This is a genomic window from Sphingomonas azotifigens NBRC 15497, assembly GCF_002091475.1.
Taxonomy (GTDB): Bacteria; Pseudomonadota; Alphaproteobacteria; order Sphingomonadales; family Sphingomonadaceae; genus Sphingomonas; species Sphingomonas azotifigens.
On the sequence record NZ_BCTR01000007.1, the window covers coordinates 111,243 to 168,913 of the forward strand.

The 57,671-nt window shown below is 66.5% G+C and carries 44 protein-coding genes (1 of these 44 only partly in view); 16 read left to right on the forward strand and 28 right to left on the reverse strand.

Going from position 1 to position 57,671, the window contains the following annotated elements; genetic code table 11:
- Positions 1-46 precede the first annotated feature (46 nt).
- Together rpoC and rpoB are read right to left on the reverse strand one after the other, a co-directional pair.
- Complete coding sequence (gene rpoC / locus SAZ01S_RS03950; RefSeq protein WP_084580270.1) at positions 47-4,330, reverse strand: DNA-directed RNA polymerase subunit beta'; 4,284 nt, start codon at positions 4,328-4,330, stop codon at positions 47-49.
- A gap of 130 nt (positions 4,331-4,460) precedes the next feature.
- Positions 4,461-8,606 (reverse strand): DNA-directed RNA polymerase subunit beta, encoded by a 4,146-nt coding sequence (rpoB, locus tag SAZ01S_RS03955; RefSeq protein ID WP_084580272.1) that lies wholly within the window; start codon positions 8,604-8,606, stop codon positions 4,461-4,463.
- A gap of 371 nt (positions 8,607-8,977) precedes the next feature.
- Between rpoB and SAZ01S_RS03960 the strand changes: the two genes are divergently transcribed.
- From SAZ01S_RS03960 to SAZ01S_RS03980, 5 genes are all read left to right on the forward strand, one after another.
- Entirely contained in the window at positions 8,978-10,078 is a 1,101-nt protein-coding gene (locus SAZ01S_RS03960; RefSeq protein WP_084580274.1) for an acyltransferase family protein, read from the forward strand.
- A gap of 146 nt (positions 10,079-10,224) precedes the next feature.
- Entirely contained in the window at positions 10,225-12,522 is a 2,298-nt protein-coding gene (locus SAZ01S_RS03965; RefSeq protein ID WP_084580276.1) for a TonB-dependent receptor, read from the forward strand.
- A gap of 160 nt (positions 12,523-12,682) precedes the next feature.
- Positions 12,683-14,596: a CocE/NonD family hydrolase gene (locus SAZ01S_RS03970; protein ID WP_084580278.1), complete on the forward strand. Its 1,914-nt coding sequence runs from the start codon at positions 12,683-12,685 to the stop codon at positions 14,594-14,596.
- Between the two features lie 204 nt (positions 14,597-14,800).
- Positions 14,801-15,361: a hypothetical protein gene (locus SAZ01S_RS03975; protein ID WP_084580280.1), complete on the forward strand. Its 561-nt coding sequence runs from the start codon at positions 14,801-14,803 to the stop codon at positions 15,359-15,361.
- A 121-nt stretch (positions 15,362-15,482) separates the two neighbouring features.
- Positions 15,483-16,004 carry a hypothetical protein gene (locus SAZ01S_RS03980; protein WP_084580282.1) on the forward strand — a complete coding sequence of 174 codons (522 nt, stop codon included), beginning with the start codon at positions 15,483-15,485 and terminating at the stop codon, positions 16,002-16,004.
- Positions 16,005-16,244: 240 nt separating this feature from the next.
- Here SAZ01S_RS03980 and rplL read toward each other — a convergent pair whose 3' ends face one another.
- From rplL to SAZ01S_RS04025, 10 genes are all read right to left on the reverse strand, one after another.
- The gene (rplL, locus tag SAZ01S_RS03985; protein WP_084580284.1) at positions 16,245-16,622 is read right to left on the reverse strand and encodes a 50S ribosomal protein L7/L12; all 378 of its coding nucleotides are present in this window, start codon (positions 16,620-16,622) and stop codon (positions 16,245-16,247) included.
- Positions 16,623-16,682: 60 nt separating this feature from the next.
- Positions 16,683-17,198 carry a 50S ribosomal protein L10 gene (rplJ, locus tag SAZ01S_RS03990; protein ID WP_084580404.1) on the reverse strand — a complete coding sequence of 172 codons (516 nt, stop codon included), beginning with the start codon at positions 17,196-17,198 and terminating at the stop codon, positions 16,683-16,685.
- Between the two features lie 371 nt (positions 17,199-17,569).
- A complete protein-coding gene (locus SAZ01S_RS03995) occupies positions 17,570-18,133 on the reverse strand; it encodes a winged helix DNA-binding protein (protein ID WP_245824587.1) in 564 nt (187 codons plus the stop codon).
- A 305-nt stretch (positions 18,134-18,438) separates the two neighbouring features.
- The gene (locus SAZ01S_RS04000; protein ID WP_084580288.1) at positions 18,439-18,765 is read right to left on the reverse strand and encodes a hypothetical protein; all 327 of its coding nucleotides are present in this window, start codon (positions 18,763-18,765) and stop codon (positions 18,439-18,441) included.
- A 63-nt stretch (positions 18,766-18,828) separates the two neighbouring features.
- The gene (locus SAZ01S_RS04005) at positions 18,829-19,374 is read right to left on the reverse strand and encodes a helix-turn-helix domain-containing protein (RefSeq protein ID WP_084580290.1); all 546 of its coding nucleotides are present in this window, start codon (positions 19,372-19,374) and stop codon (positions 18,829-18,831) included.
- Positions 19,375-19,818: 444 nt separating this feature from the next.
- Positions 19,819-22,455, reverse strand: coding sequence for a TonB-dependent receptor (locus SAZ01S_RS04010; protein WP_084580292.1), 2,637 nt, complete (start codon positions 22,453-22,455; stop codon positions 19,819-19,821).
- Positions 22,456-22,658: 203 nt separating this feature from the next.
- Positions 22,659-22,823: a hypothetical protein gene (locus SAZ01S_RS23935; protein ID WP_167693061.1), complete on the reverse strand. Its 165-nt coding sequence runs from the start codon at positions 22,821-22,823 to the stop codon at positions 22,659-22,661.
- Positions 22,824-22,973: 150 nt separating this feature from the next.
- Positions 22,974-23,666, reverse strand: a complete 693-nt coding sequence (rplA, locus tag SAZ01S_RS04015) for a 50S ribosomal protein L1 (protein WP_084580294.1) — start codon at positions 23,664-23,666, stop codon at positions 22,974-22,976.
- Between the two features lie 4 nt (positions 23,667-23,670).
- Complete coding sequence (gene rplK, locus SAZ01S_RS04020; RefSeq protein WP_010545000.1) at positions 23,671-24,102, reverse strand: 50S ribosomal protein L11; 432 nt, start codon at positions 24,100-24,102, stop codon at positions 23,671-23,673.
- Positions 24,103-24,410: 308 nt separating this feature from the next.
- Positions 24,411-25,484, reverse strand: a complete 1,074-nt coding sequence (locus tag SAZ01S_RS04025) for an AI-2E family transporter (protein WP_167693062.1) — start codon at positions 25,482-25,484, stop codon at positions 24,411-24,413.
- Between the two features lie 155 nt (positions 25,485-25,639).
- Between SAZ01S_RS04025 and SAZ01S_RS04030 the strand changes: the two genes are divergently transcribed.
- The 4 genes from SAZ01S_RS04030 to SAZ01S_RS04045 all read left to right on the forward strand — a co-directional run bounded on the left by SAZ01S_RS04030 (position 25,640) and on the right by SAZ01S_RS04045 (position 28,586).
- Positions 25,640-26,641 (forward strand): class I SAM-dependent methyltransferase, encoded by a 1,002-nt coding sequence (locus tag SAZ01S_RS04030; RefSeq protein WP_245824589.1) that lies wholly within the window; start codon positions 25,640-25,642, stop codon positions 26,639-26,641.
- Positions 26,642-26,842: 201 nt separating this feature from the next.
- Entirely contained in the window at positions 26,843-27,154 is a 312-nt protein-coding gene (locus SAZ01S_RS04035) for a hypothetical protein (protein WP_245824590.1), read from the forward strand.
- Positions 27,155-27,181: 27 nt separating this feature from the next.
- Positions 27,182-27,790: a general stress protein gene (locus SAZ01S_RS04040; RefSeq protein WP_084580301.1), complete on the forward strand. Its 609-nt coding sequence runs from the start codon at positions 27,182-27,184 to the stop codon at positions 27,788-27,790.
- A 100-nt stretch (positions 27,791-27,890) separates the two neighbouring features.
- The gene (locus SAZ01S_RS04045) at positions 27,891-28,586 is read left to right on the forward strand and encodes a GNAT family N-acetyltransferase (RefSeq protein ID WP_084580303.1); all 696 of its coding nucleotides are present in this window, start codon (positions 27,891-27,893) and stop codon (positions 28,584-28,586) included.
- Positions 28,587-28,606: 20 nt separating this feature from the next.
- Here the strand turns inward: SAZ01S_RS04045 and SAZ01S_RS04050 are convergent, their stop codons facing one another.
- The 6 genes from SAZ01S_RS04050 to SAZ01S_RS04075 form a co-directional block, all read right to left on the reverse strand.
- Entirely contained in the window at positions 28,607-29,023 is a 417-nt protein-coding gene (locus SAZ01S_RS04050) for a hypothetical protein (protein WP_139809924.1), read from the reverse strand.
- A gap of 114 nt (positions 29,024-29,137) precedes the next feature.
- Positions 29,138-29,764, reverse strand: a complete 627-nt coding sequence (locus tag SAZ01S_RS04055) for a hypothetical protein (RefSeq protein WP_084580307.1) — start codon at positions 29,762-29,764, stop codon at positions 29,138-29,140.
- Positions 29,761-30,063, reverse strand: coding sequence for a PadR family transcriptional regulator (locus SAZ01S_RS04060; protein WP_167693063.1), 303 nt, complete (start codon positions 30,061-30,063; stop codon positions 29,761-29,763). Before SAZ01S_RS04060 ends, SAZ01S_RS04055 begins: the two co-directional genes overlap by 4 nt.
- 122 nt (positions 30,064-30,185) lie before the next feature.
- A complete protein-coding gene (gene nusG, locus SAZ01S_RS04065) occupies positions 30,186-30,725 on the reverse strand; it encodes a transcription termination/antitermination protein NusG (protein ID WP_010542827.1) in 540 nt (179 codons plus the stop codon).
- A 16-nt stretch (positions 30,726-30,741) separates the two neighbouring features.
- Positions 30,742-30,939: a preprotein translocase subunit SecE gene (gene secE / locus SAZ01S_RS04070; RefSeq protein WP_084580309.1), complete on the reverse strand. Its 198-nt coding sequence runs from the start codon at positions 30,937-30,939 to the stop codon at positions 30,742-30,744.
- A 348-nt stretch (positions 30,940-31,287) separates the two neighbouring features.
- Positions 31,288-31,917, reverse strand: a complete 630-nt coding sequence (locus SAZ01S_RS04075; protein WP_084580311.1) for a DedA family protein — start codon at positions 31,915-31,917, stop codon at positions 31,288-31,290.
- Positions 31,918-32,052: 135 nt separating this feature from the next.
- Here SAZ01S_RS04075 and SAZ01S_RS04080 point away from each other — a divergent pair, with 135 nt between their 5' ends.
- Positions 32,053-33,984: a glycoside hydrolase family 127 protein gene (locus SAZ01S_RS04080; protein WP_084580313.1), complete on the forward strand. Its 1,932-nt coding sequence runs from the start codon at positions 32,053-32,055 to the stop codon at positions 33,982-33,984.
- Between the two features lie 197 nt (positions 33,985-34,181).
- Here SAZ01S_RS04080 and SAZ01S_RS04085 read toward each other — a convergent pair whose 3' ends face one another.
- From SAZ01S_RS04085 to SAZ01S_RS04095, 3 genes are all read right to left on the reverse strand, one after another.
- The gene (locus SAZ01S_RS04085; RefSeq protein ID WP_084580315.1) at positions 34,182-35,540 is read right to left on the reverse strand and encodes an HlyD family type I secretion periplasmic adaptor subunit; all 1,359 of its coding nucleotides are present in this window, start codon (positions 35,538-35,540) and stop codon (positions 34,182-34,184) included.
- The gene (locus tag SAZ01S_RS04090) at positions 35,537-37,291 is read right to left on the reverse strand and encodes a type I secretion system permease/ATPase (RefSeq protein ID WP_084580317.1); all 1,755 of its coding nucleotides are present in this window, start codon (positions 37,289-37,291) and stop codon (positions 35,537-35,539) included. The genes SAZ01S_RS04085 and SAZ01S_RS04090 overlap by 4 nt, the downstream gene beginning before the upstream one ends.
- 62 nt (positions 37,292-37,353) lie before the next feature.
- Positions 37,354-40,122 (reverse strand): DUF8508 domain-containing protein, encoded by a 2,769-nt coding sequence (locus SAZ01S_RS04095; RefSeq protein WP_084580319.1) that lies wholly within the window; start codon positions 40,120-40,122, stop codon positions 37,354-37,356.
- Between the two features lie 347 nt (positions 40,123-40,469).
- Here SAZ01S_RS04095 and SAZ01S_RS04100 point away from each other — a divergent pair, with 347 nt between their 5' ends.
- Complete coding sequence (locus tag SAZ01S_RS04100; protein ID WP_084580321.1) at positions 40,470-41,135, forward strand: PEPxxWA-CTERM sorting domain-containing protein; 666 nt, start codon at positions 40,470-40,472, stop codon at positions 41,133-41,135.
- A gap of 267 nt (positions 41,136-41,402) precedes the next feature.
- Here SAZ01S_RS04100 and cyoD read toward each other — a convergent pair whose 3' ends face one another.
- The 4 genes from cyoD to SAZ01S_RS04120 form a co-directional block, all read right to left on the reverse strand.
- Positions 41,403-41,789, reverse strand: coding sequence for a cytochrome o ubiquinol oxidase subunit IV (cyoD, locus tag SAZ01S_RS04105; RefSeq protein ID WP_084580323.1), 387 nt, complete (start codon positions 41,787-41,789; stop codon positions 41,403-41,405).
- The gene (cyoB, locus tag SAZ01S_RS04110; RefSeq protein WP_084580325.1) at positions 41,786-44,458 is read right to left on the reverse strand and encodes a cytochrome o ubiquinol oxidase subunit I; all 2,673 of its coding nucleotides are present in this window, start codon (positions 44,456-44,458) and stop codon (positions 41,786-41,788) included. Before cyoB ends, cyoD begins: the two co-directional genes overlap by 4 nt.
- Before the next feature lie 3 nt (positions 44,459-44,461).
- The gene (gene cyoA / locus SAZ01S_RS04115; RefSeq protein ID WP_245824591.1) at positions 44,462-45,379 is read right to left on the reverse strand and encodes a ubiquinol oxidase subunit II; all 918 of its coding nucleotides are present in this window, start codon (positions 45,377-45,379) and stop codon (positions 44,462-44,464) included.
- Between the two features lie 210 nt (positions 45,380-45,589).
- A complete protein-coding gene (locus SAZ01S_RS04120; protein ID WP_084580409.1) occupies positions 45,590-46,174 on the reverse strand; it encodes a helix-turn-helix domain-containing protein in 585 nt (194 codons plus the stop codon).
- A gap of 368 nt (positions 46,175-46,542) precedes the next feature.
- Here SAZ01S_RS04120 and SAZ01S_RS04125 point away from each other — a divergent pair, with 368 nt between their 5' ends.
- The 5 genes from SAZ01S_RS04125 (at position 46,543) to SAZ01S_RS04145 (ending at position 54,468) form a co-directional block, all read left to right on the forward strand.
- Entirely contained in the window at positions 46,543-49,248 is a 2,706-nt protein-coding gene (locus SAZ01S_RS04125) for a TonB-dependent receptor (protein ID WP_084580327.1), read from the forward strand.
- A gap of 69 nt (positions 49,249-49,317) precedes the next feature.
- Complete coding sequence (locus SAZ01S_RS04130; protein WP_084580329.1) at positions 49,318-50,244, forward strand: LysR family transcriptional regulator; 927 nt, start codon at positions 49,318-49,320, stop codon at positions 50,242-50,244.
- A 39-nt stretch (positions 50,245-50,283) separates the two neighbouring features.
- Entirely contained in the window at positions 50,284-50,859 is a 576-nt protein-coding gene (locus tag SAZ01S_RS04135) for an HD domain-containing protein (protein WP_084580331.1), read from the forward strand.
- 145 nt (positions 50,860-51,004) lie between these two features.
- Complete coding sequence (locus SAZ01S_RS04140; RefSeq protein ID WP_084580411.1) at positions 51,005-52,315, forward strand: DUF5690 family protein; 1,311 nt, start codon at positions 51,005-51,007, stop codon at positions 52,313-52,315.
- 11 nt (positions 52,316-52,326) lie between these two features.
- Entirely contained in the window at positions 52,327-54,468 is a 2,142-nt protein-coding gene (locus SAZ01S_RS04145) for a phosphocholine-specific phospholipase C (RefSeq protein ID WP_084580333.1), read from the forward strand.
- 21 nt (positions 54,469-54,489) lie between these two features.
- Here the strand turns inward: SAZ01S_RS04145 and SAZ01S_RS04150 are convergent, their stop codons facing one another.
- From SAZ01S_RS04150 to SAZ01S_RS04160, 3 genes are all read right to left on the reverse strand, one after another.
- A complete protein-coding gene (locus tag SAZ01S_RS04150; protein WP_084580336.1) occupies positions 54,490-55,581 on the reverse strand; it encodes an Acg family FMN-binding oxidoreductase in 1,092 nt (363 codons plus the stop codon).
- 208 nt (positions 55,582-55,789) lie between these two features.
- Positions 55,790-56,338 (reverse strand): FxDxF family PEP-CTERM protein, encoded by a 549-nt coding sequence (locus tag SAZ01S_RS04155; protein WP_084580338.1) that lies wholly within the window; start codon positions 56,336-56,338, stop codon positions 55,790-55,792.
- 121 nt (positions 56,339-56,459) lie between these two features.
- Positions 56,460-57,671 carry the 3' portion of a putative bifunctional diguanylate cyclase/phosphodiesterase gene (locus SAZ01S_RS04160; RefSeq protein WP_084580340.1) on the reverse strand. 1,155 nt of this gene lie beyond the right edge of the window, so only the last 1,212 of its 2,367 coding nucleotides appear in the window; its start codon lies beyond the right edge, outside the window — the gene reads right to left on this strand; it ends in the stop codon at positions 56,460-56,462.

Consider the following 57,671-nt stretch of genomic DNA (forward strand, 5'->3'; position numbering starts at 1 on the left):
TTTCTTATCACGCTCGGTCAGGCTGGGAGCCCCCGAACGGGGCGGATCACTCCGCCTCGTTCAGATACTCGCCGGCATCCGCATCGGTGCCGTGGCCCGAGGGCGCCACCTGCGCCAGGGGATCGTCCCCGGTGCCGGCCGCATCGCGTGCGCTGCGGGCCAGTTCGGCCGCATGCTCTTCCGCCGCGCTCGCCGGCGCGATGAGCGAGGCTTCCTGCATCTTGCGCTGGGCGACGCGCAGCGCCGCATCGCGCGAGGTGGCGGCGACGCGCAGGCGACCCATGCCCGCACCGGTACCGGCGGGGATCAGGCGGCCGACGATCACATTCTCCTTCAGGCCGAGCAGCGTGTCCTTCTTGCCCTGCACCGCGGCTTCGGTGAGCACGCGGGTGGTCTCCTGGAACGACGCGGCCGAGATGAAGCTGCGGGTCTGCAGCGACGCCTTGGTGATGCCGAGCAGGATCGGCTTGCCGAACGCGGGCTGCTGGCCCGGCTGGAGCTTCTCGTTATGCTCGTCCATCTCGTCGCGATCGACCTGTTCGCCCGCCAGCAGCGTGGTGTCGCCGCCGTCGGTGATCTCGACCTTCTGCAGCATCTGGCGAACGATCACCTCAATGTGCTTGTCGTTGATCTTCACGCCCTGCAGTCGATAGACTTCCTGGATTTCGCTGACGAGGTATTCGGCCAGCGGCTCGATGCCGAGCACTTCCAGGATGTCGTGCGGATCCGGCGAACCGCCGATCAGGTTGTCGCCACGCTTGACGTAGTCGCCTTCCTGAACGTCGATCACCTTCGACTTCGGGACCAGATACTCCACGACCTCGCCGCCGTCCTCCGGCTGGATGCCGATCTTGCGCTTGGCCTTGTAGTCCTTGCCGAACACCACGCGGCCCGAGACCTTCGCGATGATGGCATTTTCCTTGGGCTTGCGCGCTTCGAACAGCTCGGCGACGCGCGGCAGACCGCCGGTGATGTCGCGGGTCTTGGCGGACTCGCGGGCCACACGGGCAAGCACGTCACCGCCCTGCACCGTGGCACCATCCTCGACCGAGATCACCGCGCCCGGCGCCAGCATGTAGCGGGCGGCTTCGGCGGCATTCTCGCCGGTGAGGGTCATGCGAGGACGCAGGTCCTCCTTCTTGCCCGCACCGCGATATTCGGTGACGACGCGCTGGGCGATGCCCGTCGCTTCGTCGACCTGCTCGGTCATGGTCTTGCCTTCGATGATGTCCTGATACTTCACGACACCACCGGTTTCGGTGATCACCGGCATGGTGAACGGATCCCACTCGGCCATGCGATCGCCGGCGCTGACCAGATGGCCATCGTCGAACATCACATAGGCGCCGTACGGGATCTTGTGCACGGCCAGCTCGCGGCCATCCATGTCCATGATCGCGATTTCGCCCGAGCGGCTGAGCACCACGCGACGGCCGCGCTGATCCTCGATCAGGCGCAGGTCGCGGAACTCGGCCTTGCCGTCCACCGGGGCTTCGAGGTTCGACTGCTCGTTGAGCTGCGCCGCACCGCCGATGTGGAAGGTACGCATCGTCAGCTGCGTGCCCGGCTCACCGATCGACTGCGCCGCGATGACGCCCACCGCTTCGCCGATGTTCACCGGGGTACCGCGGGCGAGGTCACGCCCGTAGCACTTGGCGCACACGCCGAGCTTGGCTTCGCAGACCAGCGGCGAACGGATCTTCACCGCAGGCGTGCTGAGCGCCTCGATCTGCGCGATCATCGGCTCGTCGAGCAGGGTGCCGATCGGGATCACGACCTGGTTGGTCTTCGGATCGATGATGTCCTCGGCCGTGGTACGGCCCAGGATGCGCTCGCCGAGCGAGGCGATCACCGAACCGCCCTGCACGATCGCCTTCATCTCGAGCGCGCGCTCGGTGCCGCAATCGTCCTCGAGAACGACGCAGTCCTGCGACACGTCGACCAGACGACGGGTGAGGTAGCCCGAGTTCGCCGTCTTCAACGCGGTGTCCGCGAGGCCCTTACGCGCGCCGTGGGTCGAGTTGAAGTATTCAAGAACGGTCAGACCTTCCTTGAAGTTCGAGATGATCGGCGTTTCGATGATCTCGCCCGACGGCTTGGCCATCAGGCCGCGCATGCCGGCGAGCTGCTTGATCTGGGCTGCCGAACCACGGGCACCCGAGTGGGCCATCATGTAGATGGCGTTGTCGGGCATCTGACGGCCGGTCGCGGGGTCCTTCTTGACCGCCTTGATCTCGTCCATCATCGCCGCGGCCACCTGGTCGCCGCAACGGCTCCAGGCGTCGATCACCTTGTTGTACTTTTCCTGCTGGGTGATCAGGCCGTCCTGATACTGCTGCTCATAATCCTTCACCTGGGTGCGGGTCTCGTCGACCAGCGCTTCCTTGGCTTCCGGAATGATCATGTCGTCCTTGCCGAACGAGATGCCCGCCTTGAACGCGTTGCGGAAGCCGAGGCTCATGATCGCGTCGGCGAACAGCACGGTCTCCTTCTGGCCGGTGTGACGATAGACCTCGTCGATCACGTCGCCCACGTCCTTCTTGGTGAGCAGGCGATTGACGACGTCGAACGGCACCTTGTGGCTCTTCGGCAGGCACTCGCCGAGCAGCATGCGGCCCGGGGTGGTCTGGTAGCGCTTGAGGTAGGTCTGGCCGTTCTCGTCGGTCTGCGGCACGCGGCTGGTGATCTTCGAGTGCAGCGTCACCGCGCCGGCGTTGAGGGCCTGGTGGACCTCCGCCATGTCGGCGAGGATCATGCCTTCGCCCGGCTCGCCTTCCTTCTCCATGGTGATGTAATAGAGACCCAGCACCATGTCCTGCGACGGCACGATGATCGGCTTGCCGTTGGCGGGCGACAGGATGTTGTTGGTCGACATCATCAGGACGCGCGCTTCCAGCTGCGCCTCGAGGCTCAGCGGAACGTGGACGGCCATCTGGTCACCGTCGAAGTCGGCGTTGAACGCCGAGCAGACCAGCGGGTGCAGCTGGATCGCCTTGCCTTCGATCAGCACCGGCTCGAACGCCTGGATGCCCAGACGGTGGAGCGTCGGCGCGCGGTTGAGGAGAACCGGGTGCTCGCGGATCACTTCGTCCAGGATGTCCCAGACTTCCTTGCGCTCCTTCTCCACCCACTTCTTCGCCTGCTTCAGGGTCATCGAGAGACCCTTGGCGTCGAGACGGGCGTAGATGAACGGCTTGAACAGCTCGAGCGCCATCTTCTTCGGCAGGCCGCACTGGTGCAGCTTGAGTTCCGGACCGGTCACGATGACCGAACGGCCCGAATAGTCGACGCGCTTGCCGAGCAGGTTCTGACGGAAGCGGCCCTGCTTGCCCTTGAGCATGTCGGACAGCGACTTGAGCGGGCGCTTGTTCGCACCGGTGATGGTGCGGCCGCGGCGGCCGTTGTCGAACAGCGCGTCGACGGCTTCCTGCAGCATGCGCTTTTCGTTGCGGACGATGATGTCCGGCGCGCGCAGCTCCATCAGGCGCTTGAGGCGGTTGTTACGGTTGATCACGCGGCGATACAGATCGTTGAGATCCGAGGTCGCGAAGCGGCCGCCGTCCAGGGGCACCAGCGGGCGCAGTTCGGGCGGGATCACCGGCACGACGTCCAGGATCATCCATTCCGGGCGGTTGCCGGATTCGATGAAGCTCTCGACAACCTTGAGGCGCTTGATGATCTTCTTGGGCTTCAGCTCCGACTTGGTCGTCGCCAGCTCTTCCAGAAGCTCCTTGCGCTCGCCCTCGAGGTCGAGATCCATGAGCATGATCTTGACCGCTTCCGCGCCGATGCCGGCGGAGAAGGCGTCTTCGCCATATTCATCCTGCGCGTCGAGCAGTTCGTCCTCGGTGAGGAGCTGGAACTTCTCGAGCGGGGTGAGGCCCGGCTCGGTGACGATGTAGCTCTCGAAGTAGAGCACGCGCTCGAGCTGCTTGAGCTGCATGTCGAGCAGCAGGCCGATGCGGCTCGGCAGCGACTTCAGGAACCAGATGTGCGCGACCGGGGCGGCCAGCTCGATATGGCCCATGCGCTCGCGGCGGACCTTCGAGACGGTCACTTCCACGCCGCACTTTTCGCAGACGATGCCCTTGTACTTCATGCGCTTGTACTTGCCGCACAGGCACTCGTAATCCTTGATCGGACCGAAGATGCGCGCGCAGAACAGGCCATCACGCTCGGGCTTGAACGTGCGATAGTTGATCGTTTCGGGCTTCTTGATCTCGCCGAACGACCAGCTGCGGATACGGTCCGGCGACGCGATCCCGATCTGGATCTGGTCGAAGGTTTCCGGCTTGGCGAGCGGGTTCGCGAAGTTGGTAAGTTCGTTCATTTCTTCACTCCATTCCCCTTCCGCTTGCGGGAGGGGCTAGGGGAGGGGATGTCCATTCGTCGGCAGGTGGATCTCAGCCCCTCCCCCGACCCCTCCCGCAAGCGGAAGGGGGGAAGAAGGGCGTCGTTCCTTACTCCGCCGCCTCGGCCAGACCGTCGTCTTCTTCCTGGCTCTTCAGCTCGACGTTGAGGCCCAGCGAGCGCATTTCCTTGACGAGCACGTTGAAGCTCTCCGGAATGCCGGCCTCGAAGGTGTCGTCGCCCTTGACGATCGCTTCGTAGACCTTGGTGCGGCCGACCACGTCGTCCGACTTCACCGTCAGCATTTCCTGGAGCGTATACGCCGCGCCATAGGCCTGGAGTGCCCACACTTCCATTTCACCGAAGCGCTGGCCACCGAACTGCGCCTTACCGCCCAGCGGCTGCTGGGTGACGAGGCTGTACGGCCCGATCGAACGCGCGTGGATCTTGTCGTCGACCAGGTGGTGCAGCTTGAGCACATACTTGTACCCCACCGTCACCTTGCGATCGAACGCCTCGCCCGTGCGGCCGTCGAACAGCGTCACCTGGCCGGATTCGTCCAGGCCCGCCATCCGCAGCATCGCCGAAACGTCGGCTTCCACCGCGCCGTCGAACACCGGGGTCGCCATCGGCACGCCCGAGCGGACGTTCTGCGCCAGGTCGATCAGCTGCTCGGTCGAGCGGCGATCCAGCTCGGCCTTGTAGTTGTCGCCATAGACGGTGCCGAGCAGCTCCTTCACCGCTTCCGGCGCTTCGCCGGCCTGCGGGTTCGGGTTGGCTGCACGCCATGCATCGAGCGCATCGCCGATCTTCCGGCCCAGGCCGCGCGCGGCCCAGCCCAGATGGGTCTCGAAGATCTGCCCGACGTTCATGCGCGACGGCACGCCCAGCGGGTTGAGCACGAAGTCGACCGGGGTACCGTCCTCGAGGAACGGCATGTCTTCCTGCGGCAGGATGCGGCTGATGATGCCCTTGTTGCCGTGGCGGCCGGCCATCTTGTCGCCCGGCTGCAGCTTGCGCTTCACCGCCACGAACACCTTGACCATCTTCAGCACGCCCGGCGGCAGCTCGTCGCCCCGCTCCAGCTTCTCGCGGCGGTCCTCGAACTTGTCCTTGATGCGCTTCACGGCCTCGTCATACTGGCCCTTCACCGCCTCCAGGTTGCCCTGCATGGCATCGTCCTGCACCGCGAACTTCCACCACTCGTGGCGGTCGACGCTGTCGAGCAGGTCCTCGTCGATCGTGACGCCCTTCTTCAGGCCCTTCGGCGCAGCCGTCGCGACCTGACCCAGCAGCATCTCGCGCAGACGCGACCAGGTCGCGCGGTTGAGGATGTTGCGTTCGTCGTCGGCGTCCTTGCGCAGGCGCTCGATTTCCTCGCGCTCGATCGCCAGGGCACGCTCGTCCTTGTCGATGCCGTGACGGTTGAACACGCGGACGTCGACGATCGTGCCGGCCACGCCCGGGGGCAGACGCAGCGAGGTATCGCGCACGTCGCTGGCCTTTTCACCGAAGATGGCGCGGAGGAGCTTTTCTTCCGGCGTCATCGGGCTTTCGCCCTTCGGGGTGATCTTGCCGACCAAGATGTCGCCCGGCTCGACCTCGGCACCGACATACACGATGCCGGCTTCGTCGAGATTACGCAGAGCCTCTTCACCCACGTTCGGGATATCTCGCGTAATGTCTTCCGGCCCGAGCTTGGTGTCGCGCGCCATCACTTCGAACTCATCGATATGGATCGACGTGAACACGTCGTCCTTCACGATGCGCTCGTTGATCAGGATCGAGTCCTCGTAGTTGTAGCCGTTCCACGGCATGAACGCGACGAGCACGTTGCGGCCCAGCGCCAGCTCGCCGAACTCGGTCGACGGGCCGTCGGCGATCACGTCGCCGGCCTGCACGATGTCGCCCACCTTCACCAGCGGACGCTGGTTGATGCAGGTCGACTGGTTCGAGCGCTGGAACTTCATCAGCGTGTAGATGTCGACGCCGCTCTCGCTGGCATCGACGTCACCCGTCGCGCGGACCACGATACGAGTCGCGTCGACCTGGTCGACCACGCCCGAACGCTTGGCGGCGATCGCGGCGCCGGAATCGCGGGCCACGGTCGATTCCATGCCGGTGCCGACGAAGGGCGCTTCCGCCTTCACCAGCGGCACGGCCTGGCGCTGCATGTTCGAGCCCATGAGCGCGCGGTTCGCGTCGTCCTTCTCGAGGAAGGGGATCAGCGAGGCGGCGACCGAGACGAGCTGCTTCGGCGACACGTCCATCAGCGTCACCTGATCGCGCAGCGCCATCAGGAATTCGCCGGCCTGGCGGGCCGAGACGAGATCGTCGACGAAGCCGCCATTCTCGTCGAGCTCGGCCGATGCCTGCGCGATCGTGTGCTTCTGCTCTTCCATTGCCGACAGATAGACGACCTCGTTGGTCACCTTGCCGTCGATGATCTTGCGGTACGGCGTCTCGATGAAGCCGTACTTGTTGACGCGGCTGAAGGTCGCGAGGCTGTTGATCAGACCGATGTTCGGGCCTTCCGGCGTTTCGATCGGGCAGATACGGCCATAGTGGGTCGGGTGGACGTCGCGGACTTCGAAGCCTGCGCGCTCACGGGTGAGACCGCCCGGCCCGAGCGCCGAGACGCGACGCTTGTGCGTCACTTCGGAGAGCGGGTTGGTCTGGTCCATGAACTGCGACAGCTGCGACGAACCGAAGAACTCGCGCACGGCGGCGACCGCGGGCTTGGCGTTGATCAGGTCGTTCGGCATCACCGTCGACACGTCGACCGACGACATGCGCTCCTTCACGGCGCGCTCCATGCGGAGCAGGCCGACGCGGTACTGGTTCTCGAGCAGCTCGCCCACCGAACGCACGCGGCGGTTGCCGAGATTGTCGATGTCGTCGACTTCGCCCTTGCCGTCCTTGAGGTTCACGAGCGTCTTGACGACCTCGAGAATGTCCTCGGTGCGCAGCGTGGTCACCGTGTCCGGGGTGTCCAGGCCCAGGCGCATGTTGAGCTTCACGCGGCCCACGGCCGAGAGGTCGTAGCGCTCCGGATCGAAGAACAGGCCGGCGAACAGCGATTCCGCGGTCTCGAGCGTCGGCGGTTCGCCGGGGCGCATGACGCGGTAGATGTCGGACAGCGCCTGCTGACGCTCTTCGGCCTTGTCGACCTTGAGCGTGTTGCGGATCCACGGACCGGTGGCGATGTGATCGATGTCGAGCAGCTCGATCCGGTCGATGCCGGCCTTGTCGAGCTTCTCGAGATTCTCGGCCGAGACTTCGTCGCCGGCTTCGATGTAGATCTCGCCGGTGGCCTCGTTGATCAGGTCATAGGCGCTGTAGCGGCCGAAGATTTCCTCGGTCGGGATCAGCAGCGTCTCGAGACCGTCCTTCGCCGCCTTGTTGGCCGCGCGCGGGCTGATCTTCTGGCCGGCCGGGAACACGACCTCGCCCGACTTGGCGTCGACAATGTCGAACATCGGCTTCGAACCGCGCCAGTTCTCCACCTGGAAGGGGATCTGCCAGCCGTTCGGACCGCGCAGGAAGGTGACGCGGTTGTAGAAATAGTTGAGGATCTCTTCCGAGCTCAGCCCCAGCGCATACAGCAGGCTGGTGACCGGCAGCTTGCGCTTGCGGTCGATACGGACGTTGACGATGTCCTTGGCGTCGAACTCGAAGTCCAGCCACGAACCGCGATACGGGATCACGCGTGCGGCGAAGAGATACTTGCCCGAAGCGTGGGTCTTGCCGCGGTCATGGTCGAACAGCACGCCCGGCGAACGGTGCATCTGGCTGACGATGACGCGCTCGGTGCCGTTGATGAAGAACGTGCCGTTCTCGGTCATGAGCGGCATGTCGCCCATGTACACGTCCTGCTCCTTGATATCGAGCACCGACCGGGCTTCCGTATCGGGATCGACCTCGAACACGATGAGGCGCAGCGTCACGCGCATCGGCGCCGCATAGGTGATGCCGCGCTGGCGGCACTCGTCCACGTCGAACTTCGGATCCTCGAGTTCGTAGGTCACGAAGTCGAGCTCGGCGGTGCCGGCGAAGTCGCGGATCGGGAACACGCTGCGGAGCGTCTTCTCGAGGCCGGAGACATAGCCGATCGAGGGGTCCGACCGCAGGAACTGTTCGTAGGATTCGCGCTGAACCTCGATCAGGTTCGGCATCTGCACCACTTCGTGGATGTCGCCGAACACCTTGCGGATGCGGCGCTTCAGCGTGCCGCCCTCGATTGCCTTGGTAGCCATAGGTGTGTGTTGCCTCGTCAGCCGTAAACTCGGTGCCCCTGTCCGGGAGCCAGGACGTGCAAAGCGACGCCGAAAGGCCGCGCGACCCCCGATGCTCGGGATTCGGCAGCTCTACGGGCGTCTGACAAGCCGTTCCGATCCATTCGTACGATGCGCTGCGCGACGGCGCGTCATTTCCCGATCGGAGGGCCAGAGCGGGGATATAGGGCGTGGGGAGGGCGGTGTCAAAGGGGGTTCGGTTGCGGCCGGCGTGGCGGCCCTGTCCAATTCAGGGGCGGGGCGCGGCGCGGGGCGTTTGCACGGCCGTGTAGAGATGGTATCGGGGGTGTATTGCGCCCCGTCCGGATCAATCGGCGCGCTGAGGGGACGATATGGCATTGCCGCTGACCGACGATCTGCTGAAGGCAGACCGCAACAACTTCACGTTGCTGCGGCTGATGCTGGCGAGCGGTGTCGTCTACACGCATGCCGTCGAATCCATGGGTGCGGTTGACGAGGCGTCGGCGCTGTTCGGCTGCCCGCTGGGGTGGCTGGCGGTGAACGGCTTCTTCTCGCTGTCCGGCTTCCTGATGTTCCGGAGCCTGGAGCGGAACCCGTCGATCGGCCATTTCGCGCTGTCGAGGTTCATGCGGATCTGGCCGGGCATGTTCGCGATGTGCGTGATCACGGCGGCGTTCTACGCCTTCTTCACCACGGCGCCGCTGTCGCGTTACATCTTCGGGCAGGAGACGCTGTCGTTCGTGTACATGAACCAGCTGCTGATGCCGCGCTATGTGCTGACTGACGTCTATTGCCCGATCAACGGCGCCACCCGGATCGATTATTGCGCGATCAACGGCGCGCTGTGGACGATTCGCTGGGAAGTGAGCTGCTATGTCGCAATCGCGCTGCTCTCGCTCGCCGGCGTGCTGCTGCGGCCGCGGGTCAGTCGCTGGATCTTGCCCGCGCTGGTGCTGTTCGCGCTCGTCTTCACCTATCCGGCCGTGCACCAATGGCTGGAGGCGCGCAGCTGGACGCATATCTACCTGCTCGAGCAGATCGCGCGGCTGTGGACGGCGTTCGCGATCGGTGCCGCCGCCTATGCCTGCCGGCATCGGATCCAGCTGTCGTGGCTCGGCGCGCTTGCCGCGCTGGGCATCGTGTATCTCACCCAGCACTTCTTCTTCGCCGAGATCGTGCGCGAATTCGCCATCTGCTACTGGGTGCTTTGCATCGGCTTCCTCACCGTGCGGCCGCTGCCGTTTGCGCCCAGAATCCCCGATTACTCGTTCGGCGTGTACATCTACCATATGCCGGTGATGCAGGTGTACCGCATCTGCATTCCCGGCATCGAGCCGCACCTGCTGGCGCTGCTGTCGCTGCTGACGGTGCTGCCGGTGGCGGCAGCCTCCTGGTATCTGGTCGAGAAGCCGGCGCAGGAACTCCGCAGGAATATCCGGATGCCGCTCCGGGCGCGACGCCAGCCGGGCTGAGCCGCGACGCGCTCGCGGACCTGTACCTTGGGACGGTGTAACAGGCTTTACGCCGGGTTTTCGTCGCGTGCCACAGATCTGTCGCTGCGGTGCAGTGCAACTTTAACAATTGCCCGCCAACGCCCCTCCGGAAAAGGGAGGGAAACATGCATTCCACGAAATCGGGTCTTCTTGTCGCGTTGCTCGCCACCGTCTCGGCGACCGCGGTCCACGCGCAGGACACTGCCGATCAGGCGATCTCCAGCGGCGACATCATCGTTACCGCGCAGAAGTTCGAGCAGAAGCTGCGCGACGTGCCGATCACCATCACCGCCGTCACCCAGGAGCAGATGAAGCGGATCGGCGTCGACGATCTCGACGAGCTCGCCAATTACGTGCCCGGCCTGAACATCCAGGAGCAGAGCGCCAACAACCCCGGCATCGTGATCCGCGGCATCACCTCGGACAGCGGCTCGGCCCAGCAGGCGGCGCGCGTCACCGTCTATTACAACGGCATCGACATCTCGCGCTCGCGCGGCGTGTACCAGGCGATCTACGACGTCGATCGGATCGAAGTGGTCAAGGGCCCGCAGGCGACGCTGTTCGGCACCGCCTCCACGGTGGGTGCGGTCAGCATCATCTCGGCCAAGCCCAAGCCGGGCATCGAAGGCGAGGTGACCGCAGGCTATGGCAACTACAACGCCTATCTGGCGGGCGGCCACCTGAACGTTGGCAACGACGTGATCGCCGCGCGCATCGCCGGCGAGTGGAAGAAGCGCGACGGCTATGTCACCAACCTCTCGACCACCCAGGGCGACCTGTACGCGCAGAACCAGCTCGGCCTGCGCGCCTCGCTGCGCTACACCCCGACCAGCGCGCTGACCGTCGACCTGGTCGGCACCTATGACCGCCAGCGCAACAGCGGCACGCCCTTCATCTCGAAGCGCTTCGCCACCGCGCAGGGCCCGGGCAATCCGTTTGGTGCGGCCAACCTCTCCGGCTCGCCCTTTTCCAAGCAGGTGCTCGGCAAGGACCATCTCGGCCTCACCCGCGACGTCTATGACGTGAACCTCACCGCCAAGTACGATCTGGGCGGCGGCTGGAACTTCACGACGGTGAACGGCTATCGCTCGTTCAGCTCGCTCGAAGTGTTCGACGCCGACGGTTCGGCCGCCTGGTGGCTGGAATTCGCCGAGGGCGCCTATGGCTCGCAGATCAGCCATGAATCGCGCTTCGCCTATACCGGCGACCATTTCCGCACCAGCTTCGGCTGGAACGTGTTCCACGAGAACAACCGGCAGGAAGTGCCCTTCTCGACCGAGGAAGGCACCTATATCCAGTGCGCGACGGGCCTGATCCCCGGCCTGGGCTGCATCTCGCCGACCGGCGTGGTGACCGCGGCACAGGCGACGGCGCTGCTCACCAAGGGCGCGGCGACGCAGATCCCGTACAGCTCGCTGTTCGTCAACAAGGGCATCAACGACCAGTACTCGATGTTCGGCGAAGTCACCTGGATCCCGACCCACCGGCTCGAGCTGACCGCGGGCCTGCGTGCGATGATAGAGCAGCGCAAGGCCGGCTATTTCGCGGTCGCGCCCAATTCGGTGCTCAGCAAGGCGCCGCTGATCCCGGGCCAGGTCACCACCAAGGGCACGCTGTGGAGCCAGGACAGCTTCCAGGCCTTCCTGCCGCGCTTCAACGCGCTGTACCGGCTGACCGACACGGTCAATCTCTACGCCACCATCTCCAAGGGGCGTCGTTCGCCGGTGGTGAACCAGGGCGCTGCGCCGGTCGTCGCGCAGGTCATCCCGGAGGAGACGGTGTGGAACTATGAGGGCGGCGTGAAGCTCTCGCGCGGCGCGTTCAACGGCTCGCTGGGCGTCTATTACCAGAAGTACAACAACTTCCAGATCACCCGCACCGTCAGCGATGCCAATGATCCGTCGGGGCGTCCGGTGGGTACCTCGATCACCGAGAGCGCCGGCACCGCCAGCAACCTCGGCTTCGAGGCCGAGGGCCAGCTGCGTCCGACCAAATGGCTGATCCTGTTCGCCAATGTCGGCTTCATCGACGGCGGTATCGACAACACCAAGGCTAACGGCATCTACGCCAACAACCGCTTCCGCCTGCAGCCGCGCACCCAGTCGTCGGCGGGCTTCACCATCGATGCGCCGGTGGGCAACGGCATCCGCGTGTTCGCCACCCCCAGCGTGACCTATCGCAGCAAGATCTTCTTCGAAATCCCGAACAAGGAGGCGATCTCGCAGGACAAGGTGACGCTGGTCAACCTGAAGGCGGGCGTGAGCTTCGCCGACGGCAAGTATGAAGTCGCCGGTTATGTCCGCAACGCCACCAACGAGAAGTATCTGCTCGACGCCGGCAATACCGGCGGCGCCTTTGGCGATCCCACCTATATCCCGGGCGAGCCGCGCTTCTATGGCGTCCAGCTGACCGGGCGCTTCTAAGCGCTTTTCGCAAGCGGCGCTTGCGATCGGCGGGGCCTGTGGTGCGCGCACCACAGGCCTTGTTCGTTCTGCGGCGGCCGACCAGGGCCACGCGCGAAGCGCTTCCCATCGCGCTAGTGTAATACTATCACCCCGGGCCTCGGTTTTCTGGGGAGATGATATGCAGTTTCGTTCGATCCTTCTGGCAGCGCTCGCGACCTCGGCGCTGGCCACCGGTCCTGCCGCCCATGCCCAGCAGGCGCAGCCGTTCAACGACATCCCGGCCAAGTTCGAGCTCCCCGAAGGGTCGAAGGACTATATCCGCCGCGAGGTGATGGTGCCGATGCGCGACGGTACCAAGCTGTTCACCACCATCGTGATCCCCAAGGGCGCCCGCAACGCCCCGATCCTGCTCACCCGCACGCCCTACGACGCCTATAATCGCGTCCGCCGCACCTCGAGCAACAAGATGCTCTCGGTGCTCGCGCAGGGCGACGAGGTGTTCACCCAGGCCGGCTATATCCGCGTGTTCCAGGACATTCGCGGCAAGAACCGGTCGGAAGGCGATTTCGTCGTCACCCGCCCGCCGGTCGGTCCGCTCAACCCGACCAAGGTCGACGACACCACCGACGCCTGGGACACGATCGACTGGCTGGTGAAGAACCTGCCGGAATCGAACGGCAAGGTCGGCATGCTCGGCTCGTCCTACGAAGGCTGGACAGTGGTGATGGCGCTGCTCCATCCGCACCCGGCGCTGAAGGTCGCGGCGCCCGAAAGCCCGATGATCGACGGCTGGATGGGCGATGACTGGTTCCACTATGGCGCGTTCCGCCTGCCCAATATCGGCTGGATCTCCGGCATCACCGGCTACAAGGCCGGCGGCCCGACCCCGCCCAATGGCGGCTGGGACGATTACGACACCTTCCGCAAGGTCGGCTCGGCGGGCGACTGGGCGAAGCAGTACGGCTATGACCAGCTGCCCTATTGGCAGAAGCTGAGCCAGCACGTTGCCTATGACGCCTTCTGGCAGGGCCAGGCGCTGGACAAGATCCTCGCCGCCAACCCCTCCAACGTCCCCACGCTGTGGGAACAGGGCCTGTGGGATCACGAGGACATGTACGGCGCGATCCACGCCTGGGAGGAACTGCAGAAGACCCCGCAGGCGACCAACAACTTCCTGCTGATGGGCCCGTGGCGGCACTCCGGCTTCAACTATAACGGTTCGAAGCTGGGCGAGCTCAACTTCGAGGGCGATACCGCGCTGCAGGCCCGCCGCGACATCCTGCTGCCCTTCTTCAACGCCCATCTGAAGGACGGCGCGCCGGCCTACACCCCGCCGGTCGCCAGCATCTACAATACTGGCGAGAATCACTGGGACTATCTGAACAAGTGGCCGCTGGCCGCGCAGCTGACCCCGCTCTATCTCGCCAGCGATGCCGTCGCCGGCTTCGACAAGCCGGGGGCAGGGGAGGACAGCTATGTCTCCGATCCCGCCAAGCCGGTGCCGTACCTGCCGCGGCCGATCAACTTCAACGACGGGCGGTGGAGCACCTATCTGGTCACCGACCAGCGCTTCGTCGACGGCCGCCCCGACGTGCTCACCTATGCGACGCCGGTGCTGACCGCGCCGGTCCGCTTGTCGGGCGCGCCGCTGGCCGACATCTTCGCCAAGACGACCGGCACCGATGGCGATTTCGTCGTCAAGGTGATCGACGTCTATCCGGACGAGATCGCCTCGAACAAGGAAATGGGCGGGTTTCAGCTGCCGATTGCGCTCGACATCTTCCGCGGCCGCTATCGCAACTCGTTCGAACATCCCACGGCGATCCCGGCGGGCAAGGTGCAGGAGTACAAGTTCCGCCTGCCGACGGTGAACCACACCTTCCTGCCCGGCCACCGCATCATGGTGCAGATCCAGTCGACGCTGTTCCCGGTCTATGACCGCAATCCGCAGAAGTTCGTGGAGAACATCTTCTTCGCCAAGGCGGCGGACTATCAGAAGGCGACCGTGACGATCGTCTATGGTGGCAAGCAATCGAGCGCGGTGCTGCTGCCGGTGGTGCCGGTGGACCAGAGCGCGGCAAAGGTACGTTGATCCGGATGCACGGCCTCGCCCAGGCGAGGCCGTGCATACCAGTGGCCGCTTCTCGCAAAATAGGTATTACATAGGTATCATTCCGTAGCTTTTAACCTTTCCCACTGCGTATATTATTAAGCTCGTTGAGGTTGAGTCCAGGTCGAGAACGAACGTGCCCTGGCCGCTGCGTCTGCGGCCCCGGCGCGCTTCGGGGAGCAGGGCATGCGAGTCGCAATCATTCGTCGCTATCTCAAGGATGCGCTCGAGTTCTTCGGCTATTTCGTCTTTATGACGGTGCTGGGCGCCTCGATGTATGTTCTGGTCAATTATGCGCCGCAGGCAAATTCGCGCTGGTACATCAATACCTGCATCGGCATGGCGATCTTCACCGGCCTCTATGCGTGGCGCATGTTCCGCCGGTATCGCAAGGCGATGCGCCGGCTGAGGGCGTTGGAGGCACTGTCGCCCGAACTGATCCACGAGGCCGTCGAAGCGGGCCGGAAGCTGCGCTGGTCGGAGCGCATCGCCGCCGAGCGGCTCGAGGCGCGGGGCGGCGATCCGGAGCGGGTGAAGCTGCTCGACCAGCTGGAAGCGGTCGAGCAGGCCTATCGGAAGCGGTGCGCCGCACTTGGCGTCGATCCGGCGGACCAGGTCGAAGATGCGTTCGCGATCGATCCCAACATGTCGCTCGAAGCGATCCGCGAGCGGATCGCCGAGCGGATGCGTCGCGAAGACGCAGATGAGGCCGCGGAGGAGGCGGCGCGTCCGCCGATCTTCCGCTGATCCCGCAAATCCTTTCGCGTCAGTTGGGATTCGTTAACGGACTTGCTTCATGATGCAGGCGCGAAGAGTGGCGCCGGCGCGATCCCGCGCCCTCGGTCGGTCGCCGGTGGGGATTGCGTTGATGAAGCCCGAATCCGTTCGTCGGTACTTGTTGGTCGCGCTTGAATTCGGCGCCTATTGCGGCATGATGACGCTGCTCAGCTATCTGATGGTGCTGATGGTGCTCCATGCGCCGCAGCCGCATGCCGGCGCCTATATCACGGTGGCGGTGCTGGCAGCGGTGATGACCGGTCTCCATGCCGCACGGATGTTCCGTTCCTACCGGATCGCGCTGGCGCGCTGGCGCCAACGCGCCAAGAAGCCGGAGCGGCCGCGCCACTGGTCCGATCGTATCGCGGCCGCGGAGGCGCTGCGCCGCCAGGATACGCTGCGCGAACGGCTCGCCAGCGACGAAGTCTCGCCCGAACTGCAAGCGATCCGGCTGCGCATCGCCGAACGCATGGCACGCGAGGACCGCGAACGCGAAGAATTCGCGCAAGCCGAACAGGATCGCATCGAACGCGAGCGGATCGAGCGGATCGAACGTGCCCGCACCGCGCGTATCCGCGCCGAGGTGCGCAACAGCAACCGGACCAGCGCCTGACCTCGTGCGCGGCGCCGACGTAACGGCGGCGCTGCACGTGGCGCAGGCATGTACCTATCGCTGCTCTCTGCAATCGTCACCCCGGCGAAAGCCGGGATCCATTGCGGTCTCGATATCGACGTTGGTTGAGACCGAAAGGCCCATGGATCCCGGCTTCCGACGTCAGCACAAAAAAAGAGGCGACCCGTCGCCGGGCCGCCTCCTTTCTGTTTCGAGGCCTTCCGTGAGGCCAAGAAGCACTTACTTGATTTCGACGGTCGCGCCGGCTTCTTCAAGCTGCTTCTTGATCTTCTCGGCTTCGTCCTTCGACACGCCTTCCTTGACCGGCTTCGGCGCGCCTTCGACGAGCGCCTTGGCTTCGGTCAGGCCGAGCGAGGTGATCGCGCGGACTTCCTTAATGACGTTGATCTTCTTGCCACCGTCGCCGGTGAGGATCACGTCGAACTCGGTCTGCTCTTCAGCAGCCGGGGCAGCGGCGCCACCAGCGGCCGGGCCGGCAACGGCGACGGCAGCGGCGGCCGAAACGCCCCACTTCTCTTCGAGCAGCTTCGAGAGCTCGGCGGCTTCGAGAACGGTCAGCGCGGAAAGCTGGTCGACGATTGCGTTGAGGTCAGCCATGGTAAACTCCAATCAGTTCAAAAGTTTCGGGATAGAATAAAGGTCGCTTGAAGCCGAAGCTCAGGCAGCCTGCTTTTCGCTGTACGCCGCAAGCACGCGGGCGATCTGCGCCGCCGGTGCCTGGGTGATGGTTGCGAGCTTGGTCGCGGGCGCTGCGATGAGCCCCACGAGCTTGCCGCGCAGCTCGTCCAGCGACGGCAGCGAGGCGAGTGCCTGCACGCCAGCCGCATCCAGCAGCACATTGCCCATCGCGCCGCCGACGATTTCGAGCTTGTCGTTCGTCTTGGCGAACTCCGCGACCACCTTGGCCGCAGCCACGGGATCGATGGAGGTGGACAGTGCCGTCGGACCCGTCAGCAGGTCCGCGAGCACCGCATAATCGGTGCCCTGGGTGGCAATCTTGGCGAGCTTGTTCTTCGAGACCTTATAGGTCGCGCCGGCTGCACGCATCTTGTTGCGCAGGTCCGTCGACTGCTTGACGGTCATGCCGAGATTGCGGGTGACAACCACCACGCCAACCTCGTTGAAGGTGCGATTCAGCTCGGCAACGGCGTCGGCCTTCTGGGAACGATCCATGCCGGTCTCCTCATACATGAGGCTGCTCCCGCGAACGGAGGCGGCCCCGGTTAACGGCCCGCGCGCGAACGCAGGCCAGCGGTAATGTCCGAGGGGAAGGATCGTCACGAGGCCGGGGAGCAATCCCTGGGGCGTGACCCGGAACGCTTGCACCCAGCTGCGCAGATGCGCGAGGCCGGGGAAGCCGCCGGAAAATTCTGTCCCCGTCTAGGCGAGTTTTTCAAGGCCGGCAAATCCCGGCCCCTCGCTGTCTCGGACGGATTCCTTCCTGGGAAGGAGCGGGCGCAATAGCGGATTCGGGGGCAGAGTCAAGAGTGGCGAGGCGGCGCGGGGCTCTCATGTCTGCCGTGCAGGCGCCGCCGCCCGGCTTGCTACAGGCAGCGCGTCACGCGCGCGGTGCCCTCCGGCGTCAACGCCAGATGGACGCGGCGTGCGTCGCTGGGATCGCTCGTGCGCGAGATCAGGCCGGCCGTCTCCAGCATCTTGATCCATCGCAGCGCCGTCGTGCTGGGCACGTTCGCCGCGTAGCACAGGCTGGACACCGAAATCGGTGTGCCCGCTTCCTGCGCGATGAACAGATCGATGAGCATGTCCCAGGCGGGGTTTGCCACCAGGCGCCGCCCGAAGGCCTGTAGCTGTGCCTTGCGGTGCTTGACCTCCGCCGCGGCGCGCTCGGCGGGCGTCGCCGGTGCGCTGCCCGCGGGCGGCCCGGCGGCGGCGCCCCCGGAGAGGTGATTCAGTTCCGCGTTGATATCGCTCAGCGCAGCCCGGATGTTCGCGATCGCCAGTGGTGCGCCGTTCCAATCAGGATCGCCAGCCAGGTCGGATATGCCCAGAACCCTTGCGCAAGCACATAGGCCCTCGGAAGGATGCTCGGCGTCGCAAAGTGCGCCACGTGGGTCGCGAACACGATCAAGCTGAAAGCGGACGCCCATAACGGCCAAAACCTCTTGGATCGAAGCGCCAGCCAAACGAACCACAGGAGGAGCGCAGCATCGATCGCGAAGATCGACGTCTGGATGAACGTCAGGCGTTCCATCACAGGCACCGTCCATACCGCGATCGCAGACGCGAGCGACGCCATGAGCAGGGCGGACGATCCCGCCTGCTCATCTCTACCACCGCGCGAGAACGCGATGATCGTGCTGCCTGTCGCGACACTCCAGTAGACGAAGGGCAAGAGCTTCTGAAGGATCATGGTAGGGCCGGGGAGTTGGTTGGACGCCCCGGCTTACTACGCTCAGGCGGCAATGTCTTCGTTTGCCGCCGATGTCGGCATCACCAGCTCGAGCGGCTTTTCGTATCCGCCGCCGGCGGCAACCGTCGCGAGGCCAAGCTGGGCCCGCACGTCGTTGAGCTGGTTGTGGCTTTCCACCAGGCGCGCGCGGACCTGGCCCATCAGGCTGGACGCGGCGAGCGCATTGTCGATCGCCCCTTGGCCGACCATTGCGGCGACCTTGGCCCGCACCCGGGCCTTGGGCAAGCGGGCGGTGAAGGTGGCGATCGCCGCGATGGCATGGTCGCAGGCCAGTTCGGCATCGTGAAGATCGCGAACCACGTCTTTCATCACTTCCAAACGAACAGAGCGCATTGTTAGCCTTTCCGGGAGCGGTCGGCTCCCCATGATCGTTCACCGGTGCAGAAGTCGCCCGAGGGACTCCAGGCTGCTGATAAGCGCACCAAACCCAACCAGCACGCCGACCGCGATGGCGACGATCCAGAACAGGCGCTGCCCGGTGCTGAGGTCGTTCATCGGCGCTTCCTCCGTAGGGAAGGGCCGGCCGACGACCTCAAGGAAGGAAGCGCGCGGCGGATCTGCCAACGCTGTCGACGCCTCGACATTGGAGGAATGCAGGATGGGCGACATACCCATTGGATGGTGCACCGACGATTGGTGGGGGGCAGACGGGCCGTGCACCATCCGCGCAGCCGCGCGGCGGTTCGATGCATCCAATCGCTGGATGGCATTCTTGATATGCATATCAATAGTTTGCGGTGACAGTCCGAGCTCGCGTGCGATCTCCTTCGTTTCAAAGCCTCGGTGAACCCATTCGAGGCACTCGAGCTGGCGCTCAGTAAGCTTGTCCCTGGCGGAGAGGGGTTTTTCCTCTTCCGACCCTCGTGCAACGGAGCCCATACGCATTTCCCCCGACTCAGCCTTGTGGCGCTGCACCATGCGCGCTGATCCAATATGGAGGAAAGTAGGGTTACGCCTAAGTTCCTAATCGTCAGGGGCGGCGGCAGTCCCAATATAAACCATGCTGGCGCGCAAACGGGTTTGCGGTCGGATAGATCAAGGCGATTTCTGACAAGGTTTGCACGCCGTTCGCGCGTGTAAGGCAAAGATCCACGGCGAAGGCCAGGTAGATCCCGGAGCTGCAAAGAGTAATTATTTGGTTCGCGCCAGCCCGAAAGCTGAGCTTTCGTGACTATCCTGCCCCGATGGGTAATACAGTATCCGATATTGATTCAGTCCGCTTCGTGGCTTTGGCGTCGAAGCCGCTCCCCCGCGGAACGGCCTTGGCATGCGCGGCATCGCCGGCACGCTACGAGGACCGGCACGCAAAAAGGGCCGGGATCGCTCCCGGCCCTTTCCGTTTGCCCATGGCGGCGGATCCGATCAGAACTCCGCGCGCACCCCGAACAGGAAGGTGCGGCCGTAATAGTTGATCTCGCCGAAGCGGTTGGGATCGTCGTTATAGGTGTAGAGCTTGGCGCCCGAGAGGTTGATCGCCTCGACGCTGAGCTGGACGTTCGGCAGCAGCTTGTAGCCGATGCTGCCGTCGAGCGTGCCGAACGCCGCGGTGTAGGTCGGCGCCTGGGTGGTGCTGCCGGTGCCGGACAGGTAGCGGCCGCGCCACACATAGGAGAGACGGGTCGAGATCGGGCCCTTCTCGTAGAAACCGACGAGATTGAAGCTGTTCTTCGACAGGCCGATCAGCTGGTCGACGATCGGCCGCGCGCCGGCGGTGTAGTTCGCCTTCACCGAGGTGTGGGTGTAGCTCGCCTGCATGCCCAGCCCGTCGAACGGTGCGGGCAGGAAGGTGAACACCTGGTTGTAGCCCGCCTCGACGCCGTACACCTTGGCATTGCCGCCATTGACCTGGGTCGAGAGCAGCACGGTGCCGCGGCCCGGGATGTCGATATTGACGTTCTGCGCGGTGATGTAATTGTCCATCGCCTTGTAGAACACCGCACCGGTGAGTGCGCCCTTGGGGTTGAAATACCATTCCAGGCCGCCGTCGAACTGGGTGGCGAGGAAGGGCAGCAGTTCCGGGTTGCCGCCGCTCGCGGTCGGCGCGTCGGTGGAGACGGTAATGCGCGGTGCGCTGTCGGTCACGTTCGGACGGGTGAGCACCCGGCTCGCGGCAAAGCGGGCGATCAGCGTCCTGGTCAGCTCGGCCTTGAGGTTGAAGCTCGGCAGCCAGTCGTTGAACGTCTTCGGATAGGCAACCGGCTTGGCGTCGGCGCCGACGCGCAGATAGCCGGTGGCGTTCTGGTCGGTATGGACATAGCGAATGCCGACATTGCCGGTGACGGGAACATCGCCGAGCGCGGTGCCGTAGTCGAGCCGGGCATAGGCCGAGGCGGTCTTCTCGGTCGTCTTGAACAGCGAGGCCTTGTCGCCGGTGGTGAGCGGCGCGTTGGCGAGCGTGTCGTTGAACAGCGCGTTGTAATAGGCCGAGGTGACCGGCACCAGGAAGTTGCGCGGGATGTTGCCGCTCACGCCCGACAGGAAGTCGTCGAAGGGCAGCTGCTCATAGGCACCTGCTCCCAGCGAGCTGAGCGGCGCCGGCGGTGCCCCGGCGGGCTGGGTGACGTTATAGTCGCGGCGCCAATAGTCGCGCTTGCGCCAGTGATATTCGGCACCGACGGCGACCCGGCGGAGGAAGCCGCCAACGTCGTACACGCCATCGAGGCGGGCGAACTTGTCCCAGTCCTTGCTGTTCTTCGGCGCGATGTTGAAGGTGTAGAGCGAATAATTCGCCGGGTTGGTGAGGTCGACCGGGGTCGTCAGCGTCGGCAGGGTCTTGTAGCCGCCAGACGCATTGTAGGTGAGCGGCGCGATCAGATAGGCGCGGCTGCGCACCGTGCCTTCGGCGTTGCTCGGGTGGAAGCTGTGCGCCGACGACCAGTTGAGGTTGGCGGTGACGTGGAAGCGCTCATGGTTCCAGGTCTGCTTCAGGCCGATGGTCAGCAGGTCGTGGCGGTTGAGGCTGTATTCGCGGCTCGCCATGAAGCGGACATTGTTGATCGTCGCGCCGGTGACGGTATTGCCGCTGACCGTGTAGCCGGGCTGGATCACCGTGCCGGGATCGTCCGGATAGATGTCCATGCCGAACTCGTCATAGGCGACGTCGAGCCGCGTCGCGAGCACGTCGAGCGTGGTCTCGAGCTCGGGGGTCGGGCGCCACTGGGCCGAGACCATGCCCGAGATCCGCTTGCGATCCTCGGTCTCGACGGTCGGACGGGTCCGGGTGGGGGTGTAGAGGCCCGAGGGGAGGGCGCCCTGCGCGTCCTTGAGATACTTGTCCTTGTTCCAGCCGAAATTCATGAAGCGGTCGTTGCGGACCGCCTTGCCCCAATATTGCGCGCCGACGAGGATGCCGAAGGTGTCGCCGAAGGTATGGCTGCCGATCAGCGTGGCGTTGGGCTTCACCTTCTCGGTCTGGGTCGTATAGGTGCCGCGCAGATTGGCGGTGACCTTGTTGCCGACCTCGAACGGGCGGAAGGTGTGCACGTCGATATTGCCGCCCAGCGCGCCCTCGGTCATGTCCGAGGTGGGGGTCTTCACCACGTCGATGTTCGACACGAACTCGGCGGGCAGCATCTCGAAACGGAACTGGCGGCCGTTGGCGCCGCCATTCTCGATCAGGTCGTTGAGCGCGATCGGACGGCCGTTGAGCAATGTGCTCTGGAATTGCGGCCCGAGACCGCGCACCGAGACGTACAGGCCTTCACCGCGCGGACGGGTGATCGCGACGCCGGTGACGAGCTGTAGCGCTTCCGCCACGTTCTGGGTGGGGAACTTGCCGATGTCGGTCGCGCTGATCGAATCGAGGCCATATTCGGCATGGCGCTTGGCATCGTTCGCCGCGCCGAGGCTGCGGGCATAGCTGCCATGGACGACGATTTCCTCGCCGCCGGCTTCGGTGCCGTCCTGCGGCGGGGTGGTCTGGGCATAGGCCGGCGCAAGCGCCGCCAGCGCGAGGGCGAGTGCCGAGGATGCGCGGAGCAGCGCAAACGGGGGTATCATGTTGGAATCTCCCTGGACCCTTATTGGTCTTTCGGGAGCGCCCCTAACGAGGAGTCGAAACGGCATCGCGTAAAATTGATTGCAATTCCGTGAAACTTGCAGCGGTGTTTGTTTCGATTACATGACGTTCCGCGAGCGCCTATGAAATCGTTTGTAATTTGACGCACGGGTCGGAGTCCTTCCGCGCTGAGGCGAGACCTGGCTTAGCGGCCGGCGAGCCCGTCGGCGAAGCCGCGCTGGAAGTCGCGCAGATCCTGGTGCAGCGACGCCAGTGGATCGGCGGCGCCAAGCAGGAGGGCGCCGAGTGCCACGAACAGGACCAGCGTGCGGCGGCGACGCAGCGTGCGGGCGTCTGGAAGGTCGTGCATCCAAGCCTCTCCTGGGCGAGATCGCTGCGCCATTATAGCGTATCTGGTTGCCGCGCGGAAGCCATGGGCGACGATCGGCGGCAAGCGCGCAAACAAAAAGGGCCGGGGATCGCTCCCCGGCCCTTTCCGTTTGTCTGGTTGCCGTGCGGCTTAGACGGTGGCGACTTCCGCCGTGTCCACCTTCACGCCCGGGCCCATCGACGAGGACAGCGCGACCTTCTTGAGGTACTTGCCCTTGGCGCCCGCCGGCTTGGCCTTGACGACCGCGTCGACCAGCGCGTCGAAGTTGCGGCGCAGGTCTTCGTTCGAGAAGCTCACCTTGCCGATGCCCGAGTGGATGATGCCGGCCTTTTCGACGCGGTATTCCACCTGACCGCCCTTGGCGGCCTTGACGGCCTCAGCGACGTTCAGGGTCACAGTGCCGAGCTTCGGGTTCGGCATCAGGCCCTTGGGGCCCAGCACCTTGCCGAGACGGCCGACCAGGCCCATCATGTCCGGGGTCGCGATGCAGCGATCGAAATCGATCGTGCCGCCCTGGATGGCTTCCATCAGGTCTTCCGCGCCGACGACGTCGGCACCGGCGGCCTTGGCTTCCTCGGCCTTGGCGCCGCGGGCGAACACGCCGACGCGAACGTCCTTGCCGGTGCCGGCCGGCAGCGTCACGACGCCGCGGACCATCTGGTCGGCGTGGCGCGGATCGACGCCGAGGTTCAGCGCGACTTCGATCGACTCGTCGAACTTGGCGGTCGCATACTGCTTCACCAGCGCGATCGCTTCATCGACGCCGTGCAGCTTGATGGGGTCGACGCTCCAGGTCTTCTGCTTCTTGGTCAGCTTTGCCATGGAATCAGCCCTCCACCACTTCGAGGCCCATCGCGCGGGCCGAACCTTCGATGATCTTCGTCGCGGCGTCGATGTCGTTCGCGTTCAGGTCCTTCATCTTGACCTGGGCGATTTCCGACAGCTGCGAACGCTTGATCTTGCCTGCCACGACCTTGCCCGGCTCCTTCGAGCCCGACTTCAGGTTGACGGCCTTCTTCAGCAGATAGGTCGCCGGCGGGGTCTTGGTCTCGAACGAGAAGGAACGGTCCGCATAGACGGTGATGACGGTGGGGAGGGGCGTGCCCTTCTCGACGTCGCCGGTCGCGGCGTTGAACGCCTTGCAGAATTCCATGATGTTCACGCCGCGCTGACCCAGAGCAGGGCCGATCGGCGGCGAGGGGTTTGCGGCGCCGGCAGCCACCTGCAGCTTGATATAGCCGGTAATCTTCTTAGCCATGTCACTCTCTTTCAAGTCGAGCGGTACAAGCGACGGCCAGAGGCCGCCTCCCGCATGGTTCCACCACGAATGCGTTGGAAGCCGGCGCCCTTAGCGGAAACGGGGGGCGGGGGCAAGGGGGGCGCAAATTCCTCCCCGGGCGCAGCGCGGGGAGGGGGACCGCCGCCGCAGGCGGTGGTGGAGGGGCCGCGCCGCCAGGCGCGGGTTTCGGGTGGCGCGCGGGACACCGCCGCTGGCGCGGCGGCCCCTCCACCCCGCCGCGGGCGCGGCGCGGTCCCCCTCCCCTGCATGCGCAGGGGAGGATTTGGTCACGGCGCCGTGTGCCCCGCCTCGCTGCCGCCGATATCGCCCTCGGCCACCCATTCGCGCCACAGCAGGACCAGCGCTGCCATCACCGCGGGGCCGACGAACAAGCCGAGCAGGCCGATCGTCTCCACGCCGCCCAGGATGCCGATCAGCACCCAGACAAAGGGCAGGCGGGTCGTGCCGCCGATCAGGGTCGGCCGCAGGAAATGGTCGATCACGAAGTTGAGCGCATAGCCGATTACCCCGACGACGATCGCCGCCATCACCGCACCCTTGGCGAGCAGGAGCAGCAGCGCGAGCACCAGCACCACCGCGAGCCCGAACGGGATGATCGAGGCAAAGCCCGAGAACAGGCCGAGCAGGATCGGGTGCGGCACGCCGCCGGCCAGGAACAGGATCGACATCAGGATGCCCTGCGCCAGCCCGAGCAGCACCATCCCGTCGACCGCGCCGCGCACCGCCGCGAAGATCTGACGGCCCAGCCGGTCGCCCGCATCGCCGAACGCGCGGGTGGCGCCGCGCTCGAGCTGGCGGACGATGGTGTCGCGGTCGCGCAGCAGGAAGAACAGCACGACCAGCGTGAACGCGAACACCACGACGCGGCGGACCAGCGTGTGGGTGAGCGCGCCCGAATGCGTCCGCCACAGCGAATGGTCGAGCCGGCCGAACTCGGCAGCGGCGGCTTCGGGCGTGGCGAGGTGGAGCGTCCACCAGGCGGTGACTTCGCTCGATCCCCAGGGCAGGCGGGCGACCCAGTCGGGGACCGGTACGCCGTGTGCGCGGGCATCGGCGATCCAGGCGGTGACCGCTTGCGCCTCGACCACCGCCTGGCTGATCGCGATCGACAGCGGGGTCAGCACGACGAGCAGCACGGCAAGGGTGAGCAGCGCGGCGACCAGCGCGGGGCGGGGCAGCCGCGCCGCCAGGCGGCTGCGCAGCGGCTCGACTCCGATCGCGAGCACGCCCGCCCAGAGGATCGCCGGCACGAAGGCCATGCCGATCCACAAGGCGGCGGCGGCGATGACGCCGGCGAGCACCACGCGGGCGCGGGTCTGGGCTTTGGTGGTGTGTGGCATGCGGGGTCCCCGGTTTGGCGCAGACACTGGCGCGCGCGCCCGCACCAGGCAAGGGGGCTGCCGTCGGACTGCACGGTTTTGCCAATCCAGGGCCTCCGAACTGTCCAGAAGAAAGGGGGTAGCCATTGTCGATACGAGAGAAAATCGAGAGGCGCGTGCTGAAGCGCCTGCTCGCGCTGGTGACCGCGGATTCGCGGCCGAACCTCAATGCGCTCAACAAAATCGTCAGAGAGGTCCGGATTCTGGAGTTGAACGTCAAGGCGTTCGGCTATGAACTGGCGCACCGCATGGCGGCCGCGCTGCCGCCGCGGACGGACACGCAAGCCCATGTCATCGGGCTCGGGTGCAAGCCCTGCACCCAGGCCGACATTGAAAGCGACTGGCTTGCGCACTGGGCGGCGGAACTCAAGGCGCCGGTGCTCTACCATCGCAAGCTCTGGGAACTGGCCTATGTGCTGCAGGCTTTGTTCGAGCATGGCCACCTGAGGGACGGTGCGCGTGGGCTGGGCTTTGGCTGCGGCGCGGAACCGATCCCGAGCTATCTCGCTGCGCAGGGCCTGTTCGTGACGGCCACCGACGCAGCCGGCGAGGCGGCGGCGGCGGGGGGCTGGATCGAAAGCGGCCAGCATCTCGGCTCGGCGGCAGCGCCGTTCCTGCCGCATCTCGTCGATCGCGAACGGTTCGATCGCTTCGTCACGGTCGACACCGTCGACATGAATGCCGTGCCCGATCGCCTGCAGGGCTATGACTTCTGCTGGTCGATCTGCGCGCTGGAGCATCTCGGCAGCATCGAGGCAGGGCTGCGCTTCATCGAGCGTTCGCTCGCCACGCTGCGGCCCGGCGGCACGGCGGTGCACACGCTCGAACTGAACGTCGACGCGGAGGGGCCCACCATCGACAATTGGGGCACGGTATTGTTCCAGCGCAAGCATCTCGAAGCGTTCGCGGCGCGCATGGCCGCTGCGGGCGTCCAGGTGGCGCCGATGGCGTTCGACTTCGGCAACCAGCCGATGGACAGGTTCATCGATCTTCCGCCCTGGCTCCACGACATGTCCGAGCCGGAACGGCGCCGCCTCGGCGATGAGCGCCATCTGAAGCTGTCGATCGACGGCTTCGCCTGCACCTCCTTCGGCTTGATCCTTCGAAAGGCGGCATGACGGTGCGGTGAGTATGATAGGGCGGGCGGTTTTCTGGCTTTGGATCGATACCAGTTCCCGCGCGCTTCGGGCGCCCACAGGCCTTCGATCGGCTTCGTCGCAGCCCACTGAACCAAATAAGTCCTTCAACGGTTTGAGCAAAGTCCGCGCAGTCGGTGCATTGCTGTGCTGCGGGCGGACCATCGTTTGAGAGGAATGGGCATGAAACGGATCATCATCGCCGCCGCCGTCGCCGCGCTGGCGACGACCGGCGCCGCCGCGCAGAGCAGCGGCCAGTCGGGCTCGCACAACCCGGTGGTGAAGGACGGCACCGCGCACCACGTCGCGACCCCCGCCAAGGGCCACAGCTCCTTCACCGAAGACCAGGCCAAGGGCCGTCTCGCCAAGGCGGGCTATACCAATGTCACCGGCCTGAAGGGCACGCCGAACGGTGCCTGGCAGGGCATGGCGACCAAGAACGGCAAGCAGGTGACCGTGACGCTCGACTACAAGGGCAACATCACCGCGCGCTAACCCCCCGATTTCTGCAGGAGAAATGCCATGAGCCGGACCATTACGCGCCTGTTCGACGAGTATTCGGATGCCAAGTCTGCGGTGAACGAGCTCGAGCGGCTGGGCGTGCCGCACAGCGATCTCAGCATCATCGCCAACAACACCCATGGCGACCATGACGTGAGCGACGTCAACGCGCATGGCGACGTCAGCCGCGGCGCCTCGACCGGCGCGGCGCTGGGCGGCGTCGGCGGCCTGCTTGCGGGCCTCGGCCTGCTGGCGATCCCGGGGCTCGGCCCGATCGTGGCGGCGGGCTGGCTCGCCTCGACCGCGGCCGGTGCGGCGATCGGCGGCGTCGGTGGCGCGGCGACCGGCAGCATCGTCGGCGCGCTCAAGAATGCCGGCGAGAGCGAGGAGGACGCGAACGTCTATTCCGAAGGCGTGCGCCGCGGCGGCACGCTGGTGAGCGCGCGCGTGGAAGACTCGCTGGCACCCGAAGCCGAGGCGGTGCTCAACCGTCGCGGCGTCAATGCGGCGACGCGCGGCGCGGCCTATCGCCAGTCGGGCTGGACCGCGTTCGACGACAAGGCGCCCGCCTATACCCGCGACGAGATCGAGCGCGAGCGCAGCGCCTATCGCGAGCCGACGGTGCTCTGAGGTCTCGCACCTCGATTCAAGGAAAGCCGGGGGCTTCTCCCCCGGCTTTTTTGTGCCGGCGCCATTTCGAGGCGAAGGCCCCCGCGATAGGATGCGCGGGATGACTGGCTTCGATCCGCTCGACTTCCCGGCCCGCTCGGCGCTTCACGGGCGCCATGCCCGCTTCGCGATCGTCGCGGGCGGCGCGCGGCGCTACGACCCCGACGTGGGCGTTTTCGCGACCCTCGACGCGCCGACCCCGGAAGCACTGGCGGGGCTCGCCACGCTGGTCGCCGCGTACGGCGACGTGGCCTTCCTCGAAGCCGAGGCGCCGCCGGTCGCGCCGGGGCTGCGGGTGGTGTCGCAGGATCTCGGCGTGCAGATGGTCGGCAGGGACTCGCGGCCGGCTACGATCCCGGACGTGCCGATCCGCACGCTCGGCGCGGCCGATGCCGGCGCGATGCTGGCGCTCGCCACGCTGACCGAGCCGGGGCCGTTCTTCGCCCGTACCCACGAGTTGGGGACCTTTCTCGGGATCGAGCAGGACGGTCGCCTGCTCGCCATGGCGGGCGAACGGATGAAGCCGGACGGGTTCACCGAGATCAGCGGCGTGTGCACCCATCCGGACGCGCGCGGGCGGGGCTATGCACGGGCGCTGATCTCCGCCGTCGCCGATGCCATCCGCGCGCGCGGCGAGGTGCCGTTTCTCCACGCCTATGCCAGCAACGAAGGCGCGATCGCGCTCTACCGATCGCTCGGCTTCGTGCTTCGACGCGAGGTGCTGATGACTCGGCTGGGGCCCGCCGATCCGCGCTGAACGGCGGGCGTGCGGTGATCCTATCGCCGGCGGGCCGGGCTGCGCCGGAAGAGCGACGCGCCCTCGGGATCGGGGAACAGGATGCGGCTCGGCCGGGGCAGTGTGTCGAGCCGCAGCGGGCGCGGCGGCCGGTTGCCGGCGGTTTCGATGCCCGTGTTCAGCGTGCCGACGTAGCGGTCCGGCAGCAGATAGGGCCCGCGCGCGTCGCGCAGCACGACATAGTCGGCCAGGCGGGCATCGTTCGCGTACAGGCTGCCACCACGCAGCGTGATCGCGCCGCAGCAGTCGCTGGCATAGTCGCCGTCGGCGGCATCATAGGGCAGCGACGGCGTCCGACGCGCCCAGAAAACCAGGGCAACCGCGACCAGGACCAGGATGGCGGCAAGCGCGATCCAGGCGCGGCGCGCATTCGGCAACAGCAATGATCGTGCGTCCATTTCCTCACCCTCCACCAGCCGATCTCCTGTCGGCAAGGGCAATCACGACATATGTAGATTTAAGAGTCAAGCGTGGGGGCGCGTGGGGTGCCGACGCGTGCGGTTGGGGATGCTCTAGCCGGGGAGGGCGCCGGCCGATGCGGCCCTGGACGGGCGGGTGTGCCAGCGCGCGACGGCGAGCAGCATCGCGCCTTCCACCGCCAGCGCCGGCATCTGGGCCAGCAGCGGCGAGAGGTCGAGCATCAGCAGGCTGGCGAGCAGCACCAGCGTGATCGTTGCCGCGCCGATCGCCGTGCCGAGTTTCAGCACGCTTGCCCAATCGCCTTCCAGCAGGTCCCAGGCCAGGCAGAGATGCGCCAGGCCGAGCACCATCCACAGGATCAGCAGCACCGGCACGGCACTGTTCTGCGACCAGACCAGATACGGATTGTCCCCGGGACCGAGCAGCGCGGCATGCGCGGCCAACCGGGCGAGGCCGAGCGCCTGGCGGAAATACAGCAGCGCCATCGGCACCAACAGGCTCAGCGCCATGGCATAGCCGGCAAGCGTCCGGCGCCCTTCGCCATGCTGCACCATCTGCGCCCCGGCGGTAAGCAGGCAGCCGATGGCGAAGCTGAGCGGCTTGCCGTCATCGCGTGCCACCTCGAACTCCGCCTGCATGGCCCGCGCCCATTCGCGGCGATCGGCGCCGAGACATTGTTGTGCCAGGGCCATCACCCCGCGTGCCAGGGCCGTCGTCACGCCAGTGCCGTGCGGGTGATGGGAAGCGGCGGGAGTGGGGCGGCCGTTTGCGCGAAGGCCACCCCGGCCGCGGTCAATCGATAGGCGTGGCGGGCCGGCCGACCGAGCTGCTCTGGCGGGTGCCATTCGGCCTCGACCAGCCCCTGATCGGTCATCCGCATCAGCAGCGGGTAGAGCGTGCCCGAAAGCAGGCCGGTTTCCTTCATCAGATCATAGCCATGCCGCCACTGTTGCGGGTGCACCGCCAGCGCCTCGAGCAGGCGCAGCATCTGCTTGGACGGTCGGCGATTGCGGCCCATGGCGCATCTCAACCTAGGTAGAGTTGGGAGTCAATCGCCGCATGGCGGCCGCGCCCCAACAAAAAAGCCGGGGTTCGCACCCCGGCTTTTCGTGTTCGTTGCGTGTGCGGCGGTAGCCCGCCTCACTTGACCCGTTCGACGTCCTCGAAGCCCAGCTCCAGCGGGGTCGCGCGGCCGAAGATCGAGATCGAGACCTTCACGCGGTTCTTGTCGTAATCCAGCTCTTCCACCACGCCCGAGAAGGTGGCGAAGTTGCCGCTGATGACCTTGACCGTGTCGCCGATGTCGAAATCGACCTTGAGCTTGGCCTTGGGCGCCGCGGTGGCCGCTTCTTCCTTGGTGTTGAGGATGCGCGCGGCTTCCGCCTCGCTGATCGGCTGCGGCTTGCCCGAGCTGCCGAGGAAGCCGGTCACCTTCGGCGTGTTCTTCACCAGGTGATACACGTCGTCGTTCATCTCGAGCTTGGCGAGCACATAGCCGGGGAAGAACTTCCGCTCGGACTGGATCTTCTTGCCGCGCCGCACTTCGGTGACCGTCTCGGTCGGCACTTCGACGGCCTCAACGAGGCGATCGAGGCCCAGGCGGGTGGCGTCGGCCAGGATCTGGTCGCGGACCTTGCCCTCGAAACCGGAATAGGCGTGGATGATGTACCAGCGCGACATGGTTGTTGGTCTTTCCTTACTGCGCGAGGCGGAGAAGTGCGTTGACGATCATATCGAAGATCGAATCGATGCCGAGGAAGAAGCTGCCGAGCAGCGTGGTCATGATCATCACCATCACGCCGGTCATGATCGTCTCGCGGCGGGTCGGCCAGGCGATCTTGCGGGTTTCGGTCTGGACCTGCTTCACGAATTCGACGGGGCTGGTCTTCGCCACTGGGGCTATCCTCGTGTGAAATTGGTGCTTCGGGCATGGGTCCGCTGCCCGGTCCTTCCCAGGAACCGGTGCAATCCACCCACGCTTTCGGCTAGGGGTCCGTATCTAGAGGATCGGGGGAAGTTGTGCAAGCGGGGTTGGGAAGGGGCGTTTGCGGCACGTGCGGGACGTGCGGCGTGCCCCCTCCACCACGCTGCTGGCGCAGCGCGGTCCCCCTCCCCCGGCTTCGCCGGGAGAGGAAACGCTATACGGCGATAGAAGAAAGCGTCTTTTCCCTCGGCGAAGCCGGGGGAGGGGGACCATTCGCGCCAGCGAATGGTGGAGGGGGCCTCCCGTGGGAAATGCGGCTCAGTGCTGCTTCAATCCCCGCACGCGGTGCCAGATATAGAACGCCACCAGCGCGACCAGCACCACGCCGATCAGCGCGTCGGCGCTGTGGAAGGCCGCCTTCATGCGCGGATCGCTGTCCCACTTCTCGCCGAGCGTCATGCCCACCCAGGCGAGGCCGAAGCACCAGGGCCAGCTGCCGAGAAAGGTGTAGACATGGAACGGCACCAGCTTCATCCGCGCGACGCCCGCCGGGAAGGCGATGAACGAGCGGATCACCGGCAGCAACCGCCCGATCAGCACTGCGATGCTGCCATAGCGGGCGAAGAAGCGGTCGGCCGCGTCGATCTCGCCGGGGCCGATCAGCAGATACTTGCCCCAGCGCAGCGCCGCCGGGCGACCGCCGCGCTTGCCGATCTCATAGGCGACGATCGAGCCGAGGTTGCAGCCGATCGCGCCCGCGGTCGCGGCGAGGTACAGGTCGAACCGGCCGGTCGAGACCAGATAGCCGGCGAACGGCATGATGATTTCCGAGGGCAACGGAATGCACGCGGATTCGATCGCCATCAGGATGGCGATGCCGAGATAGCCCCCGCTCGAGATGACCCAGATGGTGAAGGTGGCAAGAATGCCCAGAATCTTTTCGACCATGATTACTTGGTTGGGGCAGGCGGAAGCATTTGGGAAGCCGCTTTTTTGCGCGGTGCAGCGCAGTCGATCCGGCTTGGCGCGGGCGGGGGGCTCTGATAACCCGGAGTAAATCGCAACGGCGGAGAGGGTGCGCCCATGAACTATCGAACTTCGCGGCGGGCGTTCCTTGCCGGGACGGGCAGCGGCGCGGTGGCGATCGCCGGCGTCGGCATGCCGATGCCGGCGACGGCGCAGACGCTCCCGGCGATGGCCGCGCCGGCCAAGCTGCAGGCGTTCGACATGGCCGACGTGACGCTGGGCGAAGGGCCGTTCCTCCATGCCCAGCGCGCGACCGAGGCCTATCTGCTGCGGCTGGAGCCCGATCGGCTGCTCCACCAGTTCCGCGTCAATGCCGGGCTCGCCCCCAAGGCGGCCGCCTATGGCGGCTGGGAGTCGGACCCGATGTGGTCGGACATCCACTGCCAGGGCCATACCCTTGGCCATTATCTCTCAGCCTGCGCGCTCGCCTATCGCTCGACCGGCAAGGCGGCATATCGCGACCGCGTCGACTATATCGCGGCCGAGCTAGGCGCGTGCCAGGATGCGGCGAAGAGCGGCCTCGTCACCGCCTTCCCGGAAGGCGCGGCGCTGGTGGCGGCGCATCTGCGCGGCGAGAAAATCAGCGGCGTGCCCTGGTACACGCTGCACAAACTCTATGCCGGCCTGCGCGACGGCTGGGTGCTGGCCGACAGCGACACGGCGCGCACCGTGCTGCTGCGGCTCGCCGACTGGGGCGTGGTGGCGTGCCGGCCGCTGTCCGACGCCGCGTTCGAGGCGATGCTGGAGACCGAGCATGGCGGGATGAACGAGGTCTATGCCGATCTCTACTTCCTGACCGGCAATCCCGACTATCGCGTGCTGTCGCAGCGCTTCTCGCACAAGGCGTTGCTGGCGCCCCTGGCCAAGGCGCGCGACCATCTCGACGGGCTCCACGCCAATACCCAGGTCCCGAAGGTCGTCGGCTTCCAGCGGGTCTATGAGGCGACCGGCGACGCCGCCTATCATGACGCCGCGGCGTTCTTCTGGAAGACGGTGGCGGAGACCCGCTCGTTCGCGACCGGCGGACACGGCGACGGCGAGCATTTCTTCGCGATGGCCGAGTTCGAACGGCATGTCTTCTCGGCCAAGGGATCGGAGACCTGCTGCCAGCACAACATGCTGAAGCTGACCCGCGGGCTGTTCCTCCACGATCCGCGCGCCGACTATGCCGATTATTATGAGCGGACGCTGTTCAACGGCATCCTCGCCTCGCAGGACCCGGACAGCGGCATGGCGACCTATTTCCAGGGCGCGCGGCCCGGCTACATGAAGCTCTACCACACCCCCGAGCACAGCTTCTGGTGCTGCACCGGCACGGGGATGGAGAACCACGTCAAGTATCGGGATTCGATCTACTTTCACGACGATGCGACGCTGTACGTGAACCTGTTCCTGCCGTCGTCGGTACGCTGGCGCGACAAGGGCGCGGAGCTGGTCCAAGAGACGCGCTTCCCCGAAGAGCCGGGTACGCGGCTGCGCTGGCGGCTGGCCCGGCCGACCGAACTCACGCTGAGCCTGCGCCACCCGCGCTGGAGCCGCACCGCCGCCGTCCGCGTGAATGGCGCAATCGCGGCGCGCTCGGCCTCGCCGGGCAGCCGGATCGCGCTGACGCGCAACTGGCGCGACGGCGACACGGTGGAACTGCAGTTGGTGATGGAACCCGGCTTCGAGCGCGCGCCGGCGGCGCCGGACATCGTCGCGTTCACCTACGGCCCGCTGGTACTGGCGGGCGCGCTGGGCCGCCAGGGGCTGGCGCCGGGGGCGGATATCGTCGTCAACGAGCGCGAGTACGGCCGCTACAATGACACGCCGGTGCAGGTGCCGGTGCTGGCAGGCGACCCGAGCACGCTGGCCGCGACGATCCGGCCGGGCGCCAAGCCGCTGGAGTTCACGCTGGCGGCCGCGGACGGCAGCACGGTGCGGCTGATCCCCTATCACCGCATCGCGCACGAGCGTTACGCGACCTATTGGAAGCTGGGCCAGGCCTAAACCGCGCCCGCCGCGCGGAGAGAGGTGTACGCGGCGGGCGCGGCGTCGCAGTGTCGGGCGGCGGGGGCAGGGGGCAATACCGCCCGACCCCGCCCTTTTACACCAGCGCCCTGCGCCGCATCAGTATGCGAAGGTATCCTAACGCCCCCCAAAGGGTGAGGGCTCCCCAGCCCCCGGTGGGGCGGGGGCGCCCCGCCTCAATGTTCGCGGAACGAGGTCCAGAAGCTGCCGACCAGCGGCTCCAGCGCATAATCGAGCGCCGTGCGCCGGCGCAGCGGGATCAGCACCTGGGCGGGCATGCCGGCGCGCAGCTGGAAACCCTTGCCACGGACGGTCCGCAACAGGTCGATCTGGTCCGTCGGCACCGTCACCTCGCCGGTGAAGTAGCGCGCGCCGCTCTTCTCGTCGGCCAGCGCGTCGGCGGAGAGGCGGGTGAGCGTGCCCTTCAGGTTCGGCAGGTCGCGCTCGTGCAGGCCGGGGAACTTGACCAGCGCCTGCTGGCCCACCTGGAGATCGTCGGCATCGTCGACCGCCACCTGCACCTGGATGCGCAGCGGCGCCCGTTCCGGCACGATGTCCATCAGCTTCTGGCCCGGCGCGATCACCCCGCCGGGGGTGAACACGGTGAGGCCGATCACCGCACCGGTGGCGGGGGCGCGGATCTCGGTGCGCGCGAGCTGGTCGCGTGCCGCCGCCCATTTGGGCAGCACTTCGCCGAGACGGGTGTCGACGTCGCGCAGGTCGGCGGCGGTACGCTCGTGGAACGTACGTTCGGCTTCCAGCGCGGTCAGTTCGCTTTCGCGCGATGCCTCGTGCGTCTGGGCGACGCTGGCGGCATATTGGCCGCGCTGCCCCACAAGGTCGGCGCGCATCCGTTCCAGCTCGCGGACGCGGGTGCGCGAGACGAAGCCGCGTTCGGCAAGCGGGCGCAGCGCGTCGAGCTGCTCGTCGACGATCCGCAGCTGCTCCTCGGCGGAGACGACCTGGGTGCCGAAACCGCGCCCTTGCGCCGCCGACTGTGCCGCCCGCTGGCCGAGCGCGCCGCGCTGGGCGGTGAGCGTCGCGCGGCGGGCATCGAGCTCGCTCTGCTGGAGGCGCAGGGCGAGCTGGGCATCGCGCTGGTCGCTCGCCTGCAGCGAGGCGAATTCGGGCGGCGTGGCGACCCTGGCCTGGCCGAGCTGCTCGGCCTCCAGCCGGGCGCGCTGGGCGAGCAGACGGATCGCCTGCACCGAGAGCGCGCGTTCCTGCGCCAGCACATCGGCGGCGGCGAGGCGGATCAGCAGCTGGCCGCGCTCGACCCGCTGGCCCTCATGCACATAGAGCGCGCCGACGACGCCGCCGTCGCGGTGTTGGACGCTCTGTCGCTGGCCGGAGACTTCGAGCACGCCGGGCGCGGACGCAGCAGCATCGAGCCGTGCGAAGGCTGCCCAGCCGAGAAACAGCACGAAGAACAGTGCGGCGATGATCAGGCCGGTGCGGATGTCGCGCCGGGGGTCCCCAAGCCTTTCGGCGAGCGGCGTGTCGCCGGGGCCGGGCAGGAGAAGGGTGATGCTCATGCTGCCGATCCTCCCTGTGCGGCTGGGACCATCCGCCGGACATTGGGCGGGGCGATCTTGGCCAGCACCTCGTCGCGGGGGCCATAGAGTTCGACCCGGCCGTCGCGCAGCACCAGCATCTTGTCGACCACCGGCAGCACGCCGAGCTTGTGCGACACGACGAGGATCGTCTTGCCCGCGGCCTTGAGCCGGGCGATCGCGGCGTTGAGCGCGGCATCGCCCTCGGCATCGAGATGGGCGTTGGGCTCGTCGAGCACATAGAGCGCAGGGTCGCCGTACACGGCGCGGGCGAGCGCGATGCGCTGGCCCTGGCCGGCCGAGACGCCGCGGCCGCCCAGGCCCAGCCGGTAATCGAAGCCGCCGGGCAGCCGCAGGATCAGTTCGCGCGCGCCGACCAGATCGGCGGCGGCGACGGCGGCGGCATCGGCCTCGTCGGCGTCCGCGCCGAGCTCGCCGGCAAAGCGGGTGATATTTTCCTTGATCGTGCCTTCGAACAGCACCGAATCCTGCGGGAGATAGCCGATATGGCGGGCGAGCCGCTCGGCATCCCAGTCGGCGATTTCGGCGGCGTCGATCCGCACCGCGCCGCGATCGACCGGCAGCGCGCCGGTGATCGCCTTCATCAGCGTCGACTTGCCCGAACCCGAGGGGCCGACGATCGCGACGACTTCGCCGGGGGCGATCGCGAAGGTGACGCCGTTGAGCACCGCGCCGTCGCGTGCGGCGTTGAGGATGGTCACCCCCTCCAGCGCCAGCGCACCCTGCGGGGCAGGCAACTGGGTCGGGGCAGGGCGGGCGATGGCGGTGGCGAGCAGCGCGTCGAGGTCGCGATAGCCGCTACGTGCCTGGGCCAGCGTCTTCCAGCTGCCGATCAGCAGCTCGATCGGCGCGAGCGCGCGGGCGATCAGGAAGGACGAGGCGAAGATCGCCCCACCCGAAATCAGATTGTCCACCGCCAGCCAGGCGCCGAGCCCCAGCGCCAGCGATTGCAGCGCCAGGCGGATGAACTTGGTCGCGGTGAAATAGCCGCCGGCGTGGAAGCCGCTCTCGGTCTGCAGCGCCAGCATCGTCTCGCGCTTGCGCAGCTGGCGGGCGACGAGCGCGCGGCGCATGCCGAGCGCGCGGACGCTGTCGGCGGCGCCGAGCATCGCGTCCTGCGCGGCATAGGTCTGGCCGGCGACCTCCTGCGCGCGGTCGAGCCCGGCGCGGGTGGCGCGCTCGTTGCGCCAGGCGATGGCGGCCAGCGCGAGGCCGCCGGCGAGCGCCATCACGCCGATCAGCGGATGGACGAGGAAGCAGACGCCGACATAGATCGGCGTCCAGGGCGCGTCGAACACCGCGAGCATCGCCGGGCCGGTGAGCGCCGCACGCAGCGCGTCGAGCTCGCGCGCCGCCGAGCGGGCGACCGGCAGGTCGGGCCGGCCGATCGTCGCATCGAGCACGGCGGGGGCGAGCACGGCGTTGAGCACCACGCCAGCGCGGGTGAGCAGCCGCGCGCGAATCCGGTCGAGCAGCGCCAGGCAGCCCAGCGCGAACAGCAGGACGAGGGTGAGGAAGACGAGCGTCTGCACGCCGCGGGTGGGCACCACCCGGTCATAGACCTGCAGCATGTACAGCGTGGGCGCGATGTAGAGCAGGTTGACCAGCGCGCTGAAGCCGGCGGCGGCGATCCAGTGCCGCCGGCACGCCGCCACCGCTTCGCGCATCGGTGCGAAGGCGCGCGGTTGCGCCTCCGCCAAGAGGTTCGACATCGTCGCCCTTTCCGTTCTGCCCAGGCCGCCGCCCGGAAACGGTTCCAGGCGGCGATGGGGGTTTAGGCGAACAATGCGTGGTCGGCCACCAGCATGGTGTGCGACCATTCGCCGGGATGGTTTGCATCGGCATGCGCAGTGGCGTCGCTCGTCGCGAGCAGCGACGAGACGACCTGCGGCTTGGCGGTGCCGAAGTCGAACAGCGCCAGCTGCGGGTCGTGGTCGGTCGGGCGATCGCCGCCGAACTGCGAGTTGAGATGCACCGAGTCGTAGCTCGCCTTCGACAACAGCCCGCCGGTGACCAGGATATGGTCGAGCTGCTGGGCATTGCCGTCGAACAGATAGCTGTAGCGCTCTTCCGCCGGCAGCAGTGCGGTGGCGAGATCGGTCAGCTTGCCGCCCTTGGCCGGATCGGTCAGCTGGGTCTGCGCGTCCTCCCAGGCGAAGCCGTTCCAGTCGCCGAGCACGGCGATGTTGAGGCTGGGATTGTCGGCGAGGTGCGCGTTGACATAGGCCTTCACGCCCGCCGCCTGCGCGGTGCGCGACGCATCGCCGGCATCGGCCGGCGGCTGGGTGGCGCCCCACAGCGGATCGCTGCCGCCGCGCGAGGTGAGGTGGACGTCGATCGTGGTGATCTTCTGGCCGTTGAACTCGAACGTCGCGACCAGCGGCTTGCGGCTGTTGTTATAGGCATCGCCGGTGATCAGCTCGGCGCTCCCCTGGACGTAGGAAACGCGATCGAGATTGTAGAGATAGCCGTTGCGGATGTTGCCATTGGCTTCGCCGCCGGTGGAGTTGGCGGTATCCGGCGCGATCTCGAGATAGGCGTAATGGCCGCCGTTGAGCGCGGTGATCGCGTCGATCAGGCCCTGCGCGGTCTTCACGCCCGACAGGTCCGAGCCCTTGCCGGCGCCGTCGGCGTCCTGGATCTCCTGCAGCGCGATGATGTCCGGTGCGCGCAGATTGTAGACGATGTCCTTGGCCAGCACGTCGTACTTGTGGTCCGACGCGTCGAGATTCTCGACATTGTAGGTGGCGAGCGACAAATGGGTCGCGTCGCTCTTCAGTGCCGACACTTCCTTGGTGAGCGTCACGTCCTTGGTGACGGTCACCGCGTCGGTGACGATCACTTCGTACTTGGCGGCGGCATAGTTGACGACGCCGGTGACGCTGCTCAGCTGGTCGCCGATCGAGTAATTGGCCTTGAAGCCGGCATAGACCGTGCTGTCGCCCTGGAGCTGGATCTTCTCCGGGTTGAAATCGCCCTTCGAGATGGTGATCCCGCCGCGATCGTTGACGCCGGTGGCGCCCTGGCCCAGCGAGGCGACGACGTCGGTCTCGGCATAGGCATCGGTGGTGGTGTTGGAGACGACCAGCGGCTTGTCGATCGTCACCCGCATGCCTTCCAGCGATTCCCAGAAGTCGATGCCGTCGGTGGTCGGGTCGTAGCTCTTGAGACCGTCGTCGTCGATCACCTGGGTCGGCGGCATCAGCCCGCCCTTGCCGATCAGCACGGCGTCGGGCAGCGCATTGTCATAGCCGAGCAGCTCGATCGACGGGGCGGTCAGCTCGGTGACGGTGAGTCCACCGGTGCCGGCGCGATATTCGCTGACGGTGGCCTGCACCGCGACAGAATCGCCGACGAACACGTCGGGCGCGGTGCTGGTGAAGACGAACACCGCGTCGCTGGTGCGTGCATTGCCGTCGCCGAGATCCTGCAGATAGAAGCCATTGCTGTCGACCGCGGTGACGATGCCGCTGGTGAGCACCTTCTGGCCTTCATAGGGCGAGCGATGGCCCTCGCCCTGAATCTGGCCGATCAGCAGCGGCAGCACGTCGTCGTTGAGGATCGTGCCGGTCGCCTGGGCGCGATCGATGGTGGCGCCGCCGGTGGGATCGGACAGCTTGATCGTGAAGGTCTCGTTCGGCTCGGGCGCGTGATCGCCGAGGACGGGCAGCGAGATCTTGGCGGTCGTCTGGCCATCGGCGAAATGGACCTTGCCGGTGGTCGCGAAGCTGCCGAAGTCGCCAGCATCCGCGCCGCCATAGCCGCCCGGCAGGGTGACCGTGTAGGTCGCGTCGACCGCGCCGCTGGCGCCGCCGATCCGCGACACGGTGAAGTCGATCATGTGCGACCCGCTGTCGCCCTCGGTGGTCGAGGCATCGGCGATGCTGAGCGTGCCGGGCACCTTGACCGCACCCGTGCTGCTCACGCGGATGTCGTCCACGCCGACCCATTCGTCATTGCCGACCGCGTTGGTGGTGATCACGCGCACCTGCAGCGTCGCGGCGTTGTTCGCGTCCGACGGCAGGATTACGGTCACCGGGGTGGTCGGCATCGGATCGGTGGCGTTCGGACCGGCGGTGGCATCGGCGACATAGCCGTTCGGCACGTTCGACCAGGGGCTGGAATCGTTGAGGCGGTACTGCACCGCCACCTGCTGGACGGCGTTGTCGGCGGTCTCGAGGTCGCGCAGCAGGAACGACAGGGTGACGTCCTGCCGGCCGGTCGCATCGAGGTAGAAGGCGAGATACGGCGCGGTAGCAGTGCCCGATCCGGCCAGCGCCACCACCGGGTTGGTCAGCTGGAATTCGGTAACGCCGCCGGTGTTGAAGTTGGTCGGGCTGGTCTGGTCGACATTGACGTCGACGACCGTGCTGCTGCCGGTGATCGTGCGCGGATCGGTGCCGGTAGCGCTGGTCAGGCCGTCGCCGCGGAAGCCTACGATGCTGGGGACCCTGTCCCAATTGTCGTTGGTGCTCAGCAAGCTGGTGTTCGACCAGTCCTGAACCAGATCCCCTCCGGCCAGATTCCAATAGGTTGCGCTCACGCCATATTCCCCTGTTAGTGCGAAGCTTTGGATGCGCTCGGCGCGCGCCCGGCGGCCGATGCAGGTTGGTATTCACCATTTCGGCTAAGCACGTGATGTGACAGGGAAATGAAGTGGCCGTGCAAACGCGACGAGCCGCGCCGCGTGATGCGTTCATGTTCGTCTCATTTTGAAACGAATTTGCACGGTGCCGGGCGATCGATGCAGAGAAACCGTGAGGTTTCCGCCATTTCGGACTGTCGATGAAGCGCGCGCAAACCCGCAGAATCACACAGAAAACGTCGCCGGACTGCAACATAGCCATGCCAGTCGGGCGGCAACAGTCCATTTCAGGGGGATCGTTTACCATGAATCGTTACCTTGCGCTGCCGATCGCCATCGCTGCCTTTTGCGCGCCCCAGGCCCAGGCCAGCGTCGTGCTCGGCAAGCCGGTGACCACCACCGTCAATCCGACGGCGACCGCCACCGTGGTGCTCTCGTCGGTGCTCAATGCGGACACGATCGGCCAGACCTTCGTGCCGACCCAGTCCTACCTGACCAGCATGGCATTCCGCTTCGGCTCGACCACCCGCACCACCACCGGCACCGTGACGCTGGCGCTCTATGCGGGTGCGATCGCGCAGAACGCAGCGCTGCCGGCGAGCGCGCTGTTCTCGCAGCAATATGCCCTGACCGGGCTGCCCTTCCGCGGCGTCGGCGACTTCACCACGCTGTTCACCGGCCAGCTCGCGGTGACCGCGAACACCGCCTATACGGTGGTGCTGAGCGGCACGAGCAACGTCGCGCTCGCCTTCGATCATAGCGAGGGCTACAAGCCGGGCTATCTGCTCCAGACCAAGCTCAACGACCCGACCTGCCGCAGCACGCCGGGCGCGTGCGACGCCAGCTTCCGCTTCACCACCGCGACGCCGGTGCCGGAGCCGGCGAGCTGGGCGGTGATGCTCGGCGGCTTCGTGCTGGCGGGTGGCGCGATCCGCTATCGCCGTCGCCGCACGACGGTCGCGTTCGGCTGATCCTCTGTCGAGACGAAATGCAAGAGGCGCCGGGAAACCGGCGCCTCTTTTGTTTTTACGCGCCGTCAGCGCTTGCCGGTGGCGGGGTGCACCACCGGGCAGGCGCCTTGGTGCTAGGGATCGTCCGGCCTGCGGGCAAGGACAGCGGCGGTCCCGGCCAGTGCCAGCAGGACGACCACCACCGCGACCGCCCGTTTGCCGAAGGGGTTGCTGATCTTCATGCAAAGCGCCTCGGATGGGTGGCGCGGTGGCGGTGCGGGCGCAGGATCATTGCTGCATGCCCATCACCTGCTCCATCGGCATCATGTTGGCGTTGAGATTGTCCATGATCCAGATTGATCCAACGACGACGAGCAGCACGATGATGATGCCGAAGGCGAGGGCGAGGACGTTGTTGGTATTGTCCGGTGCGGTCGTGATGTGGAGGAAGAACACCAGATGGACGCCCATCTGTGCCACCGCCAGCACGCACAGCCCGATCGGGACCCCGGGGCGCCAGAGCGCCCCGGATTGTGCCGCCCAGAAGGACGTGGCGGTCAGCGCCAGCGCCAGCAACAGGCCGATGACATAGCCGACGCTGCCGGTGAGGAAGCTTTCCTGTTCTTCGCCCGGTGCCGCATCGATGGGGGTCGGGCGCGATGCATGTTCGGTCATAGGCTGGTTCCAAACAGATAGACGATGGTGAAGACGGCGACCCAGACGATGTCCAGGGCGTGCCAGAAGAGGCTGAAGCAGAGCAGCTTGCGCTGTACCTTCGGCTCGAACCCGCGGGTGGAGATCTGCGCGGCCAGCGACACCAGCCAGCCAAGGCCGGCGGCGACGTGGAGGCCGTGGCACCCGACCAGCGTGAAGAAGGCCGAGAGGAACGCCGATCGTGACGGACCCGCGCTTTGCGCGATCAAGCTGGCGAACTCGCGCAGCTCGATCGAGAGGAACGCGGCGCCAAGCACGCCGGTGAGCGCGAGCATCAGCTGGGTGGCCCCGACATTGCGCCGCTTGGCCGCGAGGAAGGCGAGGCCGCAGGTGAAGGTCGAGAAGAGCAGGCAGATCGTCTCGATGCCCACCGTCGTCCGGCTGAACAGCATCTTCGAGGTCGGCCCGCCATCGGTCGCATGCGCGAGCACCGCATAGGTGGCGAACAGCGCCGAGAACATCACGATGTCGGTGAGCAGGAACACCCAGAAGCCGAAGCCGGAGACGACATAGCGATCGGCCGGTCCGTTGTCGCGCACGCCGGGCGTGCCCTCGGGATCGCCGTCATGCCCCAGCTGGTGGGGATCGGTCACGGTTTCGGCGAGCGCGGCATGCGCCGCTTCCTGGCGTGCCGCCGGCACCTCGGCGAGCGCGCTGGCGCGAGCGGCGCGGCGTGCCTGATCAAGCCGGGCGACCTCGGCCGCCGGGATCTCGAACTCGTCCTCGCGGCGCCAGGCGAACTTCACCAGCGCGACGATCGTGGCCACGAGGCAGGCCGCCGCAAGCCACCAGATATGCCAGATCAGCGCGAAGCCGCCGATGCTGACGAAGAAGGCGTTGATCACCCCGATCGGCGTCTCGCGCGGCAGCTCGATGGCCTTGTACGCAGGCGCCTTGGCGAGGTGGAGCTGGGCGATCGCGCGCTGCTTGATCCCCCAATAGGCCTCCTCGCCGCGCACGTCGGGCAGCACCGCGAAGTTGAACGCGGGCGGCGGCGAGGTGGTCGACCATTCGAGCGAACGGCCGTCCCAGGGATCGCCGGTGACGTCGCGCAGCTTGTCGCGGTTGCGGATCGAGACGATCAGCTGGGTCGCCTGGCAGAGCACGCCGCACAGGATGAGCAGTGCGCCACCGGCCGCGACGATCTCATAGGGCTGCCAGCTCGAGTCGCTGTAATGCTGCATCCGGCGCGTCGCGCCCTGCAGGCCGATCACGTACATCGGCATCCAGGCGAGGTAGAAGCCGAAGAACCAGCACCAGAAGGCAGCCTTGCCCCACCCGTCGTGCAGACGGAAGCCGAACGCCTTGGGGAACCAGTAGCTATAGCCGGCGAACAGCCCGAACACGACGCCGCTGATGATGACGTGGTGGAAATGGGCGACGAGGAACTGCGAATTGTGGACGATGAAGTCGACCGGGGGCACCGCGAGGAGCACGCCGGTGAGGCCGCCGGTCACGAAGGTGATCATGAAGCCGAGCGTCCACAGCATCGGCACTTCGAAGCGGACGCGGCCGCCATACATGGTGAACAGCCAGTTGAACATCTTCACGCCGGTCGGCACCGCGATGATCATCGTGGCGATGCCGAAGAAGGCGTTGACGTCGGCGCCGGCACCCATGGTGAAGAAGTGGTGCAGCCACACCATGCACGACAGCACGCAGATCACCATCGATGCGCTGACCATCGAGCGATAGCCGAACAGCGGCTTGCTCGAGAAGGTGGAGACGACTTCCGAATAGATGCCATAGGCCGGCAGCGCCAGCGCATAGACCTCCGGATGGCCCCACATCCAGATCAGGTTGACGAACATCATGGCGCTGCCGCCACCGTCCGTGGTGAAGAAGTGGAAGCCGAGATAGCGGTCGAGCGTGAGCATCGCCAGGCAGGCGGTGAGGATCGGGAAGATCGCCAGCATCACCAGGTTCGAGGCGAGCGCCGTCCAGCAGAACACCGGCATGCGCGTGTAGCTCATGCCCGGCGCGCGCAGCTTGAGGATCGTCGTCACCAGGTTGACCGCGGACAGCATCGTGCCCACGCCGGCGATCTGCACCGACCAGAGATAATAGTCGACGCCGACCCCGGGCGAGAATTGCAGCTCGCTGAGCGGCGGGTAGCCGAGCCAGCCGGTCCGCGCGAACTCGCCGACGAACAGGCTGACGTTGATCAGCAGCGCGCCCGAAGCGGTCAGCCAGAAGCTCACCGAGTTCATCGTCGGGAAGGCGACGTCGCGCACGCCCAGCTGCAGCGGCAGGACGAAGTTCATCATGCCCACCACCAGCGGCATCGCCACGAAGAAGATCATGATCGTGCCGTGGGCGGAGAAGATCTGGTTGAAATGTTCAGGGGGCAGATAGCCCGTGTTGACGCCCGAGGCCATGGCCAGGTGGGTGCGCATCAGCAGCGCGTCGGAAAAGCCGCGCAGCAGCATGACCAGCCCGAGCAGCACGTACATGATGCCGATGCGCTTGTGATCGACCGAGGTGATCCAGTCGTGCCAAAGATAGCGCCAATGGCCCTTGGCGGTGATCCAGGCGAGTACCCCTCCGATCACCGCCAGCACGACCATCGAGGTGATCAGCGGCAGCGGTTCGTTGAACGGGATGGCACTCCAGGTGAGTTTGCCGAGCATCCGTCAATAGCCCTTGTTGCTGGCGCCGTGGTCGGCGGCCATGTGATGGGGAGCGACCGCGGCGGTCGCGATCGGCTTGCCGACGCTGATGCGGTCGAACAGCGTGGGGTCGACCGTGGCGTAGGTGATCGGGGCCACGGCCGCGCTGGGCTTGGCGAGCGCCGCATAGCCGCGCGCGTCGAGGGCCGGGCCGGCGGCCTTGGCGGCGGCGACCCAGTCGTCGAACGCCGAACGCGACACCGCGTCGTAGCGGAAATGCATGTCCGAGAAGCCGTCGCCGCTGAACTGCGCCGAGAGGCCGTCATAGCTGCCGGCACGATCCGCCATCAGGTTGAGCTGCGAGACCATGCCGCTCATCGTGTAGATCTGGCCGCCGAGCTGCGGCACGAAGAAGCTGTTCATCACCGTGGCGGAGGTGAGCCGCATGTGCACCGGCACGCCAACCGGCACGACGATGCGGTTGACGCTGGCGATGCCTTCCTTGGGATAGATGAACAGCCATTTCCAATCGAGCGACACCACCTCCACCTCGACCGCCTTTTGCGACGAGGCCAGCGGCCGGGCCGGATCGAGCTGATGGCAGGCGATCCAGGTGACCCCGCCCAAGAGCAGGATGATCATCGCCGGGATGGACCAGATGGTCAGTTCCACCTTGCCCGAATAGGCCCAGGTCGGGCGGTAGCGCGCCCTGGTGTTGCTGGCGCGGAACCACCAGGGAATGCAGATCGTGGCGATCATCACCGGCACGACCACGCACAGCATGATGCCGGTCGCGTTGAGCAGCAGCGTCTTCTCCGCGATGCCGACCGGCCCTTGGGGATCGAGCACGCCGCGCGAACAGCCGCCCAGCAGCATCGGCGTGCCGGCCAGCGCGGCGATCCGCCGCCGTGTCCGCACGCCAGGCCATAGCACCGCGCTCATGGGCGACCGCCCTGGGCGCGCCGCCTCGATCTCGTAAGCATGTGCTGCTTCACGTTTCACCTCGATTGGTTGATGGGGCCCGCCGCATCGGGTTGTTGCTCGCGCCGAAGGTGGCACGACGAATCCAGCGCGGTATTGAAGCCATTTCGCACGGCTGGTCTGGTGTTGCTCTGTTCGCCCGACGCCGACGGCGGTGCGCGCGCGGCATGGTCATGGCGCACGCTGCGCCGAGCGCCGGCGCCCCTTTTCGCGCGCGAACGCGGCGGGCGTGATGCCGAGCCGCTGCCGGAACCGACGGGTGAAGTGGCTCTGGTCGGCGAACCCCGACATCACCGCGATTTCGGCAAGCGGGGCATCGGTCTCGAGCAGCAGCGTTCGCGCGTGGCGAATGCGCCGGGATTCGACATAGGCGAGGGGGGTGGTGCCGGTGCTGCGCTTGAACAGCCGCGAGAAATGGCAGCGGCTGACGTTGATCAGCGCGGCCAGTTCCGCGAGCTCGATGCCGCGGTGGAGGTTGCTGTCGATATAGTCGGTGATCCGGTCGAGCTCGACCTGGCCGAGGCCGGCAGCGGACGCGCCGTCAGCCTCGGGCAGGGCGGCATAAAGGTGGAACAGGTCGGCAGCAATCGAGCGTTCGATCGCGGCCGAGAGCCGCCATGTCGACAGCGGGGCCTGGCGGTCGAGCTCGGCCAGCAGGCGTTCGACGAATCGCCGGACCAGTATCTCGCGGTCGGGCGGCGCGGCGCGGTTGCGGACCAGGCGCAACGGTTCGACGGCGACCCCGTCGCAAGGCATGAGCGTGTTCTCCGGATACCCCAATTGGGGTCCTTGATCCGGTATTTGGAATCGCGTGCGAAGTGACGGGGGGTGATGCCGAAGGGCCTAACGGGCGATAACGGCGGAGCCGCTGCCGAGCGCGCGCCGCTCTGCACATGTCGGAAGGATTGCCGCCGCCCGGCGCCGTCAAGGCCCGGCTTTTGGCCGGTTGGCCGCGCGGCGCGCGCTCCGGCGACGATACGCTGCTGTCAATAAATTATCATAATTGATAGTTATCAAAATCGAGTTGACATAATTAAAGACAATTTTCGCTACTTGGCGCCCAGGTCCCGCGGCGTCGCCGTCGTTCGTCACCGTCCCATGTTTCGCACAACAGGAGCCGTCTGATGTCGCCCATCCCTTCGGCGCGCGCGCAGCGATGCGCCGCCGCTTCGCTCGTTCTGCTAACCCTGCTCGCCAGCGCGAGCATGCCCGCGCTGGCCGCCGCGCCGCGCGATTCCGACGATCAGGACAAGGAAATCGTCGTCAACGGCACCAAGCTGGTGCCGGTCCGGGCCAATGACGCCCGCCAGACCACCACCATTTCCGCTGCCGACTTGCAGGCCTCGCCGAACACCAACGTCGTCGAGGCGCTGGCCCGCATCCCCGGCATTTCGGTGAGCGCCACCGAAGGGCTGTCGCCCTCCGAAGGCAATCACGGCGGTATCGACGGGGCCGCGCGCGGCACCAGCAACTTCGTGTCGATCCGCGGCCTTTCGGGATCGTACAACGTCAACCTGCTCAACGGCGTCAACGCCGCGCAGGGCATGCCCTATAGCCGCAACATCTCGCTCGGCCTGCTGCCGCCAATCGGGCTCAGGCAGATCGTCGTGTCGAAGACCTCGACGGCAGACATGGACGGCGATGCGGTGGGCGGCACGCTCGATTTCCAGACGCCGACCGCCCATGATTTCGGCAAGAGCCTCAACCGGATCTATCTGCAGGGCGGCTTTTCGCAGCTCGCGCAGGACTACCACGCGCCGGCGGCATCCTATCTCGGCCAGGCCGAGTTCGCCCGCCAGTTCGGCGCAGATCATGCCTTCGGCATCTATGCCACCGGCTATTACGGCAAGCGCCGCTTCGCCGCGACCCAGCTCGATTTCCAGGGCGGGCAATGGGGCTATGCGGTGTCGGTCGGCAAGCAGGGCACCAATCCCGACGGGTTCAACCGCGAGGACAATCTGATCCTCAAGAGTGCCAACGCCCAGTTCAGCCGCGGCGAGGAACGACGTTATGGCGGGGCGGTGTCGCTCGACTGGCATGGCGCTGCGACCAGCCTGTGGCTGAAGGCCACCCATGCCCGCTCCGACATCCAGCAGCAAATCTATCAGAAGGGCATCCAGGCGGGCAATTATCCCGCGCCGGTACTGCGCCCCGACGGCCTCTACCACAATGGCGAGAGCGACGGCGAATATCACTATTGGTTCGAAACCGCGCCGGCCAATTCGCAGCTGTCCTCGGTGCAACTGGGCGGGGAGACGCAGCTCGGCCGGCTCGTGCTGCGCTCGAACAGCTTCTACAGCTACGGCCTCAGCGCTGCGCCCGACCATGCCGAGATCACCTATCTCGCCGGCACCGCCAACGATCTCAACGGGCCGTTCCAGGTTAGCTATCGCAACCATTATCCGATCCCGCTGCTCAGCGCGGCGCAACTCGGGCGGCTGAATGACAACAGCCTGTTCGCCTATCAGGTGGGCAGCGGCGAATATACCGCCGCCACCTCCTCGGCGAAGGTCTATGGCTCGAAAGTCGATGCGGTCTATGCGCTGGACGGGCTGGTCCGGGAAATCGCGATCGGTGCGAAGTTCAGCCGCAGCGAGCGGAGCAGCGACAATGTCGACTATTCGAACATCGATTTCGTGCCGCTCACATCGACGCTCTCCAACAGCACGCTGTTCACCGGCCAGGTGATCGCCGACAAGACCTATTACCCCTATACGCTGCCCACCGGCAACGCGGCGGAGTTGACGCGGCTGGCGGCGGCGGCTGCGGCGGCGGTGACGCTGTCGCCCGATTCCCGCTACAAGAACGTGCTGGCGGGCAACGAGAATGTCGCGGCGGGCTATGCGCTGGCGCGGATGCAATGGGGGGCGCTGGAGATCCAGCCGGGCCTTCGCTACGAGAACACCGTCATCCACAACCGCTTCTGGTCGAAGGCGAGCAGCGCGGGCCAAGTGTCCGGCTTCCAGACCAACCGCAGTGCCAACCACATCTTGCTGCCGTCGCTGCACCTGGTGCTGCGCAGCGCCGGTGCCGGCGTGTTCCGCGCGGCGATCTGGCGCAGCTATTCGCGCCCGGCCTTTTTCCAGCTCGGCGGCGGCCGCACGGTGAAGCGCAACACCGACGGCACCTTCTCGGTCACCGAAGGCAATCCCAATCTCCGACCGATGACCTCGACCAATTACGACCTGTCCTGGGAGCAGTCGGGCCGCGTGTATCGCGTGTCGGCCGCGGCCTTTTACAAGGACATGAACGATTACATGTACGATCGGGGCACGGATTACCGCAGCACGCCGGCTACGGTCACCAACGATACCACGGTGAGCAAGCCCACCAATGGCGGCCATGCCCATGTCTATGGCCTGGAACTCGACGGCGAGTTCCGCTTCCGCGACCTGCCGGGGGCGCTGTCGGGACTGGGCGTCGCGGGCAATGTGACGCTGCAGCGCTCGGCGGCGCGGCTGCTCGATCCGACGACCGATGCGGTGCAGCCGATGGCGGGCGTGCCGCAGACGCTCTACAATGCTTCGATCTTCTTCAACCCCGCCCGCTTCGAGACGCGGCTTTCCTATCATTTCAACGGCCGCCTGCTGAGCAAGTACAAGTTCGGTACCACCGGCGGTGCGCTGATGAGCGAATGGACGCAGGCGACCAGTTCGCTCGACCTTTCCGCCGCCTATGTGCCCATGCCGTCGCTGCGGCTGGTGGCGACGGTGAGCAACCTGCTGGACAATGTCAGCTTCTACCGCACCGTCGGCAAGGATGCCGAGACCGTGCCGCAGATCGTCCGCGCCGGCCGCCAGGCCGGGCTGTCGCTGACCTACAGCTTCTGAGCGGCTAGGTTGCCGCACGTTTGAAACCGCCTAAGAGGGTCCATCATCAGTTTTGATTATGGACCCTCGATGGCTGGACCCGATTCCTCCTCCGACCGCGCTCCCCGTCGCCGCGAAGGGAGCGGTCTCTCGATCGGCGCGCTGCGCGCCTTTGTCGGCGTGGTCGATCATGGCTCCTTCTCGCGCGCGGCGGCGGCGATGGGCGTGTCGCAGCCCAACATCTCCAACCAGATCAACGCGCTGGAACAGGCTTGCGGCGCCCGGCTGCTCCATCGGCGGTCGCAGGACCAGAGCCTCACCGATGTCGGCCGCGAACTCTATACCCGGGCGCGGCTGGTGATCAGCCGGATGGACGATTTCGAAGCCACCGCCCGGCTGTTCGGCGGCATCAAGCGCGGCCGGCTGGTGATCGGCTTTTCCACCCCGCCGATCGCGATGCCGCTGATCGCCGACTATCGCCGCACCTATCCCGACATCGAGATTGGCTCGCGGCTGGGCAACACCCAGTCGCTGATCCGCGATGTCATCGAATGCCGTATCGACGTGGCGATCGCCTCGCTGCTCGAGCCCGATCCCGGCCTCGCCTGCCATTTGCTGCGCGAGCAGGGGCTCAATCTGCTGGTGCCGGTGGAGCATCCCTTCGCCCAGCGCGACGCGATCGACGCGCGCGATCTTCCGGGGCTGGCGCTGATCCTGCGCGAGGAGGGGTCGGTCACCCGCGCGCTGACCGAACTCGCGCTTGCCTGGAGCGGCGCCACGGCGAATCCGGCCTTCGTCGCCGGAAGCCGCGAGGCGGTGAAGGAGGCGACGGCGTGCGGCATGGGCTTTGGCTGCGTCCTGGACGGCGAAACCGGCAGGGACGCGCGGCTGAAGGCGCTGCCGATCCGCGGGTTCCAGCGCCGGGCGGGCGTCTATGTCGTGTCGTTGCGCGAAAGTGCCGAAATTCCAGCTCTGGGGGCGTTTCTCGGGCTTGCCGGGAGTGCAGGGGTTCTATAATAAATTCACATCGATAAGGAATGTGGATTTCTAATAATTATGTATTCATCTCCGGAGGCGCTGCGGGCGGAAATCTGCAGCCTGTATCTCGGCAATGGCGCGCGCGCCTATGGCCTGTACGAACTGACCCAGCTGGCGCACGCGCTGCAATCCGCCGCCCATGCCGAGGCGCAGGGGCTGCCCTCGGCAATGGTGATCGCCTGCATGCTGCACGATGTCGGCCATATGGTGCATGAACTGGGCGAGGCGCCCGCCAGGGCCGGGGTCGACGATCGCCACGAGGAACTGGGTGCGGACTGGGTTGCGGCGCGTTTTCCGGCGCCGGTGAGCGCGCCGATCCGCCTGCACGTCGCGGCCAAGCGCTATCTGTGCAGCGCGGAGCCGGGCTATCTCGCCACGCTGTCGCGGGATTCGCTGCTGTCGCTGGTGCTTCAGGGCGGGCTGATGTCGGTGGAAGAGCAGGCTGCCTTCCGGGCCGACCCGCATGCCGAGGCCGCGTTGGCGCTCCGGCGGATCGACGAACTCGCCAAGGACAAGCATGCCCAGCCAGACCCGATCGAGGCCTTTCTCGATCGCCATCTGGTGCCCGCGCTGGCGGTGCCGGTTGCCGCCTGACCGCGCACCGTCACGGCATAATCATATTCTATGATTATGTACTGCGTGCGTTCATAACTGAATTATTGATCGGACATTTGCATGTCGGCGTTACGCGGGGGCGTGCGCCCACTTCCTGCGCATGCCAATCGATGGGGAGATCGTCATGTCGTCGCCGATCACGCGGACGCTCAGCCAGGCCGGGCCGGCGGCTATCGCCGCCTATGCGCTGGTGACCAGCTTCACGACCTATTTCTGCATGTACGCGTTCCGCAAGCCGTTCGCGGTGGCGAGCTATGCGGGGGTGCCCGGCTGGTTTCCGGCGCTGGACTTCAAGGTCACGATCGTGATCGCCCAGGTGCTCGGCTATGCCCTGTCCAAGGCGATTGGCATCAAGCTGATCAGCGAGGCACGCGCCGGGGATCGCGCGCGGATGATCCTCGCCTGCATTGCCGTGTCCGAAGCGGGGCTGGTGCTGTTCGCGGTGCTGCCCGCGCCGCTCAAGGTGGTGGCGATCTTCCTCAGCGCGCTGCCGCTCGGCATGATCTGGGGGCTGGTGTTCGGCTATCTGGAGGGGCGGCGCAGTTCGGAATGGCTCGGCACCGGGCTGTGCCTCAGCTTCATCGTCTCGTCCGGGGTGGTGAAGTCGGTCGGCCGCGCGCTGATCGACGACGGCCATGTGGCCGAGTTCTGGATGCCGGCGGCGACCGGCGCGCTGTTCCTGCCGCTGCTGATGCTGTCGGTGTGGTTGCTCGCGCAGACGCCGCCGCCCGATGCGCGCGACCGCGCCGAGCGGATGCCGCGCGGGCCGATGCCCGCCGCCGAACGCCGCGCCTTCTGGGCGCGCGCGGGCATCGGGCTCGCGCTGCTGATCGTCGCCTATGTGGCGCTCACCGCGCTGCGCGATTTTCGCGACAATTTCGCGGTCGAGCTGTGGCACGGGCTGGGATATGACGGCAATCCGGCGCTGTTCACCCTCTCCGAACTGCCGGTGGCGGCGTTCATCCTGCTGCTGTTCGGCGTGACTGCCTGGATCCGCAGCAACCAGGCGGCGGTGATCGCCTATCTCTGCATGATCCTGGCCGGCGCGCTGCTGGTCGCCGCCGCTACCCTTGCTTGGCAGCTCCACTGGATCGGCGCGATGCCGTGGATGATCGGCGTGGGGGCGGGGGTCTATATGGGCTATATCCCGTTCAACGCCGTGCTCGCCGACCGGCTGACCGCGGCGATGGGCATTCCCGGCAACGCCGCCTTCTTCATGTATCTCACCGATGCCTCGGGCTATGGCGGCAGCGTCGCCCTGCTGCTGGTCAAGAGCCTGGGGGTGACGCTGAGCTGGCTGAGCTTCTTCGTCGCCGCCTGCTATCTGGTCGCGCTGACGGTGGGCGTCACGACGCTGCTGGCGCTGCTCCACTTCCATTTCGACACGTTCCGCCGCCGCGATCCCGTGCGCGGCGCGTCTCCCGCCTTTGCCTGAAGGGGCCTGCCATGTCGTTCGATCGCCGCGCCTTTCTCAAGACCGCCGCGGGCGGGCTCAGCGCTGCCACGCTCGCCACGCTGGGCCGCGCGCTCGCCACGCCGGCGAACCACCGCACCGGCACGATCCGCGATGTCGAGCATGTCGTGATCCTGACGCAGGAGAATCGCGCGTTCGACCATTATTTCGGCACGCTGCCCGGCGTGCGCGGCTTTGGCGATCCGCGGCCGTTGCGGCTGTTCAACGGGCATAGCGTATGGCGCCAGCCGAGCGACCAGCATCCGGACGGCTTCGTCCAGCCCTTCCACGCCGATTCCCGGACCGCCAATGCCTATGTCGTCGACGGCGCCGACCAGCACCACACCGCGGCCACGCTGCTGGTGAATGGCGGGCGCTACGATCACTGGGGCGAATCGCGGCAGATGGAGCGGCGGATGGCCTATTACACCGCCGCCGACCTGCCCTTTTACCATGCGCTGGCGGCCAGCTTCACCGTGCTCGATGCCTATCACTGCTCGACGCTGACCCAGACCTATCCCAACCGGATGCACATGATGACCGGCTGCAATGGCGGCGGCATGGTCGGCGGCGATCCGGTGATGTCCAACTATGGCCATGACGAGACACCCTGGGCGGACATGGCGGCGGACCAGCCGATCACGCCCTACAACTGGACGACCTATCCCGAGCGGCTGGAGCGCGCCGGGATCAGCTGGAAAGTCTACCAGGAATACGACAATTATTGCGACAACATCCTGGCGGTGTTCGCGCCGTACCGGCCGTGCGCCAAGGACTCGAGCCTCTATCGCCGGGCACGCGCCTGGGTGTCGGAAGATCGGCCCGAGCCGGATCGCAGCCGTTCGGACGGCAAGCAACTGGTCGAGGCGTTCCGCCGCGACATCGCCAGCGGACAATTGCCGCAGATCTCGTGGATCGTCACCGCGCAGGCGCTGTCCGAACACCCCGAAGGTGTTCCGGCCGAGGGCGAGCATCTCACGGCGGCGCTGATCGCCGCGCTGGTCGATCATCCCGAGGTCTTCTCGAAGACCGTGTTCCTGATCAACTATGACGAGGCAGGCGGCTTTTACGACCATATGCTGCCGCCGATGCCGCCGATGCCGCCGGCCGATCCCGGTCGCGGCCATAGCGGGGTGAGTGTTGCCGGCGAGTTCAAGGACTATCGCGACCACCCGCACCCGATGGTGCGCGGCATCCAGCCGATCGGCATGGGCATTCGCGTGCCCGCGATCATCGTCTCGCCCTGGACGCGCGGCGGCTATGTCTGCTCGCAACTGTTCGACCATACGTCGACGCTGATGTTCCTGGAGAAGCGGTTCGGCGTGCGCGAGCCGAACATCTCACCCTGGCGGCGGGCGGTGGCGGGCGATCTGACCGCGTGCTTCGATTTCCGGACGCCCAACGCCGAAACCCATACGCTGGGCCTGCCCGACACCGCCGACTATCTGCAGCGCGTCGCCCATGCTGCACGCCAGCCCAGCCTGCGCATCCCCGACGTGCAGGTGCCGGCGGTGCAGGATCCGGCGCGGCGCCCGGCGCGGGCCTTGCCCTATCGCCTCACCGCCGATGCCGCCATCGTCGGCGGCCGCTTTCAGCTGACGCTCGGCAACCAGGGCAGCGTCGGCGCGGTGTTCACCGTGCATGATTATGCGAGTTATGCCCCCTCGGCGCCCCGGCACCACACGCTGGTGCCGGGCGAGCGCCACGTCGCCGACCTGTTCGCGATGGAGGATGTCCACGACTATGATCTGGTCGTGCACGGCCCGAACGGCTTCTATCGCCGGTTCCGCGGCCACCGCGAACAGACCGGGCGCCTCGCCGTGACGGTGGCAGCGGGCGAGGGCGGCGTGCTGATCGTGCAGCTCCGCAACGACGATACAAAGCCGCTGGAGGCGCGGCTGGAGGGCGATGCGGCCTATCCGTTTCAGTTCGTCGAAGGCCGCAGCGTCGTCCCGCTTGCACCCGGCGGCGAAGCGCGGCTGGTGCTCGACCTCTCCGCGAGCGACCATTGGTACGCGTTCCGGCTGTCGCACGATGGCGATGCGCGATGGCGCGCGCGCGTCGCCGGCCATGTCGAAACCGGGCGCCCGAGCCGGACCGATCCGGGGATCGGGACGATGGTCTTGACGGTGTAGCGCGGCTCACCTCGCGCTGACCTATTCGACGATCGCTTTCACCGGCCGCCGCAAGGAATAGGGTAGCGCGCGCCCATAGCCGAATCGCATCACGAGATCCGGGCGGCTATCCGGTGCTCCAAGCAACTTTGCCAGTTCGGACCGGACGCCGGCGACTTCGACCGGCTGGTTCAGGAAGGCGTGCTTGAGGCCGAGGCTGGTGGCAGTGAGGGCGAATCGCTGGCACGCGCGACCGACCCGAATCCAGTGATCCTTGTCCGCTCGGTCTCCCACGAAGATCGCCAACCCCGCCGAAGAGGCGATCTGCCGGGCATATTTGTCGTTTTCGGCCTTTGCGGTGAAGAAGCAGTCGAGCGCGGGGCGGCCCAACCAGGTGGGCAGGATCGGATTTCCGCTCGCCGCGGAGAATAGCCCGTCCCGCGCCGCCAGCGCGCTGCGCGGATTGAACCGCAGCCACTGCCGCAACTCGCGCATGAACGCGGGGTCGGCGATCTGCGCGCTGTTGCCGGCGAGCACGAGGTCGCGCACCTGATCGATGCGGGCCCGCTCGGTCAGCAGGATAAGGCTGACCCCCGGAATGTCGCTCGCCGCAGCGAGCCGCGAAAGCGTCGCCGGTGCGATGGAACGGCCGTCGTAGACTGCGCGGGTCGACTGGCGTCGCGAGATGGCGGCCGCCAGCGCGGCGGCACCCGGCGTGCCGGATCTGAAGGCGTAGCGGATAGCGTTCCCGTCCGACTCCACGACCAGTTCGCCGGGGCGCCCGCTGGCGTGCGCGGCGATCTTCAGATTTTCGGCCGCACACCCTAGGCTGACGAAGAGATGGTGGTCGTCCGGGTCGACCGCCGGGGTGCGGCGGGTCAGGTCGGGCAGGATGTGGATCGAGCGCGGGGCCGTTCGGAAGCGCCACGGCTGCGTGTTGTGGCTGTTGGCAGCGAGGGTGGCATATCGGAGGAGGTCGGCCAGATCGGGAGACGTGCCCAGCGGCGCACGCTGCCTGGCAGCTTCGGCCGCATATGCCTCCATGGACCCGATGTCGTGAGCGGCAAGACCGATCCCCGCGCCAGCCCCGGCAATCGCGCTTCCCGCACCGATCAGCAATGTCCGCCTGTTCATGCCAGTTCCTGCCGGGCCTTGAGGTCCGCGCAGACTGCGCCTGGGGCGAACGGCGGCAATATGTAATGTCACCAGCTTGAGTCCGCCGAATGGGGCTGGAGCAAGCGCGAAGATGCGCGGCCGGGCGGATTTTGCGGGCCCAGGAAAAAGCGCCGCCGCGGGGGTCCGCGACGGCGCCTGTCCTGCAATGGCGCGCAGTGTTTTTGTTTTAGGCGTTCGCGTAGGTGACGCGGGTACGGCGCGTGCGGCGGAGCGCCCCACCGGCGAGCGCGAAGCCGCCGATCATCATGCCCCAGGCTGCCGGTTCGGGCACGCCGGCCGGCGCGAACACGCCCTGGCCGCCATAGGAACCGTTGCCGCGCGAGAACCCGTTGATGGTGATCTCGTTCAGCACGCCCGCCTTGATCGGCACCGCATTGGCGAACACGAACTCGTTGACGCCGCCACCGAACAAGCCGGTGAGCTTGACCCCGTTGAAGAATACCGAGGTCAGGTCGAGATCGGTCGGGCCCTCGAACGTCACCGCGCTGGTGATGATCGATCCGCTCGCCTTGCCGTTCTCCGGCAGGGTGAACTGGTAGATATGGGTGAAGTTGCCGGCGGTGATGCCCGACTGGCCGAAGCTGGTCGACATCGTGCCATCAGCGGCGGTCGAGGTCTTCATGTCGGCGGGGCCGAAATAGGTTGCGGCCTGAGCGGGCGCGACAGAGAGGAACGCCGCAGCGCCCAGCGCTGCGGTCAGGATCGAACGGTACATACGGGGGTGTCTCCCTTAACGGCAAGTGAACCATTGCAGTGCAGGCGAGACCCGCGAAGGGTTCCCAAAGTTCCAATAAAAAAAAGGGGTTATGTCTCGTAGTGGGAACGACCGCGCAAACTCACGCGCGGGCGCGGCTTGTTTCGTTACCGTTTCGTGACACAATCATTCGCGCTTCGCGGACGGGCAACGGCCGGCCGAAGTAGAAACCCTGCGCACGGGTGCAGCCAAGCGCCTGCACCATTTCATGTTCCTGTTCGGTTTCAACGCCCTCGGCGGTCGTCGCCATGCCCAGGCTATCGGCCAGCGCGACGACCGCGCGGATGATTGCGATCGCCTCGCGGGTGCCGCGGGCGGCGCTCTGGACGAAGCTGCGATCGATCTTGATCGAGCTGAACCGGGTATGGGTGAGATAGCCGAGCGAGGAGTAGCCGGTGCCGAAATCGTCGAGGCTGAGGCGCACGCCGAGATCGAGGATCTGCTCGAGCACGGCGACCGCCGAGGTGCCTTCGCGCAGGAACACGCTCTCGGTCACTTCGAGTTCCAGCCGATCGGCCGGGAGGCCGGAGGCCGCCAGGGTCTCCGCCACCAGCGTGGCGAAGGCCGGGTTGTGCAGCTGGTCGGGGCTGACGTTGATCGCGAGCCGGGCGGGCTGTTCCCAGCGCGCGGCCTCGTGGCAGGCGGTGCGCAGCACCCATTCGCCGATCGTGCCGATCAGCCGCGCTTCCTCGGCCAGCGGGATGAACTTCGATGGCGGGATCACTCCCAGCTCGGGATGGGTCCAGCGCAACAGCGCCTCGAAGCCGATCAAGCCGCCGCTGCGCGCGTTGACGACGGGCTGATAGGCAAGGTCCATCTGGCCCTGTTCGACCGCGGCGCGCAGGGCAATTTCGAGCACCCGGCGTTCCTCGGCGGCGATATGCAGCTGTGGCTCATAGGCGTGGAACACGCCGCCGCCCTTGTCCTTCGAGCGATAGAGCGCGAGGTCGGCGGAGCGCACCAGCGTTTCCGCGGTGCGGCCGTCGCGCGGCGCCAGCGCCAGGCCTACCGAGGCACCGATATAGAGCGTGTGCTGATCGAGCTCATAGGGGCGCGAGACGGTGTCGATGATCGCCTGGGCGAGCGCCTCGACGCGCGCGCTGTCGCGGGCGTCGCGGACGACGACGGCGAATTCGTCGCCGCCGAGCCGGCCGATCATCTCATTGTCGCTGACCAGCCGCCGCAGGCGCTCGGCGACGCGCTGGAGCAGCCGGTCGCCGACCGGATGGCCGAGCGTGTCGTTGACCGCCTTGAAGCGATCGAGATCGATCATCATGAACGCGCAGCGCGCGCC

What these genes read in the sequence shown, in the direction of transcription:
- SAZ01S_RS03975 (WP_084580280.1), top strand. Translation starts at nt 14,801, where the DNA reads ATGCGAGTCGCAATCATTCGTCGCTATCTCAAGGATGCGCTCGAGTTC.
- SAZ01S_RS04145 (WP_084580333.1), top strand. Translation starts at nt 52,327, where the DNA reads ATGTCGTTCGATCGCCGCGCCTTTCTCAAGACCGCCGCGGGCGGGCTC.
- SAZ01S_RS04035 (WP_245824590.1), top strand. Translation starts at nt 26,843, where the DNA reads ATGAAACGGATCATCATCGCCGCCGCCGTCGCCGCGCTGGCGACGACC.
- SAZ01S_RS23935 (WP_167693061.1), bottom strand. Translation starts at nt 22,823, where the DNA reads ATGCACGACCTTCCAGACGCCCGCACGCTGCGTCGCCGCCGCACGCTG.
- SAZ01S_RS04000 (WP_084580288.1), bottom strand. Translation starts at nt 18,765, where the DNA reads ATGAAAGACGTGGTTCGCGATCTTCACGATGCCGAACTGGCCTGCGAC.
- SAZ01S_RS04090 (WP_084580317.1), bottom strand. Translation starts at nt 37,291, where the DNA reads ATGTCGAACCTCTTGGCGGAGGCGCAACCGCGCGCCTTCGCACCGATG.
- SAZ01S_RS04125 (WP_084580327.1), top strand. Translation starts at nt 46,543, where the DNA reads ATGTCGCCCATCCCTTCGGCGCGCGCGCAGCGATGCGCCGCCGCTTCG.
- rpoC (WP_084580270.1), bottom strand. Translation starts at nt 4,330, where the DNA reads ATGAACGAACTTACCAACTTCGCGAACCCGCTCGCCAAGCCGGAAACC.
- SAZ01S_RS04040 (WP_084580301.1), top strand. Translation starts at nt 27,182, where the DNA reads ATGAGCCGGACCATTACGCGCCTGTTCGACGAGTATTCGGATGCCAAG.
- SAZ01S_RS04010 (WP_084580292.1), bottom strand. Translation starts at nt 22,455, where the DNA reads ATGATACCCCCGTTTGCGCTGCTCCGCGCATCCTCGGCACTCGCCCTC.
- rplL (WP_084580284.1), bottom strand. Translation starts at nt 16,622, where the DNA reads ATGGCTGACCTCAACGCAATCGTCGACCAGCTTTCCGCGCTGACCGTT.
- rpoB (WP_084580272.1), bottom strand. Translation starts at nt 8,606, where the DNA reads ATGGCTACCAAGGCAATCGAGGGCGGCACGCTGAAGCGCCGCATCCGC.
- cyoB (WP_084580325.1), bottom strand. Translation starts at nt 44,458, where the DNA reads ATGCTCGGCAAACTCACCTGGAGTGCCATCCCGTTCAACGAACCGCTG.
- SAZ01S_RS04150 (WP_084580336.1), bottom strand. Translation starts at nt 55,581, where the DNA reads ATGAACAGGCGGACATTGCTGATCGGTGCGGGAAGCGCGATTGCCGGG.
- SAZ01S_RS04100 (WP_084580321.1), top strand. Translation starts at nt 40,470, where the DNA reads ATGAATCGTTACCTTGCGCTGCCGATCGCCATCGCTGCCTTTTGCGCG.
- SAZ01S_RS04075 (WP_084580311.1), bottom strand. Translation starts at nt 31,917, where the DNA reads ATGGTCGAAAAGATTCTGGGCATTCTTGCCACCTTCACCATCTGGGTC.
- SAZ01S_RS03965 (WP_084580276.1), top strand. Translation starts at nt 10,225, where the DNA reads ATGCATTCCACGAAATCGGGTCTTCTTGTCGCGTTGCTCGCCACCGTC.
- nusG (WP_010542827.1), bottom strand. Translation starts at nt 30,725, where the DNA reads ATGTCGCGCTGGTACATCATCCACGCCTATTCCGGTTTCGAGGGCAAG.
- SAZ01S_RS04050 (WP_139809924.1), bottom strand. Translation starts at nt 29,023, where the DNA reads ATGGACGCACGATCATTGCTGTTGCCGAATGCGCGCCGCGCCTGGATC.
- SAZ01S_RS04130 (WP_084580329.1), top strand. Translation starts at nt 49,318, where the DNA reads ATGGCTGGACCCGATTCCTCCTCCGACCGCGCTCCCCGTCGCCGCGAA.
- SAZ01S_RS04120 (WP_084580409.1), bottom strand. Translation starts at nt 46,174, where the DNA reads ATGCCTTGCGACGGGGTCGCCGTCGAACCGTTGCGCCTGGTCCGCAAC.
- SAZ01S_RS03995 (WP_245824587.1), bottom strand. Translation starts at nt 18,133, where the DNA reads ATGGGCGTCCGCTTTCAGCTTGATCGTGTTCGCGACCCACGTGGCGCA.
- SAZ01S_RS04005 (WP_084580290.1), bottom strand. Translation starts at nt 19,374, where the DNA reads ATGGTGCAGCGCCACAAGGCTGAGTCGGGGGAAATGCGTATGGGCTCC.
- rplJ (WP_084580404.1), bottom strand. Translation starts at nt 17,198, where the DNA reads ATGGATCGTTCCCAGAAGGCCGACGCCGTTGCCGAGCTGAATCGCACC.
- SAZ01S_RS04080 (WP_084580313.1), top strand. Translation starts at nt 32,053, where the DNA reads ATGAACTATCGAACTTCGCGGCGGGCGTTCCTTGCCGGGACGGGCAGC.
- SAZ01S_RS04135 (WP_084580331.1), top strand. Translation starts at nt 50,284, where the DNA reads ATGTATTCATCTCCGGAGGCGCTGCGGGCGGAAATCTGCAGCCTGTAT.
- SAZ01S_RS04155 (WP_084580338.1), bottom strand. Translation starts at nt 56,338, where the DNA reads ATGTACCGTTCGATCCTGACCGCAGCGCTGGGCGCTGCGGCGTTCCTC.
- SAZ01S_RS04085 (WP_084580315.1), bottom strand. Translation starts at nt 35,540, where the DNA reads ATGAGCATCACCCTTCTCCTGCCCGGCCCCGGCGACACGCCGCTCGCC.
- SAZ01S_RS04060 (WP_167693063.1), bottom strand. Translation starts at nt 30,063, where the DNA reads ATGGGCCGCAATCGCCGACCGTCCAAGCAGATGCTGCGCCTGCTCGAG.
- SAZ01S_RS03970 (WP_084580278.1), top strand. Translation starts at nt 12,683, where the DNA reads ATGCAGTTTCGTTCGATCCTTCTGGCAGCGCTCGCGACCTCGGCGCTG.
- SAZ01S_RS03980 (WP_084580282.1), top strand. Translation starts at nt 15,483, where the DNA reads ATGAAGCCCGAATCCGTTCGTCGGTACTTGTTGGTCGCGCTTGAATTC.
- SAZ01S_RS03960 (WP_084580274.1), top strand. Translation starts at nt 8,978, where the DNA reads ATGGCATTGCCGCTGACCGACGATCTGCTGAAGGCAGACCGCAACAAC.
- SAZ01S_RS04140 (WP_084580411.1), top strand. Translation starts at nt 51,005, where the DNA reads ATGTCGTCGCCGATCACGCGGACGCTCAGCCAGGCCGGGCCGGCGGCT.
- SAZ01S_RS04025 (WP_167693062.1), bottom strand. Translation starts at nt 25,484, where the DNA reads ATGCCACACACCACCAAAGCCCAGACCCGCGCCCGCGTGGTGCTCGCC.
- SAZ01S_RS04045 (WP_084580303.1), top strand. Translation starts at nt 27,891, where the DNA reads ATGACTGGCTTCGATCCGCTCGACTTCCCGGCCCGCTCGGCGCTTCAC.
- cyoD (WP_084580323.1), bottom strand. Translation starts at nt 41,789, where the DNA reads ATGACCGAACATGCATCGCGCCCGACCCCCATCGATGCGGCACCGGGC.
- rplA (WP_084580294.1), bottom strand. Translation starts at nt 23,666, where the DNA reads ATGGCAAAGCTGACCAAGAAGCAGAAGACCTGGAGCGTCGACCCCATC.
- rplK (WP_010545000.1), bottom strand. Translation starts at nt 24,102, where the DNA reads ATGGCTAAGAAGATTACCGGCTATATCAAGCTGCAGGTGGCTGCCGGC.
- cyoA (WP_245824591.1), bottom strand. Translation starts at nt 45,379, where the DNA reads ATGAGCGCGGTGCTATGGCCTGGCGTGCGGACACGGCGGCGGATCGCC.